The organism is Komagataeibacter xylinus, from assembly GCF_031081985.1.
Lineage (GTDB): Bacteria > Pseudomonadota > Alphaproteobacteria > Acetobacterales > Acetobacteraceae > Komagataeibacter > Komagataeibacter xylinus_E.
The window spans coordinates 57322-114992 of sequence record NZ_JARWSK010000004.1 but is presented as its reverse complement, the minus strand read 5'-3'; the positions used below and the strand labels follow the sequence as shown (position 1 = coordinate 114992).

47 protein-coding genes (2 of these 47 only partly in view) are annotated in these 57671 nt (G+C 61.1%); 22 read left to right on the top strand and 25 right to left on the bottom strand.

Features of this window, described 5'->3' with window-relative positions; genetic code table 11:
* The 3 genes from rfaE2 to ppdK form a co-directional block, all read right to left on the bottom strand.
* Nucleotides 1–363, bottom strand: partial view of a D-glycero-beta-D-manno-heptose 1-phosphate adenylyltransferase gene (gene rfaE2, locus QEG70_RS08725; RefSeq protein ID WP_308720330.1) — the beginning only. Its footprint begins 1083 nt before the window's first position; 363 of the gene's 1446 nt are visible here — the first part of the coding sequence; the start codon lies at nucleotides 361–363; its stop codon lies off the left edge, out of view.
* A gap of 185 nt (nucleotides 364–548) precedes the next feature.
* Nucleotides 549–1415, bottom strand: a complete 867-nt coding sequence (locus tag QEG70_RS08720) for a pyruvate, water dikinase regulatory protein (RefSeq protein ID WP_308720329.1) — start codon at nucleotides 1413–1415, stop codon at nucleotides 549–551.
* 82 nt (nucleotides 1416–1497) lie between these two features.
* Entirely contained in the window at nucleotides 1498–4173 is a 2676-nt protein-coding gene (ppdK, locus tag QEG70_RS08715; protein ID WP_308720328.1) for a pyruvate, phosphate dikinase, read from the bottom strand.
* A gap of 560 nt (nucleotides 4174–4733) precedes the next feature.
* Here ppdK and QEG70_RS08710 point away from each other — a divergent pair.
* Nucleotides 4734–4910, top strand: coding sequence for a DUF3311 domain-containing protein (locus tag QEG70_RS08710; protein WP_308720327.1), 177 nt, complete (start codon nucleotides 4734–4736; stop codon nucleotides 4908–4910).
* Nucleotides 4907–6421 carry a sodium:solute symporter family protein gene (locus QEG70_RS08705; protein WP_308720326.1) on the top strand — a complete coding sequence of 505 codons (1515 nt, stop codon included), beginning with the start codon at nucleotides 4907–4909 and terminating at the stop codon, nucleotides 6419–6421. Before QEG70_RS08710 ends, QEG70_RS08705 begins: the two co-directional genes overlap by 4 nt.
* 195 nt (nucleotides 6422–6616) lie before the next feature.
* On the opposite strand, the gene QEG70_RS08700 is transcribed toward QEG70_RS08705, so the two are convergent.
* Entirely contained in the window at nucleotides 6617–6838 is a 222-nt protein-coding gene (locus tag QEG70_RS08700; RefSeq protein ID WP_308720325.1) for a (2Fe-2S)-binding protein, read from the bottom strand.
* A gap of 691 nt (nucleotides 6839–7529) precedes the next feature.
* Here QEG70_RS08700 and QEG70_RS08695 point away from each other — a divergent pair.
* From QEG70_RS08695 to QEG70_RS08680, 4 genes are all read left to right on the top strand, one after another.
* A complete protein-coding gene (locus QEG70_RS08695; protein WP_308720324.1) occupies nucleotides 7530–8432 on the top strand; it encodes a delta(1)-pyrroline-2-carboxylate reductase family protein in 903 nt (300 codons plus the stop codon).
* Between the two features lie 548 nt (nucleotides 8433–8980).
* The gene (locus tag QEG70_RS08690) at nucleotides 8981–11563 is read left to right on the top strand and encodes a TonB-dependent receptor plug domain-containing protein (protein WP_374762575.1); all 2583 of its coding nucleotides are present in this window, start codon (nucleotides 8981–8983) and stop codon (nucleotides 11561–11563) included.
* A gap of 324 nt (nucleotides 11564–11887) precedes the next feature.
* Nucleotides 11888–12346 (top strand): Rrf2 family transcriptional regulator, encoded by a 459-nt coding sequence (locus QEG70_RS08685; protein WP_308720323.1) that lies wholly within the window; start codon nucleotides 11888–11890, stop codon nucleotides 12344–12346.
* A gap of 242 nt (nucleotides 12347–12588) precedes the next feature.
* Entirely contained in the window at nucleotides 12589–13980 is a 1392-nt protein-coding gene (locus tag QEG70_RS08680; protein ID WP_308720322.1) for an NAD-dependent succinate-semialdehyde dehydrogenase, read from the top strand.
* A 117-nt stretch (nucleotides 13981–14097) separates the two neighbouring features.
* Here the strand turns inward: QEG70_RS08680 and QEG70_RS08675 are convergent, their stop codons facing one another.
* Nucleotides 14098–14661 carry a phosphatase PAP2 family protein gene (locus QEG70_RS08675; protein WP_308720321.1) on the bottom strand — a complete coding sequence of 188 codons (564 nt, stop codon included), beginning with the start codon at nucleotides 14659–14661 and terminating at the stop codon, nucleotides 14098–14100.
* 184 nt (nucleotides 14662–14845) lie between these two features.
* Between QEG70_RS08675 and QEG70_RS08670 the strand changes: the two genes are divergently transcribed.
* On the top strand, nucleotides 14846–15124 hold the full coding sequence (locus tag QEG70_RS08670) for a hypothetical protein (protein ID WP_308720320.1): 279 nt from the start codon (nucleotides 14846–14848) through the stop codon (nucleotides 15122–15124).
* Nucleotides 15125–15272: 148 nt separating this feature from the next.
* Here the strand turns inward: QEG70_RS08670 and QEG70_RS08665 are convergent, their stop codons facing one another.
* The 4 genes from QEG70_RS08665 to QEG70_RS08650 all read right to left on the bottom strand — a co-directional run bounded on the left by QEG70_RS08665 (nucleotide 15273) and on the right by QEG70_RS08650 (nucleotide 22224).
* On the bottom strand, nucleotides 15273–16595 hold the full coding sequence (locus tag QEG70_RS08665) for a c-type cytochrome (RefSeq protein ID WP_308720319.1): 1323 nt from the start codon (nucleotides 16593–16595) through the stop codon (nucleotides 15273–15275).
* Nucleotides 16588–18225, bottom strand: a complete 1638-nt coding sequence (locus tag QEG70_RS08660; RefSeq protein WP_308720318.1) for a GMC family oxidoreductase — start codon at nucleotides 18223–18225, stop codon at nucleotides 16588–16590. The genes QEG70_RS08665 and QEG70_RS08660 overlap by 8 nt, the downstream gene beginning before the upstream one ends.
* Before the next feature lie 16 nt (nucleotides 18226–18241).
* The gene (locus tag QEG70_RS08655; protein WP_308720317.1) at nucleotides 18242–18856 is read right to left on the bottom strand and encodes a sugar dehydrogenase complex small subunit; all 615 of its coding nucleotides are present in this window, start codon (nucleotides 18854–18856) and stop codon (nucleotides 18242–18244) included.
* A gap of 461 nt (nucleotides 18857–19317) precedes the next feature.
* Nucleotides 19318–22224 (bottom strand): TonB-dependent receptor, encoded by a 2907-nt coding sequence (locus QEG70_RS08650; RefSeq protein WP_308720316.1) that lies wholly within the window; start codon nucleotides 22222–22224, stop codon nucleotides 19318–19320.
* Between the two features lie 204 nt (nucleotides 22225–22428).
* Between QEG70_RS08650 and QEG70_RS08645 the strand changes: the two genes are divergently transcribed.
* A complete protein-coding gene (locus QEG70_RS08645; protein ID WP_308720315.1) occupies nucleotides 22429–23532 on the top strand; it encodes a glycerophosphodiester phosphodiesterase family protein in 1104 nt (367 codons plus the stop codon).
* A 79-nt stretch (nucleotides 23533–23611) separates the two neighbouring features.
* Here QEG70_RS08645 and QEG70_RS08640 read toward each other — a convergent pair whose 3' ends face one another.
* The 6 genes from QEG70_RS08640 to hmpA form a co-directional block, all read right to left on the bottom strand.
* Nucleotides 23612–23881 carry a hypothetical protein gene (locus QEG70_RS08640; RefSeq protein WP_308720314.1) on the bottom strand — a complete coding sequence of 90 codons (270 nt, stop codon included), beginning with the start codon at nucleotides 23879–23881 and terminating at the stop codon, nucleotides 23612–23614.
* Nucleotides 23882–24006: 125 nt separating this feature from the next.
* Entirely contained in the window at nucleotides 24007–24303 is a 297-nt protein-coding gene (locus QEG70_RS08635) for a metal-sensitive transcriptional regulator (RefSeq protein ID WP_308720572.1), read from the bottom strand.
* Nucleotides 24304–24441: 138 nt separating this feature from the next.
* Nucleotides 24442–26829 (bottom strand): heavy metal translocating P-type ATPase, encoded by a 2388-nt coding sequence (locus tag QEG70_RS08630; protein ID WP_308720313.1) that lies wholly within the window; start codon nucleotides 26827–26829, stop codon nucleotides 24442–24444.
* A 57-nt stretch (nucleotides 26830–26886) separates the two neighbouring features.
* Entirely contained in the window at nucleotides 26887–28509 is a 1623-nt protein-coding gene (locus QEG70_RS08625; protein ID WP_308720312.1) for an ABC-F family ATP-binding cassette domain-containing protein, read from the bottom strand.
* 74 nt (nucleotides 28510–28583) lie between these two features.
* Nucleotides 28584–29276 carry a glutathione S-transferase gene (locus tag QEG70_RS08620; protein WP_308720311.1) on the bottom strand — a complete coding sequence of 231 codons (693 nt, stop codon included), beginning with the start codon at nucleotides 29274–29276 and terminating at the stop codon, nucleotides 28584–28586.
* A 257-nt stretch (nucleotides 29277–29533) separates the two neighbouring features.
* Nucleotides 29534–30736, bottom strand: coding sequence for an NO-inducible flavohemoprotein (gene hmpA / locus QEG70_RS08615; RefSeq protein WP_308720310.1), 1203 nt, complete (start codon nucleotides 30734–30736; stop codon nucleotides 29534–29536).
* A 195-nt stretch (nucleotides 30737–30931) separates the two neighbouring features.
* Here hmpA and QEG70_RS08610 point away from each other — a divergent pair, with 195 nt between their 5' ends.
* The 5 genes from QEG70_RS08610 to QEG70_RS08590 all read left to right on the top strand — a co-directional run bounded on the left by QEG70_RS08610 (nucleotide 30932) and on the right by QEG70_RS08590 (nucleotide 35530).
* Complete coding sequence (locus QEG70_RS08610) at nucleotides 30932–31273, top strand: cupredoxin domain-containing protein (RefSeq protein ID WP_308720309.1); 342 nt, start codon at nucleotides 30932–30934, stop codon at nucleotides 31271–31273.
* 2 nt (nucleotides 31274–31275) lie between these two features.
* Entirely contained in the window at nucleotides 31276–32082 is an 807-nt protein-coding gene (locus tag QEG70_RS08605; RefSeq protein WP_308720308.1) for an FTR1 family iron permease, read from the top strand.
* A 75-nt stretch (nucleotides 32083–32157) separates the two neighbouring features.
* On the top strand, nucleotides 32158–32547 hold the full coding sequence (locus tag QEG70_RS08600; protein WP_308720307.1) for a hypothetical protein: 390 nt from the start codon (nucleotides 32158–32160) through the stop codon (nucleotides 32545–32547).
* Between the two features lie 77 nt (nucleotides 32548–32624).
* Nucleotides 32625–34688 carry a copper resistance system multicopper oxidase gene (locus QEG70_RS08595; RefSeq protein ID WP_308720306.1) on the top strand — a complete coding sequence of 688 codons (2064 nt, stop codon included), beginning with the start codon at nucleotides 32625–32627 and terminating at the stop codon, nucleotides 34686–34688.
* Nucleotides 34685–35530 (top strand): copper resistance protein B, encoded by an 846-nt coding sequence (locus tag QEG70_RS08590; protein ID WP_308720305.1) that lies wholly within the window; start codon nucleotides 34685–34687, stop codon nucleotides 35528–35530. Before QEG70_RS08595 ends, QEG70_RS08590 begins: the two co-directional genes overlap by 4 nt.
* Before the next feature lie 6 nt (nucleotides 35531–35536).
* On the opposite strand, the gene QEG70_RS08585 is transcribed toward QEG70_RS08590, so the two are convergent.
* Together QEG70_RS08585 and QEG70_RS08580 are read right to left on the bottom strand one after the other, a co-directional pair.
* Complete coding sequence (locus QEG70_RS08585) at nucleotides 35537–36544, bottom strand: NAD-dependent epimerase/dehydratase family protein (RefSeq protein ID WP_308720571.1); 1008 nt, start codon at nucleotides 36542–36544, stop codon at nucleotides 35537–35539.
* Nucleotides 36545–36684: 140 nt separating this feature from the next.
* On the bottom strand, nucleotides 36685–37146 hold the full coding sequence (locus QEG70_RS08580; RefSeq protein ID WP_308720304.1) for an Lrp/AsnC family transcriptional regulator: 462 nt from the start codon (nucleotides 37144–37146) through the stop codon (nucleotides 36685–36687).
* 108 nt (nucleotides 37147–37254) lie between these two features.
* On the opposite strand from QEG70_RS08580, the gene QEG70_RS08575 reads away from it, so the two are divergent.
* A complete protein-coding gene (locus QEG70_RS08575; protein WP_374762574.1) occupies nucleotides 37255–38730 on the top strand; it encodes an aminotransferase class V-fold PLP-dependent enzyme in 1476 nt (491 codons plus the stop codon).
* Here QEG70_RS08575 and QEG70_RS08570 read toward each other — a convergent pair.
* Nucleotides 38661–39341 (bottom strand): glutathione S-transferase N-terminal domain-containing protein, encoded by a 681-nt coding sequence (locus tag QEG70_RS08570; RefSeq protein WP_308720303.1) that lies wholly within the window; start codon nucleotides 39339–39341, stop codon nucleotides 38661–38663. The two genes, QEG70_RS08575 and QEG70_RS08570, sit on opposite strands and share 70 nt — an antisense overlap.
* An 11-nt stretch (nucleotides 39342–39352) precedes the next feature.
* On the bottom strand, nucleotides 39353–40549 hold the full coding sequence (locus QEG70_RS08565; protein WP_308720302.1) for an MFS transporter: 1197 nt from the start codon (nucleotides 40547–40549) through the stop codon (nucleotides 39353–39355).
* Nucleotides 40550–41024: 475 nt separating this feature from the next.
* Between QEG70_RS08565 and QEG70_RS08560 the strand changes: the two genes are divergently transcribed.
* From QEG70_RS08560 to QEG70_RS08550, 3 genes are all read left to right on the top strand, one after another.
* A complete protein-coding gene (locus tag QEG70_RS08560; RefSeq protein WP_308720301.1) occupies nucleotides 41025–43484 on the top strand; it encodes a membrane-bound PQQ-dependent dehydrogenase, glucose/quinate/shikimate family in 2460 nt (819 codons plus the stop codon).
* Nucleotides 43485–43551: 67 nt separating this feature from the next.
* Nucleotides 43552–44442: a transporter gene (locus tag QEG70_RS08555; protein WP_308720300.1), complete on the top strand. Its 891-nt coding sequence runs from the start codon at nucleotides 43552–43554 to the stop codon at nucleotides 44440–44442.
* Nucleotides 44443–44633: 191 nt separating this feature from the next.
* Nucleotides 44634–45545, top strand: a complete 912-nt coding sequence (locus QEG70_RS08550; RefSeq protein WP_308720569.1) for a helix-turn-helix domain-containing protein — start codon at nucleotides 44634–44636, stop codon at nucleotides 45543–45545.
* A gap of 107 nt (nucleotides 45546–45652) precedes the next feature.
* Here the strand turns inward: QEG70_RS08550 and QEG70_RS08545 are convergent, their stop codons facing one another.
* From QEG70_RS08545 to QEG70_RS08530, 4 genes are all read right to left on the bottom strand, one after another.
* On the bottom strand, nucleotides 45653–46885 hold the full coding sequence (locus QEG70_RS08545; RefSeq protein WP_308720299.1) for an MFS transporter: 1233 nt from the start codon (nucleotides 46883–46885) through the stop codon (nucleotides 45653–45655).
* 29 nt (nucleotides 46886–46914) lie between these two features.
* The gene (locus tag QEG70_RS08540; RefSeq protein ID WP_308720298.1) at nucleotides 46915–47313 is read right to left on the bottom strand and encodes a GlcG/HbpS family heme-binding protein; all 399 of its coding nucleotides are present in this window, start codon (nucleotides 47311–47313) and stop codon (nucleotides 46915–46917) included.
* Nucleotides 47314–47401: 88 nt separating this feature from the next.
* Nucleotides 47402–48133: an IclR family transcriptional regulator gene (locus QEG70_RS08535; protein ID WP_308720297.1), complete on the bottom strand. Its 732-nt coding sequence runs from the start codon at nucleotides 48131–48133 to the stop codon at nucleotides 47402–47404.
* 183 nt (nucleotides 48134–48316) lie between these two features.
* The gene (locus tag QEG70_RS08530; RefSeq protein WP_308720296.1) at nucleotides 48317–48919 is read right to left on the bottom strand and encodes a DUF1826 domain-containing protein; all 603 of its coding nucleotides are present in this window, start codon (nucleotides 48917–48919) and stop codon (nucleotides 48317–48319) included.
* A 68-nt stretch (nucleotides 48920–48987) separates the two neighbouring features.
* Between QEG70_RS08530 and QEG70_RS08525 the strand changes: the two genes are divergently transcribed.
* Nucleotides 48988–50220 carry a GTP-binding protein gene (locus QEG70_RS08525; protein ID WP_308720295.1) on the top strand — a complete coding sequence of 411 codons (1233 nt, stop codon included), beginning with the start codon at nucleotides 48988–48990 and terminating at the stop codon, nucleotides 50218–50220.
* Nucleotides 50213–50551 carry a DUF6525 family protein gene (locus QEG70_RS08520; RefSeq protein ID WP_308720294.1) on the top strand — a complete coding sequence of 113 codons (339 nt, stop codon included), beginning with the start codon at nucleotides 50213–50215 and terminating at the stop codon, nucleotides 50549–50551. Before QEG70_RS08525 ends, QEG70_RS08520 begins: the two co-directional genes overlap by 8 nt.
* A gap of 239 nt (nucleotides 50552–50790) precedes the next feature.
* On the opposite strand, the gene QEG70_RS08515 is transcribed toward QEG70_RS08520, so the two are convergent.
* A complete protein-coding gene (locus QEG70_RS08515) occupies nucleotides 50791–51567 on the bottom strand; it encodes a hypothetical protein (RefSeq protein ID WP_308720293.1) in 777 nt (258 codons plus the stop codon).
* 547 nt (nucleotides 51568–52114) lie between these two features.
* On the opposite strand from QEG70_RS08515, the gene QEG70_RS08510 reads away from it, so the two are divergent.
* The 3 genes from QEG70_RS08510 to QEG70_RS08500 all read left to right on the top strand — a co-directional run bounded on the left by QEG70_RS08510 (nucleotide 52115) and on the right by QEG70_RS08500 (nucleotide 56055).
* Complete coding sequence (locus tag QEG70_RS08510; protein ID WP_308720292.1) at nucleotides 52115–53614, top strand: carbohydrate porin; 1500 nt, start codon at nucleotides 52115–52117, stop codon at nucleotides 53612–53614.
* Nucleotides 53615–53684: 70 nt separating this feature from the next.
* Nucleotides 53685–55184: a glycerol kinase GlpK gene (gene glpK, locus QEG70_RS08505; protein WP_308720291.1), complete on the top strand. Its 1500-nt coding sequence runs from the start codon at nucleotides 53685–53687 to the stop codon at nucleotides 55182–55184.
* Nucleotides 55185–55215: 31 nt separating this feature from the next.
* Complete coding sequence (locus QEG70_RS08500) at nucleotides 55216–56055, top strand: MIP/aquaporin family protein (RefSeq protein ID WP_308720290.1); 840 nt, start codon at nucleotides 55216–55218, stop codon at nucleotides 56053–56055.
* 311 nt (nucleotides 56056–56366) lie between these two features.
* Here QEG70_RS08500 and QEG70_RS08495 read toward each other — a convergent pair whose 3' ends face one another.
* Nucleotides 56367–57671 carry the 3' portion of a dihydroxyacetone kinase family protein gene (locus tag QEG70_RS08495; protein WP_308720289.1) on the bottom strand. 486 nt of this gene lie beyond the right edge of the window, so the window shows 1305 of its 1791 coding nt (coding positions 487–1791); its start codon lies off the right edge, out of view — the gene reads right to left on this strand; its stop codon occupies nucleotides 56367–56369.

Genomic DNA, 57671 nt, shown 5'->3' with positions numbered 1-57671 from the left:
TTCCTCATCAATGCGAATGATCTGCTGCTGCCCGCCAAGGATGCGGGTCTTGGTGATGGTGGTCCATGCGGGGTCCGCCACCCATCCGGTCGTGTCGATGCCGGGCCACGCTGCCAGTGTGGTGCGCAGGGTCCGGGCCGCAGCATCCGTGCCCACCACGCCGATCAGGCTGACCGGTGCGCCAAGGGCTGCCGCATTGGCCGCGACATTGGCAGCGCCCCCCGGCGTTGCGTGCTCGCGCGCATGCAGCAGCACCGGCACAGGAGCCTCGGGCGAGATCCTGTTGACCGAGCCGGTAATGTAACGATCCAGCAGAAGATCACCCACGACAACAATCCGGCCGGGTGTGAGTGTATCAATCATCCATGATCCATCAGGATAGAAAAAAGGCAGGCGCATGCGCTACCGCAGCAATAGGATATGGCGGCGTATCTGTCACGTCGCCCCGGTTGGATACAACCTGCCCTTAGGCGGATTTCAGAAATGACAAAAGCTTCCGGGTACCGCCTTTTTTCAAAAAGCTTCACCAGAAACTTCTCTCTCACACCTTAAACGACAGGCAGGATGCGGCTGGTGCCATCATGCTCGAGCATGTCGATGATGGCGGCTGCCGTTTCCTCTACCGAGCGGTGGGTGACGTTGATGACCGGCCATTTATGCCGCGTGCACAGCCGTCGCGCCCAGAGCAGTTCCTCCTGCACGTTGACCGGGTCTATATAGGGCTTGACCGATGTTTCCGACATGCCGGGAGCCGCGATGGAGCGGCCCGGCAGCATCATGCCAACGCGTGAGCGGCGGATTTCAAGCAGGGTATGCGCATCAATGGTAAGGCCGACCACAAGGCCGGGAAAATGTTCCAGCCCAGCAGGCAGCGGCGCATGCGGCACCAGCGGAATATTGGCAGCCCTGATGCCCCGGTTGGCCAGATAGAAACAGGTGGGCGTCTTGGATGTGCGCGAAACCCCTACCAGCACCACCTCCGCGCGGGTGAGGTCGGTTGTTTTCTGCCCGTCATCATGGGCAATGACATACTGCATTGCATCAATGCGGCGGCGGTAGCTGTCATCCATCACGTACTGGCCACCGGGGTGGCGCTCGGCGGGGATGCCGGTCTGCTGTTCAAGGAAATGGATGGTGCCATCAAGGATGTTCTTGACCTGCACGCCAAGGCGCGCGCACCCCACCCGCAGCATGGTCTGCAATTCGGGCGATGTGAGCGAGGACAGGACCGGCCCCGGCTCGTGACTGATCCCGGCCAGCACGCGGCCGACCTGCACGCGCGTGCGCACGAGGTTCCAGTTACGCAGGGCAAACTCGGCATCCTGGAACTGGGCGCCACAGGCGCGCATCACCGCCTCGAGCGCCTGTCCCGTCGCCTCGGATACAAGATGCAGGATGATCGGCTGTTCGCTCATTGTCCTGCCTGACAGGCGCGCCGCAGCCCTAAGGCAGGCGACGCGCCATTTTTTTCAGTCTCCATGCCACCACAAGGTGGCGTCAGGCGGGGTTGCCAACCTTGCTGCGGGTGGCAAGGGCGGCCTGAGCTGCCGCAAGGCGGGCCACCGGCACGCGGAAGGGTGAGCACGATACATAGTCCAGCCCGACTTCATCAAAGAACGCGATGGAATCCGGGTCGCCACCATGCTCGCCACAGATGCCCAGCTTGAGGTCGGGGCTGGTCTGCCGCCCCCGCTCCACGCCAAGGCGCACGAGCGCACCCACGCCATCACGGTCGATGGACACGAACGGGTCGCGCGGCAGCAGGCCGTTATCGACATAATAAGGCAGGAACGACCCCGCATCATCACGCGACAGGCCAAAGGTGGTCTGGGTCAGGTCATTGGTGCCGAACGAGAAGAAATCGGCATATTCCGCGATTTTGTCCGCCTGGATGGCGGCACGCGGCAGCTCGATCATGGTGCCGATGTAGTAGTTGAGGTTGGTGCCCTCTTCCTTCAGCACGCGGGCGATCTCGTCTTCGGCAGCGCGGCGGGTGGTGGCCAGCTCGGCCTGCGTTGCCACCAGCGGGATCATGATCTCGGGGCGAATGGGCTTGCCGAGTTCCTTCTCCACGATCACGGCGGCCTGGATCAGAGCACGCACCTGCATGGCATAGATTTCCGGGCTGGTCAGGCCGAGGCGGCAGCCGCGATGGCCCAGCATCGGGTTGGTCTCGGCCAGTGCCGCGCAACGGGCGCGCACATCTTCCACGCTCTTGCCCAGCGCCTGCGCCACTTCGGCCATCTCGGCTTCCGCATGCGGCAGGAATTCGTGCAGCGGCGGGTCGAGCAGGCGCACGGTTACCGGCAGCCCCGCCATGATGCGGAACAGGCTGGCAAAGTCATCACGCTGGAAAGGCAGCAGCCCCGCAATGGCCTTCTGGCGCACCAGTTCATCATCGGCAATGATCATCTGGCGCACGAGGCCAATGCGGTCAGGGCCGAAGAACATGTGCTCCGTGCGGGCAAGGCCAATGCCTTCCGCACCAAAGCGCCGGGCGGTGGCGGCATCATCAGGCGTTTCGGCGTTGGCGCGCACGCCAAGGCGGCGCACGCTGTCAGCCCAGCCCATGAGCGTGTTGAAATCATCGGACAGCGTGGGCGCGATGGTGGGCACGCGGCCCAGATAGACAGCCCCCGTGCCGCCATCGAGCGTGATCCACTCGCCCTGCGCGATGGTATGCGCGCCGATGGTCATGTTACCGGCGGCGTAATCGACATGGATGCTGCCAGCGCCTGCCACGCACACGCGGCCCATGCCACGCGCCACCACGGCGGCGTGCGAGGTCATGCCGCCACGGGTGGTGAGCACGCCACGGGCGGCATGCATGCCGTGCACGTCCTCCGGCGAGGTCTCGATACGGACCAGGATCACATCCTCGCCCTTTGCGGCCCGCGTCTCGCATTCTTCGGCCGAGAACACGACCGCACCGGCAGCAGCCCCCGGCGAGGCGGGCAGGCCGCGCGTGAGCTGCACGCGCTCGGCCTTGGGATCGAGCGTGGGGTGCAGAAGCTGGTCAAGCGAGGAGGCGGGCACGCGGCGGATCGCATCCTCCTGCGTGATCAGGCCTTCACGCGCCATGTCGATGGCGATCTTCAGCGCTGCGGCGGCAGTACGCTTACCGCTGCGGGTCTGGAGAATGTAGAGGACATTGCGCTGGACGGTGAATTCGATGTCCTGCATGTCCTTGTAATGGGTTTCGAGCACCGAGCGCACGCGCATCAGTTCGGCGTAAGCCTGCGGCAGGGTGGTTTCCATCGGGTGCTGGCCCGCCTCGGCGCGCGCGCACGCCATGGGCTGCGGCGTGCGGATGCCGGCCACCACATCCTCGCCCTGCGCGTTGATGAGGTATTCACCGTAGAAGATGTTCTCACCCGTTGACGGATCACGCGTGAAGCATACGCCGGTGGCGCAGTCATCGCCCATGTTGCCGAACACCATGGACTGCACGTTGACCGCCGTGCCCCATGAGGCCGGGATCTCGTGCAGCTTGCGATAGGTGTTGGCGCGCGGGTTCATCCACGAACCGAACACCGCCCCGATCGCGCCCCAGAGCTGGTCCTGTGGGTCGGTAGGGAATTCGGTGCCGGTGTTGGTGCTGATGAGGTGGCGGTAATCGGCCACGATGGTGCGCCACTGCTCTGCCGTGATGGCGGTGTCGTCTTCCACCTTGCTGGCGCGCTTGAACTGCTCGAGCACATCCTCGAAGTGATGATGGGGCACGCCCATCACCACCGAGCCGTACATCTGGATGAAGCGGCGGTAGCTGTCCCATGCGAAGCGGGCATCGCCAGAGGACCGGGCAAGACCTTCCACCGTCTCGTCATTGAGGCCAAGGTTGAGCACGGTATCCATCATGCCCGGCATGGACACGCGCGCGCCCGAGCGCACCGAGACCAGCAGGGGAGCCGCAGCATCGCCAAAGCGCAGGCCCATGGATTTTTCAACCCGCGCCAGCGCATCGGCAACCTGGGCGCGCAGGTCATCGGGATATTTCCGGCCATTTTCATAAAAGGCCGAACAGACTTCCGTCGTAATGGTGAAGCCGGGCGGCACGGGCAGGCCATTGGCCGCCATTTCCGCCAGGTTGGCGCCTTTGCCGCCCAGAAGGTTGCGCATCTCCGCGCGCCCTTCGTTCAGGCCATCTCCGAAGCTATAAACCCATTTGGTCATGTCTGTTCGTTCCTACGCACGCCCGTCTGTCAAAGGATAACACCTGCTCCGGCACAGGGTGAAACAGACGACCGTGCTTTTTAATATTGTTTGTTGTTGGCAGGTCCGGGCAATGAATTTAACCGGCACGGGCAAGGGCGGGCAATCACTATTTTCACCCGCCCCATCGCGCCACGCGGCACTCCCTTGAGGGCGCGACGCCCGGCAGGATGCGGAAAATGAAAATAATATTGTTTAATTACAAGGATATATTTTTATAAACCATCAGAACAAGCGCGGACATCCGCAAGGTGCGACGCATATTATATTATTTTTAATAATTTCAGTTATTCATTTTATGCATGTTTTTACGTTCCCTCAAAGGCCCTGTTTTTGCTGCATTACGTTGTGCGTCGCAGCAAAAACATTGCGCACTGCACAATAAAAAAAATGTAATTACAAAATATCCCAATCCGTTATTCAAAAAAATACTTCAAAAACGCCTTCAATTATGTTGACACTCCATTCCGCTTTCCAGAAAAATTGCTGACGGCCACACAAAAACAAGAAGTTCGGTCAACATGAAAAAAACCATACTCCTCCTGCTGCCCTTTGCCGGGCTGCTCTGGGTGCCGCTGTATAACCGGCACGACCCGGTGCTGCTCGGCTTTCCCTTCTTTTACTGGTACCAGCTCGCCTGGGTACCCGTAACCTCCGTGCTGATCTGGATGGCATGGAAGACGGACAGACAGTCATGAACACCCCCCTGCCTGATAACGCCGCCATCGGCGTGTTTATCCTCTTTTTTGTCGCGACCATCGTGCTGGGCAGCACGGTGCGGTTCTGGCGCCCGCTGCTCAACCGCCGCAAGGCCGCAACCCACCCCAGCCAAGGTGAGGAGTGGGGGCTGGGCGGGCGTGAATTTGGCGCCTGGGTCACATGGTTTCTGGTGGGGGGTGACTTCTACACCGCCTACACGGTCATCGCGGTGCCAGCGCTGGTCTATTCCACCGGAGGCTTCGGCTTTTTCGCGCTGCCCTACACCATTATCGTCTATCCGTTCATCTTCGCCGTCATGCCAAAGCTGTGGACCATCGCGCGCGATGGCGGCCACGCCACGGCGGCTGACATCGTGCGCGCGCGCTTTGGCAGCCGCACGCTGGAACTGGCCGTGGCCATAAGCGGGCTGGTGGCGGTGCTGCCCTATATTGCCCTGCAACTCATCGGCATCCGCACGGTTGTCGAGGCGCTGGGCTATACCGGCATGCTGCCGCTTTTATTCGCGTTCGTGTCGCTGGCGGCCTATACGTGGCTGGGCGGGCTGCATGCCCCGGCGCTGACCGCCTTCATCAAGGATGTGATGATCTATATCGCCGTGCTGGCGGCGGTCATCATCGTGCCGATCCACCTTGGCGGTTATGGCGCCATGTTCCATGCGGCGACGGAACACCTGCCCGCCCTGCCCGGTGGCCGTATCGTGAGCCAGGACCAGACGGTGCCCTATGCCACGCTTGCGCTCTCCTCGGCCTTTGCCGCCTTCCTGTACCCGCATACGCTGACGGGAATCCTGGCGGCGAAATCCGCCGATACCATCCGGCAGAATGCCGTATTCCTGCCCATCTACACCATTGTGCTCGGGCTGATCGCGCTGCTGGGGCTGATGGCGCATGCGGCGGGAATCGTGACCACGTCATCCTCGCAGGTGGTGCCGCAACTGTTCCTGGCCATCTTCCCCTCATGGTTCGCAGGCTTCTGCTTTGCCGCCATCGCGGTGGGAGCACTTGTACCAGCCTCGGTCATGGCGATTGGCGCGGCCAACCTGATCATGCACAACATCCTGCCGCGCCACAGCGAATCGGTCACCGGCTCACGCCTGGCCGGGCTGGGCGTGAAAGTGGGCGCGCTGGGCTGTGTCGTTTTCCTCAACGCCAAGTTCGCCATTGACCTGCAACTACTGGGCGGCGTCATCATCCTGCAGACCTTCCCCGCCCTGATCATGGGCCTGCTGCCGCTGCGGCTGTCGGCGCCTGCGCTGATTGGCGGCTGGGCCAGTGGCTCGCTGTTCGGGCTGGGGCTGTGCTGGCTGGATGGGCTCAAGCCCGTGCACCCCATTGCGTTTGGCGGCTTCTCGGCTTCCGTTTCAACCGGGCTGCTGGCGCTCGGCGTCAATATCGTGGTGACGATGGTGCTGGGCAGCGTGATCCGGCTGGCGCTCGGCGCCTCACCCTCCACCCTCCAGCCACGCCAGAGCGTGCGGCGGCAGGGCTGACAGGCGACATTAACATACAGCGTTTCACGAAGCCGCTTTTACGAGGATAAAGCGGCGTCATCTGACGCTTTGTGGGAAAAGCTTCACCAGAAACTTCTGTAATTTCCTGGTGTTGGAACAGAACGGCATGCCTGGCAGGCGTGCCGTTTTTTTTTCGTGCCCTGCACAACGACAGAAGGCACCGAAACAGGCCGGTCAGATGACCTGCATATCGGGATGCACATGCGGCACCTCGGGCATGACCATGCGCCCCTGGCGGGCAAGCTGGCGCAGAATGCACACCACACCGGGCACGCAGTTGCCGCACTGGGCCCGACAGCCCTTGGATTCATAGACTTCTTTAGGTCTGACCGCGCCATTACGGGCTGCGGTCTCTACGTCCGTGTCAGTCAGCATATTGCAGGAGCAGACAAACATTTATCCATCCCATTCATGATGTGGGCGCAGCATAATCACGAATGAGAACAAATCGCAATATCGAAAACCTTAAAAAATAGTGAGTTCCTGTAGGGCAGCTTCTGCATCATGCTCATTTTATTTATGTCATGAGCGATAACATATTTTTTTGATAGAGACGCTTCCCGTAACCACCACACAAAAAGCCACCCCTTTCCGCGCCCGCAAACGGAACAGCGATGCAGCGCCCAAGCCGAAGCTACGCAGGCTTACCGAATAAGCAGGTCCTCATCACCTGCCCCAAGTGAATTCTACCCTTTATTCAATACATATTTGTATAATGCATGCGTCGCCATCTGTTTTGCGTCCATGAATATAACATTTCCATGCTCGAACATTACTGATTCCTTAGCATTCTGAATTTCTGTCAGGTTATCCCATTCACATTCACAATCATCACATATGAAACAGAAATAATTCGCATCATTATCGCGCGCAACAAGCACATGACCCTGACCGCATAAGGATCAATGCTCAGATATATGGCATGATTCATGTATTCTTTCGCCGCACGACATCAATCAATATCATCGTATATTTGTCGTTTACCATGAGAAAATGATATTGCCTTGCCTTTACACCCATACGGATGACGGCAGGCGCAAAATACCATATCCCTATACCCCTTCCCATGACGCAAGGGTGCATACGCATGAAGCAGTACTCCGCGCAGGATACGCGCAGCCTCCTCCCCTTCCCTGCCCTGATCGATGCCCTTGCACAGGCGTCACTTGATGCAGCCGCGGGGCAGATCCTGTGCCCCGAGCGCACCACCATCCGCACCCGCGACCAACGCGGCGCGCTCATGAGCATGCCCTGCGTGGCCGATGACATCATGGTCACCAAACTGCTGAGCCTGTTTGCAGGCAATTCCGCCCACAACCTGCCCACCATACAGGGCCAGGTCATCTGCGCTGAAGCGCAGGCCGGGCGCTTCCTGTTCATGCTTGATGGCCCCACCGTGACCATGCGCCGCACGGCCGCCATCAGCCTGCTCGGCATCCGCACATTCGCGCGCGGTCCCGTGCGGCGCGTGCTGCTGATTGGCACCGGCACGCAGGCCGTTGCGCATTTGCAGGCCCTTGCTGCGGTCTATCCCGGCATGACCGTTGTTATACGCGGACGCACGCCCGAGCGGGCACGGGCCTTCTGCGCGGCACATGCCATGCCTGGCCTGAACGTGCGCCCCGAGCAGGCGGATGAAGATCCCTTTGATGTGGTGCTGACACTCACGGCCAGCACATCGGTCCTCTATAACGAACGCGCCCGCCCCTCCTGCCTTGTCATAGGCGTTGGCGCCTATCGGACCGACATGGTGGAAATTGGCCCCGCCACCATTGCAGGCAGTGCCCTTTATGTTGATGACCCCATCGGCGCCCCGACAGAAGCAGGCGATCTGTATCAGGCAGGGGTGGACTGGCAGCGCGTCCATCCCCTCGCGCAGGCACTGCAGGGCAGGCTTCCGGCCCCGGACCAGCCCGTGTTTTTCAAATCCGTCGGGTGCGCCGCGTGGGATCTCGCCGCCTGCCGGGTTGCCCGCCAGCAGGGCGGATAAACGCCCTGCGCGCCCCGGCTGCACGGAGGGGGTTGCCAGAACCGATTCTCCCGCCCTGCCCTACAGTGCCGGTTCCAGCCCCCATCAGGATAGCAGGGCAGGCCCGACACTCAGGGCCGGAGCAACAATGCCGTTTCAGGCTTTGGCATGAGCCTGAAATGCAACCGGCACACAGGTGAGCGTATCTTTTATATCACGCTTTTCCGGGGCATGCAGAAATACGTAACACATTGATTTTAATTTGTTGCTTCAGAGAAGCGAATAACTTTTTACCCACTGTCAACTACAAAAATACACTCAGGAAGCGCGACATACAGGAAATTATCAATCTATTGAAAACATAGGATATTTCCAGATCATGCCGTGCGCTTTCCAAGTGGCGCTTAGTTTCGTTTTGCGTAAAGTTAACTTAAAGTCACATCTAACATTGTGTTGCAGCAGTGCAACATACCTTCTTCGCAATGATCGGAAGGCATTTTTCCCTCTCGCAAATTATTACGAGCTGCCAATAAATAGCCTCACGAGCTATGGATCGCGGGGCCTTATCAATGAACAGACGCACCTCTCTTTTGATTACGACTATCTGCTCTTTTGTTTCGTGCGGAGCGATGGCTGCCACATCGTCTGGCAGCACGACAACAGCGGATCAGAAGGGAAGCACGGTGCGCGCGCACCACACCGCAACCGCCCAGGCGCACAGCCGGGCCGCCACCACCCTCAAGGCTGCCAAGGCAGATAATGGTGGCGTGAACAGCTCCGGTGTCGAGCAGATCAGTGTCTCCACCGGCACGCACTCCACCAACCGCAAGGCGCGTGACAGCATGAGCCCGGTCTCGGTCATCAGCGGGGCGGCACTCCGCCGCTCGGGCCAGATGAACCTTGCCGATGCGCTGACCCGCACCAATGCCTCGATCAATGTCAGCGCCATGGGCGCCGATGCGGGCGCGCTGACATCCGCCATCCGCATGCGCGGCCTGAACCCCAATGAAGTGCTCGTGCTCGTGGATGGCAAGCGCCGCCACACCACGGCCAACCTCTATGCCGATTCAGGCCCGGAATCAGGGTCCACCCCCGTTGACCTGAACATGATCCCCGCCAACGCCATCGACCATATCGAAGTGCTCGAGGATGGCGCGGCCGCCATGTATGGCTCGGACGCGATCGCGGGCGTGGTCAACATCATTACCAAGAAGCAGGATCACGGCTTCAACTTCAGCGGCCAGACCGGTGCCAACGCCTATAACGGTGATGGCTGGAACTACCAGCTCAACGCCGATGGCGGCATGAAGCTCGGCCAGGACGGCTTCCTGCATATCAGCGGGCAGATGTACCACTCCGACCACTTCGTGGCCAACAACGCGCGTGATCACCGCCTGCTCGGCTCACAGCCCGCCAGCGCCTCCAGTGCGACCTATACAGGTCCCAATGCTGGCAAGATTGCCACGAACTCCAACATGATCATGAGCACGCCGGAAGAAACGCGTGAAAACTTGGCGATTGAATGGGGCAAGCAGTTCACGCCTGGCATTAATTTTTACGGGCTTATCACCTATGCCCATCGTCACTCGGAAGCTTATGAAAACTACCGTACACCTTCCGTAGGCGGTAGCTGCACCGCGTGCGAAAGCATCGCCCCTTATGGTTTCTCCCCTCTGGAAACCATGGAAGAAAACGATTTTGCCGCAACACTGGGCCTGAAGGGTGACAACTTCATGGGCTTCAACTGGGATCTCAGCACCACCTACGGCGAAGATATCGACAAGATCGGCAACAAGAATACCCTGAACACCAGTTATGTTAATACTTACGGCTCCAGCCCCCGCACGGCACGAGCCGAGACCTACAGCATGACGCAGTGGACTAACAACCTCGATTTCCGCCGTCACTTCAAGATCGGTGATGTCGTTCCGATGACGCTGGCCTTTGGTGCCGAAGAACGGATGGAATCCTACAACATTACTGCAGGCGAGCCCGTTTCCTACGAGAATGGCGGCACGCAGGGCTATGCCGGTATTTCACCAGGTTCGGCTGGCACGTGGTACCGTGACATCTGGGCGTGGTACATGGATGGCGACTTCCACCTGACCAAGAAATGGGAACTCGATTTCGCGGGTCGACTGGAGCATTACACCGACGTCGGCAATACCGAGAACGGCAAGATTTCAACGCGCTATAACTTCAACAAACGCGTTGCCATCCGTGGCACCATCAGCACCGGCTTCCGTGCGCCCACACTGGCTGAATCGCATTTCAGCGCCGTCAACGTCTCGCCCACCGGTGCAAGTGGCCTGCTGGCCGCCGATTCCGCCGCGGCACAAGCTATTGGCGCAACCAAGCTGAAGCCCGAGCGCTCGACCAGCGTCAGCGGTGGCATCGTGCTGGAGCCTGTCGATAACTTCCATGTGGAAGCCGATGTCTACCAGATCAACCTGCGTGACCGTATCGTGCAGGATACCAACTTCGGTGGCAGCACCCCCTACGGCAACACGACCGAGGGCTATATCGCATCCCAGGCCATTGCCCAGCTTGCTTCGCTGCCAACAGGCTTTACTGGCTACAACAATGTCTATGCCGACTACTTCACCAACGGCGCCAGCACCCGCACACAGGGCGTGGATATCAAGGCGGATTACCTCTTCCGCTTCCACAGGTATGGCAACCTTGCGCTGTCAATGTCGATCGATCTCAACCGCACCCGCCTGCATCATAACGGTGCCAACCTGAACCTGGCAGATATTGCCTCCATCACGTCTGACAACCCGCGTAGCAAGATCATCCTGAACGCCTACTACACCTATAAAAACTGGGACTTCAATATCCGTCAGACCCGGTATGGCCAGACGACTTCCATGCTGCAGTACCAGGACTGGGGCCCCTCTGCCCTGCAGTATTCCAACAATGCCCTGCAGCAGTTCATCAACACCCCGCACTGGATGACCGATATCGAAATTGGCGTGCGTTTCCAGAAGAACTGGCACTTCGCCGTCGGCGCGAACAACGTGTTCAACGTCCGCCCGCGCATGATGTCGCAGGAACTCAATGCTCTTGGCGCCGAGCCGTATGACGAGAACTCGGCGCAGATCCCCATCACGGGTGGCTACTACTACGGTCGCCTGAACGCCAACTTCTGACCGTTTCCTCCTGCCCTGACGATAATGCCCATGGTGAAAGCCATGGGCATTATTTTTGTCCCCTGTCGGAACCCAATCCACGCCCGGGCGCAGCCCTGCCACGGCGATTCCGTGCCCCGTAACCGTTATTGAGGCCCCTGCATGTCCGGATTGCGCCCGGAAACCGCCTTCCCCCGCAGTCGCACCGCTGACGTGCAACCGGCCTGATGATATTGATCTTTCCCTCCGCCTGGCCGCTCTTTCCTCCCCCTTATCGGACGCAGCCGGAACGGGGAATATCATTAACCACTGGAATTAACGGGAAACATCTATATATCTCCTTGCATGCGCCTGACCCTGCATACCGATTACGCCCTGAGAACCCTGATCTACCTGGGCATCCATACCGACCGCCTGACATCGATCAGGGAGGTTGCGCAGGCTTATGGCATTTCGGAAAATCATCTGATCAAGATCATCCATCGGCTGGGACAGGGCGGCTTTGTGGAAACCATCCGTGGCCGTAACGGCGGCCTGCGCCTGGGGCGACCCGCCGCGCAGATCCTGATCGGTGATGTCGTGCGCTATACGGAAGAAGATATGGGCCTGGTGGCCTGCATGCAGCCGCCCCAGCCAGAAGGCCCGAACCGCAGGGGAGGCTGTATCCTGAGCGATGTGTGCCGCCTGCGCGGCGTACTGCATGAAGCGCTGGGGCTATTCATCTCGGTGCTGGACCGTTACACACTGGCCGATGTCATAACCGACCGGGAACGCAGGCTGCTCGACAATCCGCTTCCTGCCTGAGGCCGCCACCAGACTTCTGGTGCACAAACGGTAAACTCCATTTTACCATAGCCGCCAACCACCGGTACAAAACAGGCCAGAGAGCGGAAAAGTGCGGTTTCCCGTAAAAAATTTCCGCATCCATTCCGCCTGAATGAAAAAACAGCTTTTGCACGTTCGGTGCATTAATGATAGCTGAAACGATTCTTGCACGCCTGCATGTGGAATATATACTTGACGAAACTCTAAGGAACAGATTGTCCATGGCTTATGCTACGACCAACCCTTATACTGGTGAAAAGCTGAAGACTTTCCCCGATGCTACGGATCAGGAAGTCCAGACCGCGCTGACCGATGCCTATGATGCCTTCAAGGCATGGCGCCACACCTCGTTTGCCAAACGTGCGGAAGTGATGAAGGCCGCAGGCGCCATCCTGCGCCGCGACATTGACAAATATGCCCGCCTGATCACGCTGGAAATGGGCAAGACGTACGCGGAATCCAAGGCCGAGACCATCCTGTCGGCAGAGATCTTCGAGTATTACGCCGAACATGCCGAGCGCCTGCTGAAAGCCGAGAAGCTGCCGGTCGCCAACCCCGATGAGGGCGAGGCCATGATCATCCATCAGCCCCAGGGCATCGTTTTCGCCATCGAGCCGTGGAACTTCCCTTACTATCAGGTGGCCCGCATCATTGCGCCGCAGCTTTCCGCCGGTAACACGGTGCTGCTCAAGCATGCCTCCAACGTGCCGCAGTGCGCCGCCGCCTTCGATACGCTGATGCAGGAAGCCGGCCTGCCCAAGGGTGGCTTTCGCAACCTGTATGCCGCCCGCCATCATACCGAGGTGATCCTGAGCGATTCTCGCGTGTGTGGCGTGGCCCTGACCGGCTCTGAAGGCGCGGGCGCCATTGTGGCGGGCATTGCCGCCAAGGCGCTCAAGAAATCCACGATGGAACTCGGTGGTTCCGATGCGTTCGTGGTGCTCGAAGATGCCGACCTGGAAAAGACCGTGAAGTGGGCCGTGTTCGGGCGTCACTGGAATGCGGGCCAGGTCTGTGTCTCGGCCAAGCGCCTGATCGTGGCTGACGCGATCTATGACCGCTTTGTGGAGCTGTACAAGAAGGGCGTTGCCAGCCTGAAGGCAGGCGACCCGATGGACCCGGCAACGCAGCTGGCCCCGCTCTCCTCGCAGAAGGCGGCGGACGACCTGCGCGCGCAGGTTGAAGAAGCCAAGAAGCATGGTGCCGTTGTGGAAGTGATTGGCGCGCCCGTGCCTGAAAAGGGCGCCTTCTTCCAGCCGCTGCTCATGACCAACCTGCATGAGAACAATGAAGCCCGCCACTGGGAGTTCTTTGGCCCCGTAACGCAGCTCTACCGCGCCAAGGATGAGGCTGATGCCATCCGCATCGCCAATGACTCACCCTATGGCCTGGGTGGTGCTGTCTTCACCAAGGACACCAAGCGCGGCGTGAAGGTGGCCGAGCAGATCTATACCGGCATGGTCTACGTCAACCACCCGACCATGGTGAAAGCCGACCTGCCGTTTGGCGGTGTGGCCCGCTCGGGCTATGGCCGTGAACTGATCGGTCTTGGCATCAAGGAATTCGTCAATCACAAGCTGATCGACGTGGTGAACATCGACGCACCGTTCTGATGCACTAAAACCGGGCACTGGCTGGGGCATGACGCCCTGGCCGGTGCCCACCCGGCGCACCGGGCCAAAAACTTTACTTTAAAAAACAAAGCCTGAATTTGTATTATCCCGGTTCAATCACGCAATGATTTTCCCGGGCATGAACATGCAGCGTATCGCGCCTTCAATACCCAGATGCGCCCCATGAAACAGCACGGCCACGCACACCACTGCAGGCAGCAGATAGAGCCATAAGCGCTGCGGCACAGGCCCGCATGCCCGCCCGAGCAGCACGCCTGCGGCACAGCCAACCACCCCGCCTGTTACAACCTCGAACAGGGTATGGGCATGCAACGCCACGCGGGTGCATGCCACGGCAATGCCAATACCCGATAATGGCACCAGCATGAGTGCTGGAAAACGCATGAAATACCGCTGCCCCAGCAGCACGAGAAGCCCGCCATACACCATGCACGCTGCCGCGACATGCCCGCTGGGGCTGATGATGGCGGTCTGTTCAATCGCGGCATAATAAAGACCGGCTATTTTAAGCAGCAGCATGACCGCCAGCATCGCAACCGCCGTCACCGCCCAGACCACAGCACCACGCCACCATCCGTACACAGCCATGATAAGGGCCACGGTTACCATCATCGGCAGCATCACGGCCTGATCGGCAAAATCGGTAATGAAATGCAGCATGATGATCTGTTGCCCCGTTTTGCGCCTGTCGTGCCTATCACAGACACCGCCCGGTCGCCAGCAGACAGCGTTCGGGAGCCACCTGCCGCATTCGACCGCGCCGCCTGGATCAGTATGCTGCCTGCCCAGCTACACCGCCTGACATCTCGCTTGGAGGATGGAGACTGTGTGCTATGCTTGTGGCATGCGCTACTGGATCAAACGGATTTTGCTGAAATCCGGGGAGGTCGTGACCGAACGCGAACTCCGCGCTGATCAGAACCTTTTCAACGGCCCGGTTCCCGTCGTGGGCGATACGGTGAACGTTGAATGCCGTGGGCGCACATTCGCAGCAAAGGTCATCTGGGGCCATTGGCCAGACAGAAACCATGCGCCAGACACGATCGTTCCACTACGGGTAGAAGAACACGGCTTTGATGCAGCGAAAACACCCGTGCGTCTTTCGCCTCGGCACAAAAAGTAGTTATTTCAGAGGGCTGGCTTTTTACTGCCACGTGTGGGCGATATTTCTACGCTGAAAGCATTGTTATTTTTAAACAATGTTTCAAAGACCAGATCCAACGGCCCTGCAACCATCAGTAAGGATGCAGGGCCGCCGGAGCTTGGGGCCTTCAGGGAGTCTTGGGCAGTTCCTTGCCCATTTTTTCCACCTGCTCGGCGGTAACACCGTGGTCACCGCTGCCAAAGGTGGCCGTGACATAGTTGACCACGCTGGCAATCTCAGCATTGCTCAGGCGCTGCACGTCAGAACTCTGGTTGAAGGCAGGCATATGCACATGCACCCCACCCGCATTACGGTCCACGCCATTGAGCACGGCCATGATCAGGTCATCGGGCCGGGCTGAGCCCACAACCGAGTTATGGAACAGCGAGGGCGCATAATGGTCAGCCGTGCCCGCGCCATTGCCGCCATGGCAGGCCGCGCAGTTCGCATCATAGATCTGCGCGCCATCCATCTGGGCAAGATTGTCGATGCGGGTCAGCTCACCCGAGCGGACATCCGCCTGTTCGAGCGGCTTGCCATACTGCTCGCGCGGGCTGTGCTCGGCTTCGTCATCCTTGGCAGGCACCTGCAGGATGTAGGCTGCAAGCGCATGCAGGTCATCATCCGTCAGATGACTGGTGCTGTGCTCCACCGCCTCGCCCATCGGGCCGGCTGCCTGGCTCAGGCCAGCCACATGGCCGGTCTTGAGGTATTCAACAAGGTTGTCCTCGCTCCAGTTACCGATGCCGCCCGTCTTGCTGGAAGTGATGTTGGGGGCATACCATCCGAGCAGGCTCGCGCCGGCAAGGTAGCTGTCCTCTTTCTCGCTCAGCATGATGTTGCGCGGGGTATGGCAGGTGCCGCAATGCTCAAGGGCACGGGCGAGGTATTTGCCCCGGCGCAACTTATCAAAGGTAGCGGAATCACCCGTCTCCGGGGTTTCGCTCGTCGCCACCATGTTCCACAGGCCCATGGTGATACGCAGGTTGGCCGGGAAGTTGAGCGATGTGACCGGCGGCGTCTCGGCCACCGGCTTCACCCCATGCATGAACCAGGTATACAGCGCCTTTATGTCGCCATCGGTCATGCCGGAATAGGACACGTAGGGCATGGCGGGATAAAGCCTGCTGCCATCACGGCGAATGCCGTGGCGCAGGCTCTTCTCGAAATCCTCTTCCGTGTATTTTCCAATACCATGATCGGGATCAGGCGTGATGTTGGTCGTCACCACATCGCCCATGGGCGTGGTGATCCTCAGGCCACCGGCGAAAGGCTTGCCGCCGGGTGCTGTATGACAGGCAACGCAGTCGCCTGCCGTGGCGATGTATTCGCCACGGGCCATGAGGTCGGCAGAAGGATCATCCGCCCGGGCGGGAACGGCGGAAAATGTTGCAAGAGCAGTGCCTGCGGTCAGGACCGACCACAGGATCTTGCGCGTTACGTCAGGCATGGGCGAGTTCTTTTTTAAGCGTATCAGCCACGCGCAGGGCAAGTGCGGCGACTGTCAGGGTGATGTTCCCGGTTCCGACCGAAGAGAAAACGGACGAACTCGCGATGAACAGGTTCTCATGGTCATGCGTGCGGCAGAAGCCGTCCACCACGGAATCCTTCGGGTCGGTGCCCATGATGGTGCTGCCCGCGGGATGGTCCTGCGGGAAGTAGCCGGGCGTCCATTCCTCATCCGTGCCGTGCATGAGACCGATCAGGTCGCGGAACAGGCCGCGCGTGTGCTCGCAGCTCTTCACGGTATATTCGGGCAGCTTGTAATAGACCTCGGGGTGCGGGATGCCGAGTATGTCCTTGTTGGTCTTGCTCAGCGTCAGGCGGTTGTCCGGGTCGGCGAGGCCTTCGTTATGACTGAACAGGCGCACCGTGTGCGAGGCGAGATAGCGAATCTGTTCCTCAAGTTCGCGGCCCACATACCCCTTGGCGATGGCAAGCTGCGTGGCAAGGTCAACCTGGTTGTCATCGACCATGTGCACGAGATACGCGCCGCGCTCGTTGCGCCAGTCACCATCGCGGAAATTGTCGATCACGTTGGTTTCAAGCGGGCCACGACCGGGCCACAGGGCCTTGTCGCCACTGATGAAGCTCACCTGCACGCCGGTGTGGTCCATCATGTTACGGCCAACATGGCCCGAACTGTTGGCAATGCCGTCCGGGCTCTGCTCATCGGCGGAGAACAGCATGAGCTTTGCGGTCTCGATGCAGTGCGCCGCAATCACGAAATACTTGCCGGTCACGCGGTGCGAGCCCTTGTCGGGATCGTAATAATGCACTGCGGTCACGCGCTTGTTGGCGCTGTCACGCTCGATTCGGTACACCACGGCGTTGGGCACGAACTTCGCCCCCGCCGCCTCGGCATGATAGACGGAGTAGCTGCCGTTATACATCGCCCCGATCGGGCAGATGGGCATGCAGTTGTTATGCCCCTCGCAGGTCGGGCGGCTGTCATACGGGCGGGTGTTGCGGGCCTGCGGCTCATGCACCACGCGATACGGCGTCTTCTCGGCAATCAGCTTGCGGAACTGCTGGGCCGCGTAGGAAATGGGCAGCGCATCCATCGGGTAAGGCTGCTGGCGCGGGGAGCCGAGGTCTTCCACCTTCGGGTCGGGGCCGCACACGCCCATCATCACCTCGGCCTGGTAGTAGAACGGCTCGAGATCATCATATTTCAGCGCCCAGTCACGGCCCTGGCCATAACGGGTCTTGAGCTCGAAATCCGATGGCAGGTAACGCCACGCGCAGCCAGCCCAGTGCCAGGTGGTGCCACCCATCATACGCAGGTAGACCTGCTGGTAGGCCTCCGCATCGGGGCCGGTGGTATGCAGGTAATCGTTGGGGGTGACCTGATCGGGCGGATGGCGCGCCCAGGGCACTGCGGGGAACGGCCCCTGATAGGAGGGCTTGTTCTCGAGGTTGCGGAAGTTCTCGACAAAATGCTGGCGGTCGACGCGTGGCCCGGCTTCGAGCACGATGACGGAAATACCCGCGCGCGCCAGTTCGTTGGCAATGGAACTGCCAGCGACGCCGGAGCCGACGATTACGACGTCAGCAGATAGGTCTTGTTCGGACGGCATAAAAAGGCTCCGGATATCAGGTAGGTTCGATCACGAGTTTCGAAGGCGAAAGGGCAGGTTCACCAGTGGGAACAGCCACTTCCGGCGGGGTCTGGGTCCAGTAGAACGGACCACCCGTTGCATAGGTCTTGGGATAGATCGCATCCTTGGTGATGTCGAACATCAGCGCGGAGCGGTAGACCACGACCTTGTGATCGGCGAGACCACGATACCAGCCGGTCAGGATATCCTGGATGACCGCCTTGAACACGGGATCCTGATGCTCGGCGGCGACAGCGAGCGCATGGGCCGAGGCAAAACTGCCGCCGGTCATGAAGTCATGCAGCTTCTGGATCTGGTCGCGGCGCTCGGGCACCGCGTGAATGATGCCCGCGCACAGCGCGTTGCCAATGCGCGGATCAAGCGCGTCGCGGTCCGTCAGGCGCTGCGACAGGGCCATGAACAGCGGCACGACCGTGTCCTGCTCCGCCGTGGCGGCGATGCCCTGCCTGCTGCCCGTCACGACGACGGCGGCCCCGAGCGCACCGATCAGCGCATCGCGGCGCGACATGCGCAGCGCCCGGTTCAGCCTGATGGCGTTGGGGGTGGAACGATGAATACTGGTAGGAAAACAGGGCCGGTCTGCAGCCATCTAGCGTCGCCTCTCATGCACGTTGGTCCAGCAGGAATGCCGGGAGACAGGCATGACCGTGCGGGATGCAATAGTGTTTATACCGATACAGCCACTTACTGCAGTCCTGCAACCTTTTATACCCCCATGTCCGCGTATAGCAGCTTCACGTCTTACGAGTAAAAGTGGCGATTGCCACGGAGAAGGACATGTTTTGTAAAAATATAATGGCAGGGCCGGGCCGCCGAGCACCACAACCACAGGCTGCCTCCGTGGCGACAGAACCATGAATGGCAGCCATTATAATGGCATGATGCATGCTGATTATGGAATACGCTTAATATGCATTGAAAAAGTATCATTAATATTTCACATTTTCATGAACACGATACCCCCATACCTGTTCTTTTGCATCCTCCACCAGGCCATGACCATGCGCCCGGGGGCAGTTTTCAAAACCGCCACCCCGGACACGCCATCCATCAGTTGAAAACAACATGGAAATAAACGGCACGACCATAATTATCCATTTCATCAACATATTGCAGATGATCGCCAGTCACGTAGCGTGGCTGCCAGTTGGCCAGGTTCATGACTTCGTATTTGAGCGTAATGCCCGGATAGACCTGGTGCCAGAAGCCCAGGTTGAAGGTGAGGAAGTTGCCAAACCCGTCCGATGCGCCCGGCGTTGCGCCAAAGGAGGTGAAATACTTGCCCGAATAATTGACGGTCGTGCGCAGCGCGCCCTTTATCTGCGGAATATGCCACGTCATCATGCCATTGGCGATGAAGCTGGGCTGGTAGATCATGGCATTGTAATTGACCACCGATGTGCCGTTTGAATAGCTTTCATGGCCCTTGAGCCACGTCACGTTCGCCTGCAGGTCGATGATCTGGCCAAAGGCATGCAGGTTGCGGTCCATGACATTGAACTCGATGCCCTTGACCCCGGCGGACTGCGCGTTCACCGGCATGGTTACCTGATAGCTCGTGCCGGTATTATCGGTATAAAGGGAGCGACTGGTAACAATATCGTCCTTGATCCATTTGCTGAAGAACGCAAGGCTGACCATGCCATTGCCGCGGTTAAACCATTTATCAACCGAAATATCAAAGTTCTGGGACCGGCGGGGCTTGAGTTTGGTATTGCCCTTGGAGATGGTGCAGTCTGTTCCACCAGAGTCATCGTCCCCACAGCTCTCGGATGCCGCCATGGCGATCTGCCCCGGCGCGGGGCGGCCAATGGACTGGCTGTAGGAAGCATGCATCGTTACATCCTGCGGAAAGTGATGCACGACATCAAACGAGGGCAACGGATTGATGTAAGACCCGGACTGTTTGGTAAAGCCAGATGAAACCGTTTGCGTCGTGCCATTTATCTGTGGAGCCCAACCCGCGTAATTGGTAGCGTCGGCCCGCACGCCGGCAATAAAGGCGGTATTTTTCCAGATGTAATGCAGCGAGACATAGCCGTCGAATATGTTCTCACGATACCTGTAATTTGAAATGCCACTGTTATAGAGCGATTTCTTCTGGTCCACCGTCAGGCTGGACCAGTTGAATTTATACCCATCGGGGCCGATGAAGGTTTCGGGGTAGATATTGTTCCATGGCACATGATTGCTCTGGAGCATCTGGCCAGTAAAATTTTCCGTACTGTCGTAATAGATCTGCTGCTCGTTATGGTCGAGCGTCAGCTCGCGCCACTGGAAGCCGCTCATGATGCCAAACCCCTTGGCATTCTTTCCGGTGTTCCAGCTATAATCCAGCCTCACCGATGGCACACGCTCGGAGGCACGCTCCCATGTCTGGTAGGAGCCATCATTATACAGGTTCCATGTTCCAGTCTGTGCTGCGGTGGGGTTCGATAGCGCCCCCTGCTGCCACATGCCAGTTTCTGAAGGGTAGCCGGTATAGTCGGCGGTCAGTTTTTTCGGGGTTGTGTGCGCGGCAATATAGGGCTGGTAGTCGTTATAGTCTTCCATCGTGTAGCCCGCGCGCAGGATCAGGTCATGGCGGTCCTTGTGCCAGTCGATATGCCCGATGATGCCACTGTTCTGGCGGTGCCATTCATTTTGCCTGCGCCGCACGTAGATGCTGCTGACGGGAATATCCATCCCGTCCTCGCTCGTGACCGTGTTCTTGAGGTTGTAATCCTCCTTGTCCATGACCGAGTGCTCCCACCGCGCGTAGGACCAGCCCATGAGGGACATGTACAGGTTCTTGCCAGTGGGTTTCCATTCCAACTTGCCCGACCCGCCAATATTGGTCACGTCATTGGCGTATTCGCCGGTTGAATACTGGCTGGGCCTGACATGCCCGTCCCATGACGTGCCGGGCGTGGTGCTGCTCGTGCCATCAGCATTGTCATAATCATAGGCCTGCCAGTTCTTGGTCGTGTTGCGCGCGCGCTCCTGGTAGCGCATGGACAGCACGATGCCGAACTCATGGTGCTTGCCAAACGTGTCGGAAAACGTGCCCTTGGCCCCCTCGCCCATATGCGGCGCATAACCGCTCAGCCCGTTGGCACCCACGCCCCCGCGCTTGCTGGACCAGATGCCATAGGCATCGAGATATTTGTAAAGGCCCTTGTGGTCAAAGGCGCTCATGGGAATGAGGTCGATCACGCCGCCAATCGCATCGCCATCCTGCTCGGCGGTGAAGCTTTTGTACACGTTCATGCGCGAGGTCATTTCCGATGGAATGTCCTGCAGGTTGACGCGCCGCGTGCCCGCACTGCCGCTCTCGCCGATGGAGGAAAGGGTAATGCCGTCCATTGTCGTGTGGTTGAGGTCGGGGCTGATGCCGCGCACGCTGATGTAGCGCGGCTCATCGCCATCGGTAATGCCGGTCACACCGGGTAGCTGGATCAGGGACTGGGCCACCGAGGACACGCCGCCAAGGTTTTCAAACGGGTCATACGCCACCGTGTCCATGATGATGTTGGAGGTGCGTTTTTCGTTCTGGCTTTTCTTGTGGGCGACAACAAACATCTTTTCAATGTCGTTCACGCCGTCCTTCTTCTCGCCTTTTTCGGATGATGCACGGTGCTTTTCCGCCGTGCTGGCTGCAGCGCCCGAATGGATGATGAAACCGCCGCCATTTACGCTCTCGGCTGTCAGCCCGCTATGGGCGAGCATGCGCCGGACCGCCTGGGCCGCCGTCATGTTGCCATTGACTGCATTGGCCTGGATATGGGCCACCTGCTGCGGGGTGAAAACGATGTTCTGGCCCGTCTGACGCCCTAACGCCTCAAGCGCCTGCGCCATGGGCTGGGCGGCAATATGGATGCTCCGGGCCTCGGCGCGCGCCCATGGTATTACCAGGCTGACCGTGCCAGCGGCCATAAGTAAAAAAGCACGGAAATCACACCGGAAACGGACTGTCATGTATCATGGTTCCTGTTATCGGACGCCAGGGGCGGTCATGACAGGGGTGACAATCGAAAAAGCGGTTTTCTCCTTTTGCGGAAGAACTTTCATTAAACTGTCATATAATATGCGCGGTTAACCGCCATTCAGGCCCGTCGCCGCCCATTGCCGTATGCGTGTTCCGGCTTAAAATCGGCGCGCGCTTTTAAAAGGACCAAAGGCATGCTGACCCGTAGACTGGCCATGACAGGCACATTGATGAGCATGGCGGCGCTGACAGCCCGGCAGGCTTTTGCAAACCCTTCTCTGGTGCCAGTGCCCTCTGTCATGGCGCATCGGGGGGCATCGGCCCTGCGGCCTGAACACACGCTCGCGGCCTACGCCCGCGCCATTGCCGATGGCGCGGATTATATCGAGCCCGACCTCGTGCCCACGCGCGACGGCGTGCTCATAGCCCGCCATGAAAGCAATATCGCGGGCACGTCCGATGTGGCGAGCCACCCGGAGTTTGCCAGCCGCCGCCGCACCATCACCATTGATGGCAAGGCGGAAACCGGCTGGTTCACGACCGACTTCACCCTGGCCGAACTCAAGACCCTGCGCGCGCACGAACGCCTGCCCGCCATCCGCGCCCACAACACCCGCTATGACGGGCATTTCGATATTCCGACATTTGAGGAAGTGATCGACTTTGTGGCAGCCGAGGCCGCAAGCCGCGGGCGCATGATCGGGCTGATTCCCGAAATCAAGAATTCAACGCATTTCCATAAACTCGGCCACACGCCGGAGGAGACGTTCCTGCGCGTCATCGCGGCCCACGACTACACCCGCTACTGCCCGCTCGAGGTCCAGTCCTTCGAGACGGCGAACCTGCGCGCACTCCATGGCCAGGTGCAGGCCATCAACCCGCAGGCACGGCTGATGTTCCTCATGGGCGGGCGCGCGGAAACGGTGCCCGACACGCTGGGCACCGCCAGGCCACTCACGTTTGGTGACTTCATGACCCCCGACGGCCTGCGTGGCGTACGCGCCTATGCGGATGTGATCGGTCCCTCGAACGACGACATCATTCCGCGTGATGCCTCTGGCGCGTGGCTTGCCCCTACCACGCTCATTGATGACGCCCATGCGGCGGGCCTGCTGGTGCATTCCTACACCTTCCGCCCCGAGAACCACTTCCTGCCCGCCCAGCTACGCAATGGCGATGGCGACAGCGCGCGCAACGTACCCGGTGCGATTGCCGAAATACGCCGCCATCTGGATCTGGGGCTTGATGGTTTCTTTACCGATGACCCGGCCATAGGCCGCATGGCGCTGGGCATGTAACGCCGGTATGCGCGCAAACGCAGGGATATGGAAAATGATGGCGGGAGCACCCCTGAAGCATCAGGGGTGCCATGATACGTTACCAGTTCTTTGATATTTTATTGATAACGTATTTATAGACTTTATTTGTTGCCAGCTCCCTGCTTTCCACAAAATCCCAATCGTAATGATCATCTCTCATGCTTGATGATTCATCCTCGATGCTCCGGGCATCCTCCCATTCATTTCCGCATTCATCGCAGCGGAAAAAAAGGGCATGTGTTGCGTTGTCCCGTGCAACGAGCACCCATCCCTGGCTACAAACGGGGCATACCTCGCGCACTTTTGCATAATCAGGCGGTGCGGTCATTTTCATTACTCTGTAGCAAAGATCAGTCGGCAATCTGTTCCGTTACTGATGGCTATGGAACGAACATGGCCAGAGGCTGCCTTTTTTCAGCAAAGGCAGCCTCTTCCTTTCAAACTGGATCTGCTCTAGCGGATCAGCTTGCGGATGATACCGAGCAGTTCCTCCATCGTTTCCTCGCCTCCATCTTCCTGCACCGCCTTGCGCACGCAGCCCTTGGCGTGAGAGGACAGGATCTGGATCGCAACCCCATCGAGCGCTGACTTGACCGCCGAGATCTGGGTCAGGATATCCACGCAGTAGCGGTCATTCTCGATCATGTTCAGCACGCCGCCCACCTGCCCCTCGATGCGGCGTATGCGGTTGATCAGGGCTTTCTTGTGCGGCTGTTCCACAACCCTGTCCTGTGATGGGGCGCACTGCATGCACGAGGCAGAGTCTGTTCCCTGCTGTTTATGTCTGGTCACGCGTTGTCGTCCATTCCTTGAATCGTGCCGGGTCATGCCACTACGCCGCAGCATAGGCAAGCACATGCAGGCGGAACAGACCGTAACAGGGTTGCGTTATCGGGCGCGCGGCTTCCAGCGGTTGAGCAGCAGCGCGTTGCTGACCACCGAGACCGAACTCATGGCCATGGCGCCTGCCGCCACGATGGGGTTGAGCAGGCCGAAGGCGGCGAGTGGCAGGCCCAGAATATTATAGATGAACGCAAAAAACAGGTTCTGCCGGATCTTCGCCAATGTGGCGCGCGAGAGCGAGATGGCATCGTTCACGCTGGCCAGTTCATTTTTCATCAGCACGATATCCGCCGTCTCGCGCGCGATAGCTGTACCGGCCCCGATGGCAAAACCCACATCGGCCGCCGCCAGCGCCGGGGCATCATTGATGCCATCGCCCACCATGCCCACCACATGACCCTGCGTGCGGTACTGTTCGATAATCCGCGCCTTGTCACCGGGCAACACGCCCGCGCGGTAGTCATCTACCCCCACGGCGGCCGCAATGGGGCTTGCTGCCTGCGGGCTGTCACCCGTGAGCATGACAACCCGGATGCCCGCCGCCCGGAGTGCTGACACACTCGCCACCGCATCGGGCCGCAACGTGTCGGACAGGGTGATATAGCCCAGCAGATGCCCTGCCTGCGCAACACCAATCACGGTGCGCCCGGCAGTAGCCAGCGCGCCTGTCCCGTCCGGGTCCAGCGCCATGCCGCGTTCGGCCACAAAGCGTGGCGAACCGAGGCAGGCAGGCTCCCCGTCCACCATGCCCGCAACCCCCAGGCCCGGCGTGGCTTCAAAACCGGCCAGCGTGCCGGGCCGCACGCCAAGGCCTGCTGCATGCGCCATGATGGCACGGGCCAGCGGGTGCTCGGACTCCTGCTCCAGCGTGCACGCCACCCCCAGCAGCCGGGCCGGGTCCACGCCAGGTGCGGGCTGCATGTCCTGCACCGTGGGGGTGCCTTGGGTCAGGGTGCCGGTCTTGTCGAGCATGATTGTATCAAGCTTCTGGGCCTGTTCCAGCGCATCGGCGTTGCGGAACAGGATGCCAGCGCGCGCCCCAAGCCCGGTGCCCACCATGATGGCGGTGGGCGTGGCCAGCCCCAGCGAACATGGGCACGCAATGACCAGCACCGACACGGCGGCAATGAGGCTGGGTGCAACCTGCCCGCTCACCCCCCACCACACGCCAAAGGTCAGGGCCGCCAGCGCCAGCACCACCGGCACGAACACGCCGGCCACCCGGTCTGCCAGGCGTTGCACATGCGCCTTGCTGCCCTGCGCCTGCTCCACCATTTTCACAATATGCGCCAGCGCGGTATCAGCCCCCACGCCGGTGGCCTTCACCCGCAGGCTGCCCGTGGTATTGAGCGTGCCCGCAAACACCGTGTCCTGCGCCCGCTTGGTCACAGGCAGGCTTTCGCCGGTCAGCATGGCTTCATTCACATCCGATGCGCCCTCAAGCACCACGCCATCCACCGGCAGGCTCTCGCCGGGGCGCACGACAAACACATCGCCCACGCGCACCTGTTCCACCGGGCAGTCATGCACCACGCCGTCGCGTTCAACATGGGCCAGCGCGGGCTGGAGTTTCAGCAGGCTTTCCAGCCCCGCTGCCGTCCTGTCACGCGCGCGGCTTTCCATGAGGCGGCCCAGTGAGATGAGCGTGATGATGGCAACGCTGCTCTCGAAATACAGCGGTTGCGGCAGGCGCAGGAGCAGCACGGCCATGCTGAAGAAATAGGCGATGCCCGTGCCCAGCACCACCAGCACATCCATGTTGGCAGCGCCGCCGCGCACGGCCTTCCACGCACGTGGATAAAGCTGGCGCGCGCAGTAAAACTGCACCACCGTGGCGAGTACGGCCTGCAACCATCCGGGCAGCATGAACCCCATGCCCGCCAGCATGGCCAGCATCTGCGCCCCAAACGGCAGCGCCAGCACAAGGGTCAGGGCAAACTGGTTGCGCTCCCTCCGCCATGCCTGCATGCGCAGGGCGTGCGGGTCCGGGTGCGGTGCCGCATCATCCACCATGGTCGCGCCAAAACCGGCTTTTTCAATGCGGGCAATGAAGGTTTCCGGCCCGCTCACGCCGGGCACGTACGTGACATGCGCGCGCCCGGTGGCAAAATTCACGCTGGCCTGTGTCAGCGGCAGGCGGTTGAGGATTTTCTCGACCCGCGCCGCGCAGGCGGCACAGCTCATGCCGGTAACCGACAGGTCCACGCTGTTTTCTGCAACCTCAAAACCCGCCTTGCCAATGGCGGTGGCCATGGCAGGCAGTGCGGTTGCGGGGTCATCAACCGCGGCCTGCACCCGGTTTGTGGCGAAGTTAACCGTGGCCTGCACGCCCGCCTGCCGGTTGAGCACCTTTTCAAGCCGCGCAGCACAGGCGGCACAGCTCATGCCCCCTACGGGGAAACTGACAGTCTGGGCCACGGCGGCGCTCCTCATGTTCACCGACCTGACTTTATACCCCCCAATGGTATTTTCAAGGGCGGTCCTGCCGGTTCAGGCGTGCAGGCCGGGGGCTTCCTGCCCGGTGCGGGCAACATATTCCGTGTAGCCACCATCATACTGGTGGATGCCACCGGGGGTTACTTCAAGCACCCGGTTGGACAAGGCGGCAAGGAAGTGCCGGTCATGCGATACGAACAGCATCGTGCCTTCATACTGCGCGAGCGATGTGATCAGCATTTCCTTCGTCGCGATGTCGAGGTGGTTGGTCGGCTCATCAAGCACCAGGAAGTTGGGCGGATCATACAGCATCATCGCCATGACCAGCCGCGCCTTCTCGCCGCCAGACAGCACGCGGCAGCTTTTTTCCACCTCATCGCCTGAAAAGCCGAAGCTGCCCGCCAGCGCCCGCAGCGAACCCTGGCTTGCCAGCGGAAAGGCATCATCCAGCGTTTCGAACACCGTGCGGCTGCCATCGAGCAGGTCCATGGCATGCTGGGCAAAATAGCCCAGCTTCACGCTGCCACCCAGCGTAACCGTGCCCGCATCGGGCTGGGTGGCGCCGGTAACCAGCTTGAGCAGCGTTGACTTGCCTGCACCGTTCACGCCGAGCACGCAACACCGCTCGCGCCTGCGGATCAGCAGGTCGAGGTTGTGGTAGATCACGCGGCTGCCATAGCTTTTATCCACGCCCCGCAGCTTGACCACGTCCTCGCCCGAGCGCGGCGGGGGCGGAAACTCGAAGCTCAGCGCCTGCCTGCGCTTGGGCGGCTCGACGCGGTCGATCTTTTCGAGCTTCTTGACCCGGCTCTGCACCTGCGCTGCGTGCGAGGCACGGGCCTTGAAGCGTTCGATAAAGCTGATTTCCTTGGCGAGTGCGGCCTGCTGGCGCTCGAACTGGGCCTGCTGCTGCTTCTCGTTCTGGGCGCGCTGCTGCTCATAGAACTCGTAATCGCCCGAAAAGCTGGTCAGGTTGCCGCCATCAATCTCGATCACCTTGTTGATGACCCGGTTCATGAACGCCCGGTCATGCGATGTCATGAGCAGCGCGCCATCGTAACCGGCCAGGAACTGTTCCAGCCAGATCAGGCTTTCAAGGTCGAGATGGTTGCTTGGCTCATCGAGCAGCATCACATCGGGGCGCATGAGCAGGATGCGGCCAAGGGCCACGCGCATCTTCCACCCGCCCGAGAGGCGGCTGACATCGCCATCCATCATCTCCTGGCTGAAGCCCAGCCCGTGCAGCACCTCACGCGCCTTGCTGTCGAGCGCATAGCCGCCAAGTTCCTCAAAACGGGCCTGCACCTCGCCAAAGCGTTCAAGGATGGTTTCAAGCTGGTCGGCCTGCTCGGGGTCGGCCAGTGCCGTTTCCAGCGTGGCGAGTTCGGAAGCCACCTCCGATACCGCGCCGGCGCCCTCCATAACCTCGGCCACGGCGCTGCGGCCCGCCATCTCGCCCACATCCTGGCTGAAAAAACCGATGGTAATGCCGCGATCGGTGAGGATCTGGCCTTCATCGGGTTCGTCCTGCCCGGTTATCATGCGGAACAGCGTGGTCTTGCCCGCCCCGTTTGGCCCCACGAGGCCGATCTTCTCGCCCTTCTGCAAGGCGGCTGATGCTTCAATGAAGACCAGGCGCTGGCCGTTATGCTTGCTGATATTGTCGAGACGAATCATGGAACCTCGGAGGCGCGGAAGGAATTCGCGCACTTAATACGAACCGAGGTGAGGCGTAAACCGCAGCCATACACTCAGGTTGGCGCATCCCCTGCCGAAGCAAAGGCATAGGCGCCGCCCTTAATCAGCGCGCGCTGATAGGCAGGCCGTGCATGGATGCGCCGCAAAAAGGCACCTACATGGGGCCTGCCCGGCAGCGCCCCGGCGCGGGTGGCAGCAGCTTCAAGCGGAAAGCTCATCTGGATATCGGCTGCGGTGAAGTCCTTGCCCGTGAACCATTTGCGCTGGCTGAGCGACTGCTCCCAGAAATCCATGTGCAGCTTGAGTTGCGGGTTGATGATCCGGCTCTGCACCCCACTCGCGATCAGGCTGGCCACGGGGCGGATGATGAAGGGCACGCGCGTGGGCAGCAGGCCGAACACCAGCTTGAGCAGCAACGGCGGCATGGCCGAGCCTTCTGCATAATGCAGCCAGTACAGGAACTGCACGTGCTCGGGCGTGCCGCGCTCGGGCTGCAGGCGGCCATTGCCGTAACGCTCGACAAGATATTCGATAATGGCCCCACTTTCCGCAAGCGTCACGTCGCCCTCCGTATCAGTTATGATCGGGGCCTTTCCCAGCGGGTGGATCCTGCGCAGGCTTTTCGGGGCGAGCATGGTTTTGGGGTCGCGTTTGTAAAAGCGGATCTCGTAGGGCAGTTCGAGTTCCTCAAGCAGCCACAAAATGCGCTGCGAACGCGAATTGTCGAGATGATGCACGGTAATCATGGCGGCTGACCTTCCGGGGCAGAACATGAACCCGCCTGGCGGCACGCGCGCTGCGGATACAGGCGGTTAAGGGCATGGCCGCGTGTTTGGTTCCGCCTGATCTGCCCACGGCATGCCTGATGACTACCAAAAGAGTAAAAGTTTTTGGGTGCCGCCTTTTTTCAAAAAGGCGGCATTTCCTGAAGCTTTTTGAAAAAAGCTTCACCAAAAACTTCATTGTTTTATAAGGGTTTTCCCAAAAAAGTAACTCGTTCGCCTTATAACGCCGGGTCTGCGGCCGGGCCAAAGAATTCGTAGCGGACCTGCGCAGGCGGCACACCAGCCTCCTTCAGCGCGCCGACCATGTCGCGCATGAAGCCATCGGGGCCGCAGATGTAATAGGTTGCATTCGGGTCCACCCGGTCCCGTAGCCATGCGGGCGTGATGCGCCCCTCATGGCAGGTCACCCCCGGCACGGGTGCTGCGGCCTGCGGGGCCTGCCGTGTGTAGAAAATATCCGCCTGCAACCGCCCGCGCCCTGCCAGCGCCCGGATGGCGGGGCCAAAAGCTTCCGTGCCCGGAGTGCGGGTGGTGTGGATGTAATGGATGGGGGGATGCCCGTCGCTGCCCGTCAGGTCCGCCAGCATGGACATGAAGGGCGTCAGCCCCACCCCTGCGCTCAGGAACACGATGGGGCCGGTATCGGGCATGAGCGTGAACTCACCGGCGGGGGCGGAAACCTGCAACACGGTGCCTTCGCGCACGCTGTCATGCAGCCAGTCCGACACAATACCCCCCTCGATACGGCGCACGCTGATGCGGTAGCCATCCGCGGAGGGAGCGGACGAGATGCTGTAATTGCGCCGTTCACGCCCGTGCCCCGGCACATCAAGCCGGAAGCTGAGATACTGCCCCGGCGCATGCCGCATCACGGGGGCACCATCCTCAGGCACAAGCTCAAAGGAGGTCACGCTCTCGCTCTCGGCCTTACGGGCCTGCACGCGGAAAGGCCGCCACCCCACCCAGCCGCCGGGGGCTGCCGTGTGGGCCGCGTAGATCTGTTTTTCCCGCCCGATCAGGATATCGGCCAGGAACCAGTAAGCCTTACCCCATGCTTCCAGAATTTCAGGCGTTGCCGCATCACCCAGCACCTGGGCAATCGCGCCAAGCAGGGCGTCGGCCACATACGGGTAGTGTTCGGGCTCGATGTTCAGGCCCACATGCTTTTCAGCAATGCGTTCGACAGCCCCTGCCATGGCGCCGAGGTTATCGATGTTGCGGGCATAGGCCAGCACCGCCAGGGCCAGCGCCCTGGGCTGCGCGCCATCTTCCTGATGCGAGAGGTTGAACAGGTCGCGAATGGCCGGATTGGCCAGCAGGCGGCGATACATTTCGGTCGTGATCGTGAGGCCATGAGCTTCAAGCGCGGGTACGCAGGCTTTGATGATGCTGCGGGTTGTGTCATCGAGCGGCGGCGCCATTCTGGCCTCCATTAAGGTGTATTTAGTGGAAACCTTTTATGGCCTGTCAAAAAGATGTCAATAGAACATACCTTTATCGCGCCCCTGCCCGCGCATGCCTGCCCCGCATCGGCAGGACGGTGCGGATGGAAAGACCAAAATTGACAGTGATAATAAGTCGCAATAATTTGCCGTCATTCCACGCGGAGTCTGTTCATGCGTTACGCAACCACCCTGTCCTGCCTTGGGCTTGCGGCCCTCCTGTCCGCCCCACCGGCATGGGCGCAGGACCCGGTGCACCTGGTGGTCAAGGACCATCACTTCAGCCCGGACCATTTTACGGTGCCTGCTGGCACGCGCTTTCTCATCATGCTGGACAACCAGGATGACACGACCGACGAATTTGAAAGCTATGACCTGAAATTCGAGAAGATCGTGGTGCCGGGCACCACCATTACGGTCCATGCCGGGCCGCTGCATCCGGGCACCTACAAATTCTTCGATGACTACCACCCCGACCAGGCAACGGGCACCGTTACCGTAACGCAGGAGCCCTGAACATGCTGGGAAGTCTGCTGATCGTTTTCCGTGAGGTCATGGAAGCGGGCCTGATCATTGGCATCGTGCTGGCGGCAACGCAGGGCATAGCGGGACGGGGGCGCTGGGTGGCGGGCGGCATTGCAGCCGGCGTGGCGGGGGCCGCGGTGGTGGCGGTGTTTGCGGGCAGCCTCTCGGCGGCGCTGTCGGGCAACGGGCAGGATGTGTTCTCGGCCACCATCCTGTGCATCGCGGTGGTCATGCTGGGCTGGCACAATATCTGGATGACCCGGCACGGGCGCGAGATGGCAGGCGACATGAAGGCGCTGGGCACGCAGGTGGCAACCGGCCAGCGCTCGCTTGCGGCCATGGCCGTAGTGGTGGCCGTGGCGGTGCTGCGCGAGGGGGTGGAGGTGGTGCTGTTCCTGTACGGCATCGCGGTTTCCACCCATTCCGGCCCGGTGCCCATGCTGGTGGGCGGGCTGCTGGGCATTGTGGCGGGCGGCGGCATATCGTGGCTGCTGTATCGCGGGCTGATCGTCATTCCGCTGCACCGGCTGTTTGCCGTGACCGGCCTGCTCATTGCCCTGCTGGCCGCTGGCATGGCCAGCCAGGCCGCAGCCCTGCTGGCGGCCGATGATATCGTGCCCGCTTTGGGTTATGAGGTGTGGGATACGTCGTGGCTGCTGTCTGATGGCAGCATGGTGGGGCGGGCCGCCAAGGCGCTGGTGGGCTATTCCGACCGGCCCATGGGCATCCAGCTCGCAGCCTGGGGGGTGACGCTGGCGGTGATGCTGATCGCCACCCGAATGGTGCGCAGGCGGGCATAAAAGACTTCCCTTCATGCCCCCCATGGGTATTATGGGCAACAGTTTGCAACGCTTCGTGGCGGATGGGAGTGCGCGATGTTCAGGGCACGGGGCCGGACATGGGTTGGCCTGCTGGTCTGGCTGCTGATGCAGGCGGGGCTGCTGCTTGGCGCTGTGCCCACACCTGCTGCCCATGCCCATACACTGGCCACGGCCTGCGCCATGACCCCTGACTGCATGACCCCCGCCCATGCCCTGCACATGGCCCGCATGCACCATGCCCACAACAATCCCGCACCTCCCGGCCAGCCCCCGTGCTGCCATGTGCATGCGGGTCTGTCAGACATGCCAGCGCCGCCAGTAGCCGAGCGCCTGAACGGGCTGCCCGCCAAGGGAACGCGTGCTTTCATCGCCTCCCGGCAGGCCCCGGCGCCGGGCGGCGACTGGCTCCCCCCCCTGCGGCCGCCCAAAATCCGGAACATCTGAACACGTCACCGCGCCGCGCGCGCCTGCCCTGCGCCGGGCGGGCTCTGACCGACCTGTTTCCTTACCGGATTTTTTTCATGTTGATTCCGTCTCGCAACCGGGGCGGCCTGAGCCGCCGCCGTTTTGTAACGGGGCTGGGCGCAGGGGCGGCCATGTCCGCCCTGCCCCGCCCGCTACAGGCCCACACGCCCACTGCTGGCCAAATTCCCCCTGCTGCCCGCGCGCGCTGGGACCTGCGCGTGGGCCGCTCCCGTATTGAAATCGACCACAAGGTGCTGCACGCGCCCTGCATCGGCGGGGATGTGCCCGGCCCCATCCTGCGCTGGCGGCAGGGGGATACGGTGAGCATCAACGTCACCAACACGCTGGCCGATGAAGACACCTCCATCCACTGGCACGGCCTGCGCCTGCCCGCTGGCATGGATGGCGTGCCGGGGCTGAGCTTTGCGGGCATTCCGCCCGGCGAAACGTTTACCTACCGCTTTCCCATAACCCAGAGCGGCACGTACTGGTACCACAGCCATTCCGGCATGCAGGAGGCGCAGGGGCTGTATGGCGCGATCGTCATCGACCCGCCCGTGCCCGACCCGCAGGCCTGCGCGCGTGATTATGTCATCATGCTATCGGAATGGACCGATGTCTCGCCCATGGACATGCTCTCCAACCTCAAGATGCAGGATGACTACTATGTCTTCCGCCAGCGCACGCTGGCCTCCTTCCCGCGTGAGGCCAGAGCCGCGGGCAGCCCGCTTGCTGCCCTGAAGGACCGGCTGGCCTGGTCGCGCATGCGCATGGCCGCAACCGACATCGCTGACGTCACGGGCGTGATCTATACCTACCTGCTCAACGGCCATGCGCCCGACATGAACTGGAACGCCCTCTTCACCCCCGGCGAGCGGGTGCGGCTGCGCTTCATCAATGGCGCCTCGATGACCTTTTTCGATATCCGCATACCGGGGCTGGAAATGCTGGTGGTCGCAGCCGATGGCAACGCGGTCGAACCCGTGCCGGTGGATGAGTTCCGCATTGGCGTGGCCGAGACCTATGACGTGATCGTGCAACCCGCACAGGCCCGCGCTTACACCATCTTTGCCCAGAGCGAGGACCGCACCGGCTATGCCCGCGGCACGCTGGCCCCGCAACCGGGCATGAGCGGCCCCATTCCACCCATGGACCCGCGCCCGGTGCGCACCATGGTCGATATGGGCATGGGCGACATGAAACCCGGCGAAAGCATGCAAGGCATGGCCATGCCAAACCATGCGCCCGGCATGCAGGCAGCGCACGGACACAGCCACCTTATGCCGCACCACGAAGACAGCATGATGGAGGGCATGGACATGACTGCCCCCCAGCACCCCATGGGCGGCATGCAGGCATCCACCCCGAACCCGACACCGCACAGGCATGGCACCCCAATGCCAGCCCCCGAGGATGACATGATGGCTGGCATGGACATGGCGGACATGCAGCCATCGCCTCCGGCGCCAGCCCAGCACGGCATGCCCATGCCTGAACACCACATGGATGCCCCCGCACACCACAACCCTGCTGCCCCCATGCACACGCACGAGGCAATGCACCATGACATGCCCGCCCCCGGAATGACGCCCGTGCTGGAAGTGGATGACCCCGGCCCCCCGCCCCTGAACGTGGAAAACCAGAATATCGCCCGCATGCCCACCAACCGCCTGGGCAGCCCCGGCGATGGGCTGGAGCATAATGGCCGCCGCGTGCTGAACTACAGCCAGTTGCGCGCCACCCGGCCGGGCAGCGACCCAAGGCCGCCCACGCGCGAGATCATCATGCACCTCACGGGCAACATGGAGCGCTATATCTGGGGCTTCAACGGGCGCAAGTTTTCCGAATCAGGGCCAATCCGGCTCCGGCGCAACGAACGCGTGCGCTTCACCCTCATCAACGACACGATGATGGAGCACCCCATCCACCTGCACGGCATGTGGAGCGAACTTGAAAACGGCCATGGCGCCTACCGCCCCTACAAGCACACCCTCATCTCGCAACCCGGCTCGAAGCTGAGCTACCTTGTCACGGCCGATGCGCCGGGGATGTGGGCCTATCACTGCCACCTCATGCTGCATATGGAAACGGGCATGTTCCGCACGGTGATCGTGGAATGAGGCGCGCGCTCCCTGTTGCAGCCCTGCTGCTACTGGCCACGGCCCTGCCCGCGCAGGCCCAGAGCCAGGCCACGACCACGGCCACGGCCACGGCCCGGAAAACCGCAACGGCACACCCACGCAAGCTCCCGCCACGGCCCGCCTATCACGCTGCCGATGCGCCCACCAACGCGCCCGTAACCTATGTGGGCGGCATGAAGCCGGTCATGGACCAGGGCCGCTACCTTCATGGCATTCTCGATCAGCTTGAGGGGCGTTACGCGCCCGGTGGCACCGATTTCCGCTGGGATGGCGAAGCGTGGTACGGTGGCGATTACAACCGGCTATGGCTCAAGTCGGAGGGCACGCTGGAGCATGGCCGCCTGCATGATGGCGACCACGAACTGCTGTACAGCCGCGCGGTCTCGCCCTACTGGAACGTGCAGGCCGGTGTCCGCGCCGATATTGATGATGGCCCCACCCGCACATGGGGGGCGCTGGGCGTGCAGGGGCTGGCGCTGTACCAGTTCGAGTTCCAGGTCACCGCCTATGTCAGCGACCGGGGGCGCTTTGCCTCCCGCATCGAGGGGTCATATGATTTCCTGCTCACCAACCGGCTCATCTTGCAGCCACAGGCGGAGTTCAATCTCTATACCAAAGCCGACCCGGCGCGGCAGGTTGGGGCCGGACTTTCGGATGTGGATGCGGGGCTGCGCCTGCGCTACGAGATCTGGCGCAAATTCGCGCCTTATGTAGCCGTGTCCTATGCGGGGTATCTGACACAGGCCCGCCGCATCGTGCATGACCAGCAGGGCGAGAGCGGGGCGCTGCGCCTGACCTTTGGCGTGCGAAGCTGGTTCTGAGCTGGCTCAGACGGGGGCAGGCACACCGTAATACTCACGGTACCACGCCACAAAAGCGTCCACCCCGGCCTGCACGGAGGTGGTGGGGCGGAAGCCGGTCAGTTCCTGCAGGACCGTGCAATCCGCCCAGGTGCGCGGCACGTCACCGGGCTGCATGGGCAGGTAATGGCAAACGCATTCTTGCCCCAGCGCCGTCTCGATCGCCTTGATGAACGCCATGAGGCTGACCGGCTCGCCATTGCCGATATTGACCACCCGATAAGGCGCCACGGGGCTGGCGCCGCAATCGCTTTCCCCCGATGTGGGCGCGGGGCGGGCCGCCAGGCGGTGGATCGCCTCGACGATATCGTCGATATAGGTAAAGTCCCGCTCCATGTCGCCATTGTTGTAGACATCGATCGCGCGGCCCGCGAGCGTGCTGGCGGTGAATTTGAACAGCGCCATGTCAGGCCGCCCCCACGGCCCGTACACCGTAAAGAAGCGGAAAGCCGTTATGGGCAGGTTCCACAGATGGGCATAGGAATGCGCCAGATCCTCCGTTGCCTTCTTGGTCGCGGCATAGAGGCTGAGCGGATGGTCGCAGCGCTGGTCCTCGGCAAAGGGAATGGCCGCGTTGGCTCCATAGACGGATGATGTCGAGGCAATCATGAGGTGTGGCGTGGCACAGCGCCGGGCCTGCTCGAGCACGTTATAGGTGCCCACGATGTTGGCACTGACATATGAGCCCGGATTTTCCATCCCGTAGCGCACCCCTGCCTGGGCCGCGAGGTGAATGACCTGCTCCGGCCTGCACTGCTCAAAGACATCGTGCAGGGCCTGCGCATCCTCGAGCATGAATTCATGGCAGGTGAAACCCGCCTCCCTGCGCAGCAGGGCGTGGCGCGCGTGCTTGAGCGTGACATCGTAATAGGGGGTCATGCCATCAATGCCGGTCACCTCGTGGCCTTCGCGCAGCAGGCGCCGGGCCACATGAAAACCGATGAACCCGGCGGTGCCAGTAACAAGAATACGCATCATGAACTCCACAAACCCGCAGCCACCCGTGCCCCGGCCAGTATGTGCGGTCTTAGCGTGACAGGACGGGATTGGTGAGTCCTGTTATCGGGACGCACCCGGTGCATAAACACATGCGCCGTCCCGCGCCATGCCCGGCTTCAGATCGGCAGGTCACGGCTGGCGGCGATCGCCTCCATGGCGATATAGGATGTGACCGTGTCAAGATCGACCCGGTTGATCAGGGTGCGGTATATATTGTCAAACGAGTCCATGTCCTGCGTGATGATCTTGAGCATGTAATCGTAATCGCCTGCAATGCGGTAGAAATCGATCACATTGGGGATGTCATTGACAGCCTTGTGAAACCGCTCCAGCCACTCGCGCGAATGGCTGCGCGTGCGGACCATGACAAAAACCGTAAGCCCCAGCCCGAGCTTTGCCGGGTCCAGCCGCAGGGTGCGCGTGCCTGTCAGCCCCCGGGCGCGCAGGGCGTTGAGCCGCCGCCAGCAGGCATTCTGTGACAGGCCGACCCGCTCGGCGAGTTCACGCTGCGACAGGCCCGCATCCTTTTGCAGGGCACGCAACAGGGCGCGATCGAAATGATCCAATTTTTCGCTCATAACCGATCATATGACACCATTCTAGCGCATGGATAGCATGAAATAGGGAAAAATATTGCCCATCAGCCGATTAACATCCCTGCGCAACGCGCTTTGAGGGAACAGGCCATGCAGATGGATGACACGTCTTTTTCGGATTTTGCAGCCAGCCTGCTTGCAGGCGGCCATGAGGGCCTGCGCGCGGGCCTGATCGGGGAAGGCGCGCCCGTTCCCGGCCCGTTTGGCGTCAAACCCCTGGTTTATGCCGATTATGTCGCATCAGGCCGGGCGCTGAAGCAGATCGAGGAATTCGTGCTCACGCGCGTGCTGCCCTATTACGCCAACTCCCATACCGAGGCCTCGTTCTGCGGTGGCTACATGACCCGCATGCGCCACGCCGCGCGAGGGCAGATTGCGCGACTATGCGGGGCAGGCGCAGGGTTCTCCACCGTGTTCTGCGGCGCGGGGGCCACGGCGGGGCTCAACCGGCTGGTGCACCTGCTTGGCGTGCCCGAGGCGGCAGAGGCGGGCCTGCGCCCCGTACTGTTCATCGGGCCGTACGAACATCACTCCAACATCCTGCCCTGGCGCGAGAGCGGGGCAGAGGTCATCACCATTGGCGAGGCCGCGGAAGGCGGGCCGGACCTTGAACAGCTTGACCGCGCCCTTGCCCAGACCGACCCCGCACGCCTGCGCATCGGGGCCTTTTCGGCCGCCTCGAATGTCACGGGCATCATCACCGATGTGGATGCCGTAACCAAGGTGCTCAAAAGCCACGGCGCGCTGGCGGTGTGGGATTACGCCGGTGGCGGGCCGTACCTGCCCATCAACATGCGGGCGGGCACGCCGTATGAAAAGGATGCCGTGGTGCTCTCGGCGCATAAATTCGTAGGCGGCCCTGCGGCATCGGGCATCATGATCGTGCGCGATGCCGCCGTGTCGCGCACGCGCCCGGTCTTTACCGGTGGCGGCACGGTGCGGTTCGTCTCGCCGTGGGGGCATGATTATTCGACCAGCCTCGAAAGCCGCGAGGAAGCGGGCACGCCCAATGTCATTGGTGATATCCGCGCAGCTTTGGCCTTCATGGTCAAGGACGCCATGGGGCAGGACTGGCTCGACGGGCGCCACGAGGCCCTGCGCCGCCGCGCCGAGCAGGTCTGGCGGCGCAACCCGCATATCGAGATCGTGGGCAATGCGCAGGCACGCCACGCCCTGCCCATCTTCTCCTTCCGCGTGCATGGAGCCGAGGCGGGCGAGATGGTACACCAGCAGCTTTTCACGCGCATGCTGTCCGACGGATATGGCATTCAGGCCCGTGGCGGCTGCGCCTGCGCCGGGCCTTATGCACACAGCCTGCTTGATATTGATGAGCCACTGTCCAACACCCTGCGCCACGCCATTCTCAACGGTGAGGAGATCCGCAAGCCGGGCTGGACGCGACTGAACTTCTGCGCCCTGATGGATGATGCCAAGGCGGATTTCATCATCCGCTCGGTCGATGAACTCGCCCGCAACCCCGCCCCGCTGGCGCAGGCCTATGTGTGCGACCCCAAAACCGCCCGCTTCCGCGCAGAGACAATGCCCCAGACCGAAGCCGTGGGCTGAAGGGAATAAAAGTATGGGTGCCGCCTTTTTACAAAAAGGCGGCGTTCCTTACCCCAGTAAAACCGGCGCATCGCCTTCGCACCAGCCTGCACGCGCGGCAGGGCGCAGGTTGCGAACCAGTCGGGATCGGTTGCGGCAAACTGGCGCACGAAGGGCGCAATGGCGGCATCCGTCATGCCAGGCTGCGCACCATGCAAAAACGGGGCGGAATGCAATGCCACTTCAAGCCCGTGCAGGATGTGCAGGGCCTCCGCCCGGTGGTGCAGCGCATCCGACTGGTAGCGGGTCGTGTATTTGTAACGGTCGAGATGATATTTGAACGGCCCGTCATTGCGCGCGATCAGGTCGGGCCGCGTGCCGGGCCGCCAGTGCAGCGGGTCGTGACGGGCCAGCGCCCAGTCCATGATCTCGAGGCTTTCGGCCATCACCGCGCCATCGGGCAGGACCAGCACCGGCACCGTGCCCTTGGGCGAGGCCTGCAGCATGGCGGCAGGCTTGGCCGCCAGCCTGACCTCGCGCAAGGTGCAGGGCGTTTCACTCGCAAGCAGCGCCAGCCGTGCCCGCATGGCATACGGGCAGCGGCGGAAACTGTACAGCACGGGCCATGTCATGCCGCCTGCTCTTATTCCTCATGATCCGTTTCGACAAGCCTGTGGGGAAAGGCGCGCGGGTTGGTCATGGCCACGACCAGACCCACCACCACCGTGATGATGGCCATGGGCGTAAGCACGCCAAAGCCTGCGGCATTGAGAACCTGCCCGCCCACGGCGGACCCCATGAGGATGCCCACATTGCTCGCGGCGTTGATGCCGGCACCTGCCACGTCAGGCCGCGTGGCGCGTGCACGGATCGCACCCGACATGACGCAGGGAATGACCGCCGAATACCCCATGCACCACAGCCCGACCGGCGCAACCGCCGCCCAGCCTGACAGGATGTGCCCGTACATCAGCCCCATGCCGATCAGCATGGCGCCACCGCCGCCCAGCAGGCCCGTTGCCGGTCGGGTATCGACAAACTGCCCCGCCCCCCACAGGCCCACAATGCTCACGCTGCCGGTCAGAAGCAGGGCGATGCTCAGGCTGCCCGTGGCCAGACCATGATCGAGCAGCAGCGGCGTGACATAGGTATAAAGCAGGTTATGGGCAAAGAAGAGGATGGCATTGACCGCGATCACGACCAGGAAGATGCGCATGGCCCGGCTCGGCCCTGCCGAGGGCAGCCCGTTCCTGACCTGCACCGGCGTTGTGACCGGCGGCAGGAAGAAGGCGATGCATAGTGTGAGGATAACGGACAGGCCCGTCATGACGTACATCGCCATGCGCCAGCCTGCCAGATGCCCGATGGCAGCAGCCCCCGGCACGCCCAGAACCGCGCCAAGCGACGTGCCGCCATAAACGAATGAAATGGCCCGCCCGGTCATCTTGGCCGGAACCAGCCGTGCTGCATAGGCGGATGCAATGGACATGAGCAGCGCATGCGCAACACCCCCGATCAGGCGGCCCGCGCACAGAATGACAAAGCTCGGCGCTGCCGCCACCACCAGGTTCGACCCCACATAACCCAGCAGCGACACCAGTACGAGTCGCTTGCGGTCGATATGCGCGGTCATGATGGTCAGCGGCACGGCGCATACCGCCACCATCAGGGCAAAGGCGCTGACGGCCAGCCCGGCTTCGCCTTCGGGGATGTGAAAGCCGCGGGCCATGTCGATCAGGATGCCGACAGGCGCCACCTCGGTTGTCAGGGCCGTGAAAGTACATGCAAACAGGGCGCAAAGACCGATAACGGCTTCAGCCGGGAGGGTTTTGAAAAGCATGGTTGCCTGCAGAAATATAACGACACAACATCATGTCGCTTCACTTGTGGGCGTTCTGGCACTTCCCGCACTGTAGTGGAAGTGTCTATCATGCCAAGGCAGTACAGACTGCCCGTTCATAGAAAAACGTGCATAACGTCTATTGAACAGGTAAGCGCCGCACCGGTCATGCCCCACGGCCCGAATGCCGCCTGACAAGACCCGATCATCCCCTGCCCCGCCACGGCCAGACTGACCATACGGCCCCAGCGCCTCTCCCGCCTTTCGGGTTTTATTATGACAATATGGCAAGAAACCCGTCTCGATTATGAGACAGTTGCGCCATGCCCGGACACAGCTACGTGAAGCCCGCGCGGTAGGGCATGGCATTTTGCGCCCCCCTCATGCTGAACAACAGGTTCTGGCTGGGCGCAATAGGCAACACAATACCTACACATGCGGCACAGCTTTGGAAAACTATGGAAAGAAACGCGGCATGCGAGAAACTACCAAGAGGTTATTATCCATCATAACCTCCGTCTTGCTGGCCCTGATCGGGCTTTTTCTGTTCTTTGGCGGTGCCCAACTGCTCCTGCTGGGCGGCTCCTGGTTCTATGTGCTGACAGGCTGCGTCCTGCTTGCCGCTGCCGTGCTGGGGTTCAGGCAGCCGGGCCTGGCGAGCAGCCTGTACGCCGCCCTGCTGGTGGTGGCCACCATCTGGGCGCTGGTCGAGACCGGCTTCAACATCTGGGGCCTCGAGGTCCGGCTGATGACGCTGGTGGGCATTGGCGTGTGGCTGCTGCTGCCGCAGGTGTGGCGCACGCATGAGAGCTGGCTGGCTGACAAGAAGGCCCTGCTCGGCGCGGTGGGCGTATCGTGCCTTGTGCTGCTCATCAGTTGCTTTTCGTCCTATTCCATTGATGGCACGGTTCCGGCTGACCGCATGGCAGCCCAGGGCCAGCCGGAATCGGCAGCCGAAAACATGCCCGATGGCGACTGGCAGGCCTATGGCCGCACCGCGAGCGGCGATCGCTACTCCCCGCTGGGCCAGATCACGCCCGCCAATGTGGGCAAGCTCAAGCGCGCCTGGCTCACCCGCACGGGTGACGTGCAGCAGGCAGGCGAAGGCACCGTGGCCGGTCCCGACCAGGGCCATGAATTCAACCTTGAGGTCACCCCCATCAAGGTCGACAACACACTTTACATGTGCACGCCCCATAGCTGGGTGATTGCGATGGATGCCGCCACCGGCAAGGTGAAGTGGAAGTTCGACCCCCACCCCGACACTGCCGACCTTGCCAAGAACGTCTATCTCGCCTGCCGTGGCGTGTCGTATTACCGCATCCCCGACGAGATCCAGACAAACTGCCGCACCCGCATCTACTCTCCCGTGGCGGATGTGCGCATGGTGGCGCTCAATGCCGAAACCGGCAAGCCGTGCGATGATTTTGGCGATCACGGCTTCATTTCCCTGCGTGAATATCTCGGCCACGTGCCGCATGGCTTCCACTTCGTCACCTCGCCGCCGCTAGTGGCCAAGAACCGCCTGATTACGGGTGGCTGGGTGTTTGACAACCAGGCCAATTTCGAGCCGTCTGGCGCCATCCGCGGCTTTGACGCCACAACCGGCGCGCTGGCCTGGGCATGGGATGCGGGCCACACCCCCGAAACGTGGAAGCCCAACCCCGATGAAGTCCTGACCCGCGACACCCCCAATGCCTGGGGCGTGTACACCGCCGACCTCAACCTTGGCATGGTCTACATTCCCACCGGCAACTCGCCGCCGGATAACTGGGGTGGCACGCGCCGCCCGTTTGATGATGCGACCTCCTCGGCCACCATCGCGCTTGATATCGTAACCGGCGAGCGCCGCTGGACCTACCAGACCGTGCACCACGACCTGTGGGACATGGACATCCCCTCCGGCCCGTCGATGGTTGACCTGCCCGGCCCCAATGGCGAGACCATTCCCGCCCTGGTGCAGAGCACCAAGCGCGGCGAGTTCTTCGTGCTCGACCGCCGCACCGGCGAGACCGTGCCCGGCTACCCGGTGGAAGAACGCCCTGTGCCGACCGCAGGTGTTGCGCCTGACGACCATGCCTCCCCCACGCAGCCCTTCCCGGCGGCCATGCCCAGCCTTACGCCGCCGAACCTGAAGGAAAGCGACATGTGGGGCGCGACCCTGCTCGACCAGATGCTGTGCCGCATCGAGTACCGCCAGTCCGCCTATGAGGGGCAGTTCACGCCGCCGCATGTGGGCCAGACCACCGTGGTTTATCCCGCCTTCTATGGCGTGGTTGACTGGCAGGGCATCACCATCGACCCGCAGCGCAAGATCATGCTGGCCAATGCGAGCTACCTGCCCTTCCGCATCAAGCTCGACCACCGCCAGAAGCTGGAAGGCAACGGCACGCTGCCCAAGTGGGATGGCAAGGGCGAGGAGCCTGCCGCCAAGGGGGATGCGCTTTCCGTCTCGCCTGATTACGGCACGCCTTACATCGCGCTGACCAACCCGTGGCTGAACCCGTTGCAGATTCCGTGCAAGGGCCCGGTCTGGGGCACGCTGAGCGCGATCGACCTCGTGACCAAGAAGATCGTGTGGCAGCACCCTGTTGGCACCACGCGCGATACGGGTCCGTTCCGCACCCACAACAACATCCCCCTGCCGACCGGCATGTATAACGTCGGTGGCAATATTGTGACCAAGGGTGGCGTTGTCTTCATGGGGGCCACGGCGGATGATTACCTGCGTGCCTTCGATCTCGCGACCGGCAAGGTGCTCTGGACCGACCGCCTGCCTGCGGGCGGCCAGGCAACGCCCATGTCGTATGAGGTTGGCGGCAAACAGTACGTCCTGATTGCGGCTGGCGGCCATGGTGGCCTGGGCACCCGGAGCGGCGATTACATCATCGCCTACACGCTCGATGGTGCGCAGGCTGGCACTACAGCCCAATAAAAAACAATAACCGTGCAGGTATCCGGCCAATGCCGGGTACCTGCAGCTCATCAGGGAAGCCCCTCCCATGCGTCTGACCCAAAGATCGGCATGGTTCCATGCCATGCTGCGCCTTACCCTTCCTTCGGCCATACTGTTCCTTACGCCAAAGGCCCACGGCGCAGACGTCACCCTCGGGATCATCGGCCCCCACGAATATGACCTGCCCGTTGACTTCAAGCCCTTCAACGTGCTGGTGCAGTATGGCGATGGCAATGCGGCGGGCCATTCCTACAACAGCCTGGGGCAGCGCAAGCCCGAAGGGGGCAGCCACACCTGGTCGGGCATGACCAAATATGTCCATTTCCGCAGTTTTGACGCCATCCCCCACGTGGGCTTCGCCTTCGAGCTGATCCAGACCGAAAGCTACAGCCTGGCGGATGGCACGAATTACGGTGGCCTCGGCCCCACCATTGTCGGCCCCGCCGCGTGGTTCAAGCCCAACAAACACAGCACGTTCGGCATCCAGACCTTCATGCAGACGGCAGTGGGCACGCGGGATGCCACATCGCCCAATTACTGGTCGAACATCTCGAGCTTCATTTTCGATTATGAATGGAAGCATTTCAGCTTTGATGGCGATGCCGGCACGGTGGCGGGGGCAGCCAGGCACGTCAAGGGCGGGCATACCTATTCGCCCGGCGTAGTGTTCTATACCAACCTGCGCTTTAGCTGGAAGGCGACAAAACTGTTCGAGCCCTTCTTCGCACTTGACTGGCAGAACATGAAAGGCACTTACGACCGCACCGCAAGCCAGTATATGGATGATTCAAACAGCCGTGAAATAACGCTGGGCGCGGGTGCGATGTTCAATATTTCCAAGCATTTTTCCTTTACGACACGCTACTCGCATTCTGTTGATGGGCGGAACATACCCGAGAGTAATGCCTATTACGTGAAAGTCGTTTACCTATGGTAGCGCATGCCATCTGGCGCGGGCTGACTGACTGGCGCCCTGCGTCCATTTGATGCCATGTGTCATGACGGGCGATAAATATATACAATCATAATCAGACAGGCCATTACGGTGGCCATGCCGCACGCAAACCGACACATTCAGGGCAGGGAGACATGAAAGCGCATTGCCATAACCCCGCCCGGCCACCCCACATGGGCCAGGCCCTGCGCCCTGCTGGCGCAACCGAAGTGGCCAAGTCGTGGCAGCGTTGTGTTTCATCCTATAATCTCGACCCCGCGCAGGGGTGGCAGGCCGATGTGCTCTCGGGCGCGGAACTGCGGCATGTCAGCACCCGCTCGGCCAGCCTGCTCCGTATCGCCATGCCGGAAATGCAGCGCCTGTTCAGCCTTGTGCAGGGGCTCGACTTCATGGTGCTGCTCGCTGATCCTGACGCCACCATCCTCGCCCGCAACATAGACGAGGCCCATATGGGCCTGTGCCGCAGGCTGGCCCTGCGCGAAGGCGCCATCTGGAGCGAAAGCATGGCGGGCACCAACGGCATCGGCACCGCGGTGCAGGATGGCTGCCCTATCTTCCTTGGTGAAGGCGAGCACTGGCGCTTCTGCTTCTCGCTCCTGGCAAGCTATGCCGTGCCGATCTTCAACGCGCATGGCCAGGTGGCGGGCGCGATCAACCTTGCCGCCTTCAATGGCGATACCTCGCGCAGGCTTGCCCCGCTCGTGCTCGACACCCTTTTGCAATCGGGCCGCCGGATCGAGGAGCAGCTCTTCCGGGAATATCATGATGGCGCGCGGGTGCTGACGCTGGGCGTGGCCGAAGGGTGCTCGGCCCCGCTCGTCGCCATCAATGCCGAGGGCGAAGTAACGGGCGCCACCCATGCCGCCCGCACCCTGACCGGCTGGACGGATGACATGATCCGCACCCACCCCAACCTGCTGCACCGGCTTGAGGCGGAGGAACGGGTGAGTTTTCGCAAGGCGGAGGAAAATGTCATCCGCTCGGCGCTGGCCCTCGCGCATGGCAATGTTACGGCCACGGCCCGCCATCTTGGCATTGGCCGGGCCACGCTCTACCGCAAGATGAAGGCGCTGGGCATACGCTAGGGCAATTCCACTGAACCCTGGCTCAGTAGAATTGCTCTCATTCATTGTTTATCGAGCATCTTCACCAGTTCGAATGTGTCGATTCAAAATGGATCTGCTCCAGGCGCTCACCCGATATCGCCGCGCACCTCCGCCTGCCCGCTGCGCCTGAGCAGCACCATGGCCAGCAGATAGACCACCAGCCCACCGGCTGACAGCACCGCCCCGCCCACGCCCAGCGCGCCATAGCCGAACTGCCACGCCAGCAGCGCGCTGCCCAGTGATGCGCCGAGCGCGTTGGCGATGTTGAAGGCCGAATGGTTGAGCGAGGCCGCAAGCGTCTGCGCATCGCCTGCAAAATCCATCAGCCGGGTCTGCAATGCCGGGCCAAGCGCGTTGACGAAAGCTGGCACGAGCAGCACATCAAGCATAAGGGCCGGCTCGTTATGCAGCACGAACGGAAAGGCCAGCATGACCACGGCACTGCCGGCCAGCGCCAGCAGGGCGGCACGGTCGAGGTTGCGGTCCACGATCCATGCGCCCACATTCGCGCCGATCAGCATGCCCGCGCCGCATACGATCATGTAGATCATGATGCGCCATTCAGGCACATGCGTCACGTTGAGCAGCACGCTGGTCAGGTAGGTGTAGATGGCGAACATGCCGCCAAAGCCGATCGACGCCGTGACCAGCGTCAGCAGCACCTGCGTATTGGCCAGGGCCCGGATTTCCCTGAGCGGGGAGTTCTTGCGGTTGGGCGGGTCTGCGGGGATGTAGCGCCAGATTCCCGCCACCGTCAGCAGCCCCAGTGCCGCGATGATGAGATAGGCCACGCGCCAGCCAAAATGATCGGCGGCGAAGGTGGAGAACGGCGCACCCACCAGGGTGGAAATGGCAATGCCCGACAGGATGCGCCCCACGGCCCAGCCACGCCGCGCGCGCTCCACCATCGAGGCGCCGACCAGCGCCGAGATGCCGATCAGGGCGCCATGCGGCAGGCCGGTAATGAAGCGGGCCACCTCCACCAGCCCCGGCGTGGGCATGGCCACGCTGAGCAGGTTGGCGCAGCAGAACAGGGCAAACAGGATCAGCAGCAGTTCGCGCCGCGACAGGCGCGCGCCAAGGATGGTGATGAGCGGCGCGCCCACCACCACACCCAGCGCATAGGCCGTAATGGCATGCCCCGCATCAGAGGCGGAAAGCCCGAGCGAGGAGGCGAATTCGGGCAGCATGCCCATGATGGCGAACTCACCCGTGCCGACCACGAACGTGCCGAAGGTGAGGATGAAGAAAGCAGCTTTCGCGCCATGAGGCGCAACAATGGGGGTGACCCCCCCTGCGGGGGGTGCGGTCTGGTTCATGGGGCAGGTCCAGGTGATGAAGGGGGCGCTCAGGCCCCGAGCGTGTTGGCAGCGATACGGGCGATGGCGATATCATCCTCCGTGGGCGCGCCAGAGACACCGATCGCGCCCACCACGTTGCCATGCGCGCCCCGAAGCACCAGGCCACCGCCAAAGCTGGTCAGGCCGCCATTGGTGTTTTCCAGCGTGTAGGCCGCGCCCTGCGGGCGGGCGATCGTGGCCAGATCGGCGCTGTCCATATGGAACAGGGCCGCCGTGCGCGCCTTTTTGGTCGCAACATCAATCAGGCCCAGCGGCACGCCATCCATGCGGGTAAAGGCCACGGGCCAGGCCCCGGCATCCACGATGGAAATGCACACGCCAAACCCGCGCTTGCGCGCCTCGGCCAGGGCGGCCTCCATCATGGCCATCGCGTCGGTCAGTTTCATATCGGGTTCCACGGTTTTCTTGAAAAAGCGCAGCGTAACCCCACGCCTGCCCGGGCGTAACGCATCAATTACCAAAATCCCGATTTGTTCAACATGGCTGAACGGTGGCGCGGGCCACATGCGTCATCATCATCCATGCCAGCCGCATCAGGCGCGCACGTGGCAGGTCGGCGCAAGGGCCGGTCAGGGCAATGGCGGCCCGGACCTCGCCATGTTCGCGCCACGGCACGGCCACCGCGTTCTGGCCGGGGCGGTAGCTTTCAAGGTCAAGCGCATACCCGCTGAGGCGCACGGCCTCGATCTGCTCGCGCACACGCCCGTCAAGCGCATGGGCGCGCGTGCTGAGCACGCGCTGGCCCATGCCGGGCACGAAGGCGAGGAACACCAGCCCCACTGCCGAACCCTCAATGGCTTCACGCCGCTGCACGGCCGTGGCGGGCCCTTGGGCGGCGTGCGGGTCCACGCGGTCCAGATAGGCGGCCTCATCCCCGCTGGGCACGCCAAGGTGCACGGTTGCCCCGCTATGCCGGGCAATGGCTTCAAGCGTGGGGCGGATGCGCGTACGCAGGTCATGGTCATCGCCCATGATGCGCGACAGGTTGAGAATGCGCCCGCCCAGATGGTAGCGCATGTCGCCCGGCCTGCGCTGCACGTAGCCAAGGTGGTCGAGGGTCTGGAGAATGTTGTGAGCGGTGGTTTTTTCCATACCCGCCTTCGCCGCGATCTCACCAAGCCGCGCGCTGCCACCCTGCTGCGCCATGATTTCCAGAATGGCGGCAGAACGCACGATGGACTGGATCCGTTTGGGCACGCTGGCCATGTCACCCTCCTGCAGGGGCTGCCTCGCACAAGATGAACGGACAGACCCCGGCGCATGCCTTTACCTCATGGGCTTTGGGGACGGAAAGTCGGTTCAAAGGGCAAGCCCTGCCAAAGACCCGGCCGCGGGTGATATTCACGGTTTTCTGGTGCCATCAAGATGGCGCGCCCTGCCACGAGGTTCTCATGCGTCGTCACGCCGCCCCATGCCACATGCATCCGGGTGGTCAAGGGTCAGCAGCAGGCGCGTAACGGGAACCGGGAGAGCCGAGATGGGCGGCGAGCGGTGAAGCACGGCCCCTTTTGTTGACCAGCCGGGATATAACCGCCCTTTGAAAAGGGTGATCCAGCCTGCTGGCGTTTCATGGATGGTGTCGCTGTCCGCGTATTTCCATTGAACACCGGGGCCGGTGTAGGTGCACAGACAACGCAGTGGAACATGATCAACATGAAAGCGGCGGCAACTGTCGTGACTGACCTTTTCCAGCCGGAAGCGGATTTCGGATGTACCTGACAGGCGCTTATAACGGCGGGCAAGGTGCAGGGCGTCTTCAGCCAGCGCCTGCGTGCCTGCCGGCAGGAGCGCCTGCAACGCGCTTTCAAGCATTTCAATGGTGCCACGCCTGAGAAACAGCGCCGGGCCGTGCGCATTCCACAATGCCGCAGCCTGCATGATCTCCTGCCCGAGGTGACGTTCCTGCTGAACGATAAAACAGTCGTGCCTGTCAATGTTCTGGAACGGCATCAGGGTGGTGGAAAACGGACGGGTCGGACAGGACTGTTTCATGTCAGGGTCCTTTAGGGATTGTTATATTATAACATAACATATAGATTTGGCGGATCGCAACCCAATGGATGGTGTCCGTCATGCGCGAAAGACTTCCGGTAACGGTTCTTTCCGGCTTTCTGGGAGCTGGAAAGACGACACTTCTCAACCACGTGCTCAATAACCGCGAGGGCCGGAAAGTCGCGGTCATCGTCAATGACATGAGCGACGTGAACATTGATGCCGATCTGGTGCGCGACGGCAGTGACCTGTCCCGAACAAATGAAACGCTGGTCGAGATGAGCAATGGCTGCATCTGCTGCACGTTGCGCGATGACCTGCTGCACGAAGTCCGGCGGCTGGCACAGGAAGGCCGCTTCGATTACCTCCTGATTGAATCGACAGGGATTGCGGAGCCGCTTCCGGTTGCAGCGACTTTCGAGTTTCGTGACGAGGCGGGTGAAAGCCTGTCTGACATTGCGCGGCTCGATACGATGGTCACGGTGGTGGATGCCGTCAACCTGCTCAAGGATTACGCCTCGACGGATTTCCTGCGCGACCGGGGCGAGACGGCGGGCGACGGGGATGACAGGGCGCTGGTTGACCTGCTGGTCGAGCAGATCGAGTTTGCCGATGTGGTGGTGCTGAACAAGGTCTCGAGTGCAACGCCAGCGCAGCGCGAAGCCGCGCGGCAGATCATTCAGGCCCTTAACGCCGATGCGGATATTATCGAAACCGATCAGGGCGTCGTGCCCTGCGCGCGCATTCTCGATACGCACCGCTTCGATTACGACCGGGCGCACAAGCACCCGCTCTGGTACAAGGAACTTTTTGAATTCCATAACCATGTTCCCGAGACCGAGGAATATGGCATCCACACCTTTGTCTGGCGCGCCCGCCGCCCGCTGGTGCCCGAGCGCTTCAAGGCCTTTATCGACTCTTCCTGGCCGGGCGTGATCCGGGCCAAGGGCCATTTCTGGCTGGCAACCCGCCCGCACTGGGTGGGCGAACTGGGGCAGGCAGGCGCATTGGTCCGCACGCAGGCTATGGGGCGGTGGTGGGTGACGATACCCAAAAACCAGTGGCCGGACAGTGATGAATGGCGCGACCTGATCCTGTCGAAATGGGACCCGGTTTATGGTGACCGCCGACAGGAGATCGTATTTATCGGCACGGCGGAAATGGATGATGCCGCCATTGCCGCGGTGCTGGATGCCTGCCTTGTGCCCGACTATGATGTGCAGCAGTTCGATCCGCTGCTGTTTGCCCATCTGCCTGACCCATTCCCCGCCTGGGAGCAGGGGGAAATGGCGGATGCGTAAAGTGAAAGCAGATAACGAACGGACATTACGCCACGAGATGTGGCGGCGGTATGCAGGCAATGACTGGGCCGCCTTTGACGCGCTGCCCGCAGCAATCCGCCAACGGGTGGCCGCTCATGCCTATGATGCCTGGTCGGTCAATGTGATGATGCTGTGGAAACATTACAAACGGCTTTATGGACGCACGACGCGCGCCGAGCGGGCGCTGATCCGGTATCTTGATTATTGCGAGCGGCTGGAGCGCGAAGCCTTTGCATCACGCTACAGCGCAGCCTACGGCATGGCCCTGCCGCATGAGGCAGCATGTGTGACGGTTCTGAGATCAGAGTAACGTTCATCTACCGCCCCTGCCTGCCGGGCAATGATAAAAGCTTCAGACGATGTCGCCTTTTTGAAAAAAGGCGACACCCAAAAACGTCTCCCATCTTTATCCATGATGTGATTTTAAACAACTTTAATGGCAGACACGCGCAAAAGCGCGACACATTCCATTTTTATTTAAAAAAAATGCAATGTGCGCTCGAACAATTCTTCACCAATTCGCATGTATCCATTCAAACTGGTTCTGCCCTAGCAGCCATTCATGGCCTTGATGCCCTGAATATAATTCCGTCCATCACGCATGGTTGTTGTGACTGTTGCCCTGCCATCGCACACCCGGGACTTTATTGCGTAATGATAATGCACAATAAAAGTGCTGTCATTTTCCTGCGCAATATCCAGCATGGTTATCGGGTCGGTCAGGCTTCCATAAAACCGGGTGAGATTGGATGGTGAAAAAGCCGGCATGGTGCGTTTTTCGGGAATGACCATGGCGGCGGCATCAGCACCCTGCGCATCGTGCAGCGCCGTATAGAAGGCGCGTATGGTCGTGGCTGCCGTTCCGTATTCATCCGTAAAATCCATGGGCTTTGCCTGTACGGGCACATTTTCCTGTGCTGGCGCAATGGATGTTACCGTTGCAGCGAGTGGCTCATGAACATGCCCGGTTTCAGCCGCCGCCTGATTTGTGAGTTGCACCGTCACGTTTTGATGGAGGAATGCCCGCAAGGATTCTTCTTTTTCCGAATATAGCTGCACGGCCTGAAAATGGTTGTCCGGATTGGCAAAGTCATCGCCGGTAATGCAGATGGGGCTTTGGAGCTTCAGTATGTATTCAGGTTCTGGCGTATCGCCCTTCTGAATGTCTTCGTAATTTGGCGGGCCGGGAAACATGACATATTCCAGTGTTCCGGTCAGTTCCGATGGCTGGTGACTGGCCAGATCATAACACTCCCCTGCCCATGCGGATGTGTGCCAGAGGCCACATAGAACTGAAATAAGGGCAAACGGAAAATATCCTGTCATCTGAAAACACCTGCAAAATAACCTGAGAGAATATATTTTCCATGCCTGATCCTGTCCATACAGATTGCATGGCATTCACAAATCACGACAAAGCAACAGAAATACATCGCGCAGCCCATGTAATTATATATTTTATACTGAAATAATTTTTATTGTTTAACATAAACGATAAAGTCCGTTGCAATCTGGATGGCAGGCATGACTGTATGGGTGCCACGGTCACATGTAGTCGCACCGTGTCGCCACCGCGCTTGAGGCACATTATGATCTCCGCAGCACACCGCGCGGGCGTTCCTGCGACAACGTGCCGTGATGGGACATATCAAACCTTGATTGGCTGACCTGTGCAGACCCAACAATTATTGATCCGATATGAACGGAACCTTTTATTTATAATGAACAAATAATAGGAATAAAATAAAAGTAAAATTATTCACGAACTTGTGTTATTTATGAATTAAATCTTTCCTATCCGCAAACCGATACACACTCTGTTCCTCATAGCCGCGCCCGTGGCCCCAAGGCCACCGGGAAGGGAGAGCAGATAATGTGTGTCATCACGACATGCGCCAAGAACAAGAACAAGTCTGCAACAACATGGCACAACTTTCCTGCCCGTATCAGGCTGCTGGCCGTTATGGCGGGAATGCTGTTTGCCGGTTGCATGCCCATTTCTGAAGTACTGGCCCAGACAGAAACCGCAAAAACCGCCTTTACAACCCATTACGAACCCGCCGCCTTTCCCATGACCGAAATGGGGCAGGTGGCGATCGGCCCCCTCGTGCCCATGCTGACCGCCTCCCCCCACCTGTTCGGGGACTGGGGCGGCATACAGCCATGGCTGACAAATCGGGGCATATTCCTCAATGTCACCGTCAATGAAGAATATATGGGCAATATTACCGGCGGCAAACAACGCGCCAACGTCCTGGCCGGGCAGGTCGCTGGCGCGCTGGACATAGACTGGCAGCGCCTGGCGGGAATTCCGTCCTTCTGGACCCATATGCTGGTCATCAACGGGCACGGAAACAGCCTGTCCAACGCCATGGGGGATTCAGTCACCAACCCTGAAGAAATATACGGCGCGCGCGGCAACGTGGTTGCCCATCTGGTAGACATGTATGCCGACAAGGGTTTCCTGCGCGACCGCATCATCCTGTCGGTTGGCGTCATACCAACAGGCAGTTTTTTCAATCAGGATTATCTGGCCTGTTCGTTCATGAACGTATCGGTGTGCGGCAATCCCGCGCCCTCCAAATACGTGCCGGGCGGGCGGGACTGGCCTTCGGGCAATCTCGGCGCGATCCTGCGGGTGCGCCCCACGCTGCGAACCTACATCATGGGCGGCATCTTTGCGGTCAGCCCCCATGCCTATAACGGTGGCATATCGGGCTGGGCGCTGGGGCAGGACGGGCTGGGCAAGCTTTCCTCGCAGGTCGAGATCGGCTGGAGCCCGTCTTTTGGCAGGCATCACCTGCTGGGGCACTACAAGATCGGGTACTGGTATGACAATTCCCGCTACCCCAACCTGTATGCTGACATAAACGGCAATTCGTTCCAGGCAACGGGCCTGCCGCGGCGGTATGAATCCGGCATGAACGCGGCATGGCTCATGTTCAACCAGATGATCCACCGCAGCGGAGAGGGGCTTGCAAACGGCCTGATCGTAATCGGGGGTGTTGACTACACGCAGGGCAGCCAGGTGGCCATGCGCGACCATGAATGGATCGGCCTGCTGCAGAGCGGCACGCCCTGGGGGCGCCCGCTCGATCAGATAGGCGTCATGTTCCAGTATATGGAAATGAGCCACACCGTGGCCCTGCAGCAGGAATCATCGCTTGCGCTCGGCCTGCCCTACCTGCCCAACCAGTGGGGCGCCGTGTACGGCATACAGAGCCACGAAAATGTATGGGAAGCCTTCTACAGCATCCACGTCGCACGTGGCACGGCCTTCCAGCCTGATTTCCAGTATCTCCAGCGGCCTGGTGCCACAACCACGTTCCATGATGCCGCCGTGGTCGGCTTCCAGTTCACCACCAATCTGTGAACCCTGCCATACAGTAAAAAAATACCGAACACATGAAGCGTTACTGCAAATAACAATAAAGGAATGCAGCATGACGGAATATGTTGGTGCGATAGACCAGGGCACGACCAGTTCCCGGTTCATGATATTCGATCGGAAGGGAAACGTGGTTTCCGTTGCGCAGAAGGAGCATCGCCAGATCTACCCAAAGCCCGGCTGGGTTGAACACGACCCCATGGAAATTCTTGAAAACACGAATGAAATGATTGGTGCGGCCATGGCCCGCGCCAATCTGGCTGCAACCAGCCTGGCAGCGGTCGGGATTACCAACCAGCGCGAGACCGCCGTGCTGTGGGACAAAACAACAGGCCAGCCGCTGCATAACGCCATCGTGTGGCAGGACACCCGCGTGGACCAGTTGGTCAGCGATTATGGCCGCGATGGGGGGCAGGACCGTTTCCGCGCCATTACGGGCCTGCCGCTGGCCAGCTATTTTGCCGGGCTGAAACTGCGCTGGCTGCTCGATAACGTGGAAGGCGCGCGCGAGAAAGCCGAAAGCGGGCAGGCCCTGTTCGGCACGATAGATAGCTGGCTTTCATGGAACCTGACGGGCGGGGTGAAGGGGGGCATCCACATTACCGACGTGACCAATGCCTCGCGCACCCAGCTCATGAACCTGAAAACCTGCGCGTGGGATGAGGACATGCTGGCAGCCTTTTGCATTCCCGCCGCCTGCCTGCCCCGCATCGTTCCTTCCTCACAGGTTTACGGCATAATTGTCATCCCCAGCCTGCAGGGCACGAAGCTTGCCGGCATCCTGGGCGACCAGCAGGCCGCCTTGGTGGGGCAGACCTGTTTTACACCGGGCGAGGCCAAGAATACCTATGGCACCGGCTCGTTTTTGCTGATGAATACCGGCACCGAGCCAGTGCAGTCCAAGGCAGGACTGCTGACAACGCTCGCCTACCAGTTTGGCACGGAAGAACCGCGCTACGCGCTGGAAGGCTCCATTGCCATTACGGGCGCGCTGGTGCAGTGGCTGCGCGATAACCTGAAGCTGTTTGACCTGGCAACACAGATCGAACCGCTGGCCCGCAGCGTGGCGGATAATGGCGGGGTCTATATCGTTCCCGCCTTTTCGGGCCTGTATGCGCCATACTGGAAGGAAAATGCCCGTGGGGTCATTGTGGGCCTGACCCGCTATGTCACCCGCGCGCATTTTGCCCGCGCCACGCTGGAGGCCACGGCCTTTCAGGTGCGCGATGTGGTTGCCGCCATGGAGGCAGACAGCGGCATCATCCTGCGCAGCCTGAAAACGGATGGCGGCATGGTGGCGAACGAGCTGCTCATGCAGTTCCAGGCCGATATCCTCAACGTGCCGGTCGTGCGGCCGAAGGTGGTGGAAACCACCGCCCTCGGCGCCGCCTACGCCGCAGGCCTGGCCGTGGGATACTGGAAAAACATTGATGACCTGCGCGCCAACTGGGCAGTGGACCGCACCTGGCAGCCGACCATGCCACCCGAGCAGCGCAACCGCTACCTGGGCTGGTGGAAGAAAGCAGTAGAGAAATCCTTTGACTGGGCGGAATGACCCGCCCCCGAACAGACAAGGAAACAGGCCAATGAACAGGGAATTCCTAGGTGAGCTGATTTCTGAAGCGCTTGCCGTATTCATCATCATCGCCTTTGGTGATTCCGTGGCGGCGATGTATCTCCTCTATGATCCGAGCCCTTACCTGCAGGCCTACTGGGGGGTGTGCATTGTATGGGGGCTGGGGGTGACCATTGCCATCTATGCCACCGGATCCGTATCGGGCACGCATGCCAATCCGGCAGTTACCCTTGCGCTGGCAACCTACCGCGCCTTTCCATGGAAAAAGGTGGTGCCCTACTGGGCTGCTCAGGTCGTGGGTGGCTTTTTGGGGGCGGGGCTGGTTTACGCGCTGTATTACCCCGTCATCGATCACTTCAATGACCTCCACCAGCTTACCCGCGCGGGCGGTGGCGGAGCGGGCGTGTTCTTTACCGCGCCCGGGGCGGGCATAACCATATGGCATGCCTTCAGCGATGAAATCATCCTCACCGCCATACTGGTATTCGGCATTTTCGCCATTACCGAGCAGTATAACGAAATGGCGCCGGGCGCCAATTTCGGTGCGCTGATCATAGGCTTTCTTGTCGCGGCCATTGGCGCGTCCATGGGCTATCTCGAAGCATGGGCCATCAACCCCGCCCGTGACCTTGGGCCGCGACTGTTCGCCTATATGGCCGGCTGGCATGAAGCCGCCCTGCCCGCAGCCGGTCATTACTGGTGGGTGCCGGTTGTCGGGCCGCTGATCGGGGGGCTGGTGGGGGCCACGGCCTATGAATACCTGGTCTTCCCCTTCCTGCCTGCGCAATTGCGGGCACAGAAGGCCCTGCAAAACAAGGTCGAGGCGGAAAGCGTTATCATCGGGGAATAGGCTGCCCATACATCCTGCCCTTCCGCTCGGAGGGGCAGGATTTCAGGGGCGGGACAGGCCAGAAGATGAATGTCGTCATTTCTGTCCAAGACTGTCTGAGACAGAGCTACCGGAAAACATCCAGAAACCATCAGAAAGTTTCTGGTGAAGCTTTTTTCACACAGCATCAAAGAACGCCGCCTTTTTGAGAAAAGGCGGCACCCAAAAACTTTCATCAATGCGTTATTTTCAAACCGTACCTTAATGCGGGTATTGGTTTTTACTGAAAACCAACCCGCCCCGATGCATGAATGCACCGGGGCGGGACAGGCTCAGGGGCGAAACGCGTCCAATACCGGGTTCTGTCCGCTCATATGCTCCATGGGGCGTATCGCTGCAGGCACGGGTTCGACCGAAGGCAGGCCTTCCCCCACCACACGCAGGCATAGCGCCATCGACAGGGCACCGGCATCAGGGTGGCCCAGGCTGCGCGTGCCATGGGTGCGGGCGCGGCCCATGCGCGGCAGGAGGTCACGCGTGCCGTCCGCTGCCTTCTGTGCCGCATCGGCTGCGGCCTGCCATGCGTCGCGCAGGGCGCACCCACGATCGCACTCACGTTCCAGCGTTTCGACAAAGGGCACCAGCGCGTCCATGAGCGTCTTGTCGCCAACCTGCGCCCGGCCAAGCTGCATGATGCGTTCCATGGCGTACCGCGCACCATGAACCAGTTGTGGCGCATCGGGCACTGACACATCATCGAGCGCCGTGCTGAAGGCCCGCAGTCCTTCACCCCACAAAGCACCTGACGTGCCGCCTGCGCGATCAGCCCATGCATCGGCTGCCGCCGCCAGCACGGTCGCGGCCCCTGCGTGGGCACTGGCTGCCTGACGGGCCGCCTGGGCGGCGGCTGCTGACCCACGGGCCATGCCCTGCCCATGGTCGCCATCTCCGGCCACGGCATCAATACGGCCCAGTTCGCCCTCCGCCGCAGCCAGCGCCTGCGCCAGCCGCGCCATGGTTTGCGCCACGCACAGGCCACCCCGCTGGCCAGCCGGGGTTGCGGCCTGCGCATAAACAACAGGGGGCTCGTGTTCCATCACGCTGTCAGTGGCGTCAGGCTCACCCGTAATGCCCGCATGGCGCAGAACGGCAGTTTCAACCGGCGCGCGCCAGTAGCGCTCCAGTTCCTCATCCAGCCACGTCATGGTCAGCGAACAGCCTGCCATGTCAAGGCTGGTCACATATTCCCCCACCAGCGGCGCGATCACGGTCAGCCCCGCCTGCGCCAGTAGAGGCGCAAGTGCTTCCCACAGCACGAACAGTTCCTCGTGCTTGGTGCTGCCCAGGCCGTTGAGCACGATTGCAACCCGGCGGGGGGCGTCAGCGGGCAGTTCTGCCAGAATGCGGTCAAGCAGCACATGCGCCAGTTGCGCGGGTGGCGGAATGTCCTGTTCATCTATGCCCGGTTCACCATGCACGCCAAGACCGAGCGCCATGCGGTTCTTGGGCACGTGGAACAGCAGGTCCGCCTCACCGGGCAGGGTGCAGCCTTCAAACGCCACGCCAAAGGTGCGGGTCTGGCTGTTGGCACGCAGGCCCACTGCCTCGACAGCATCAAGGTCCAACCCGGCTTCCGC

Bases quoted from the DNA above. Each gene is read 5' to 3' on its own strand.
- QEG70_RS08720 (WP_308720329.1), bottom strand. From the start codon at position 1,415: ATGAGCGAACAGCCGATCATCCTGCATCTTGTATCCGAGGCGACGGGA.
- ppdK (WP_308720328.1), bottom strand. From the start codon at position 4,173: ATGACCAAATGGGTTTATAGCTTCGGAGATGGCCTGAACGAAGGGCGC.
- QEG70_RS08710 (WP_308720327.1), top strand. From the start codon at position 4,734: ATGAAAAAAACCATACTCCTCCTGCTGCCCTTTGCCGGGCTGCTCTGG.
- QEG70_RS08705 (WP_308720326.1), top strand. From the start codon at position 4,907: ATGAACACCCCCCTGCCTGATAACGCCGCCATCGGCGTGTTTATCCTC.
- QEG70_RS08700 (WP_308720325.1), bottom strand. From the start codon at position 6,838: ATGTTTGTCTGCTCCTGCAATATGCTGACTGACACGGACGTAGAGACC.
- QEG70_RS08695 (WP_308720324.1), top strand. From the start codon at position 7,530: ATGAAGCAGTACTCCGCGCAGGATACGCGCAGCCTCCTCCCCTTCCCT.
- QEG70_RS08690 (WP_374762575.1), top strand. From the start codon at position 8,981: ATGAACAGACGCACCTCTCTTTTGATTACGACTATCTGCTCTTTTGTT.
- QEG70_RS08685 (WP_308720323.1), top strand. From the start codon at position 11,888: ATGCGCCTGACCCTGCATACCGATTACGCCCTGAGAACCCTGATCTAC.
- QEG70_RS08680 (WP_308720322.1), top strand. From the start codon at position 12,589: ATGGCTTATGCTACGACCAACCCTTATACTGGTGAAAAGCTGAAGACT.
- QEG70_RS08675 (WP_308720321.1), bottom strand. From the start codon at position 14,661: ATGCTGCATTTCATTACCGATTTTGCCGATCAGGCCGTGATGCTGCCG.
- QEG70_RS08670 (WP_308720320.1), top strand. From the start codon at position 14,846: ATGCGCTACTGGATCAAACGGATTTTGCTGAAATCCGGGGAGGTCGTG.
- QEG70_RS08665 (WP_308720319.1), bottom strand. From the start codon at position 16,595: ATGCCTGACGTAACGCGCAAGATCCTGTGGTCGGTCCTGACCGCAGGC.
- QEG70_RS08660 (WP_308720318.1), bottom strand. From the start codon at position 18,225: ATGCCGTCCGAACAAGACCTATCTGCTGACGTCGTAATCGTCGGCTCC.
- QEG70_RS08655 (WP_308720317.1), bottom strand. From the start codon at position 18,856: ATGGCTGCAGACCGGCCCTGTTTTCCTACCAGTATTCATCGTTCCACC.
- QEG70_RS08650 (WP_308720316.1), bottom strand. From the start codon at position 22,224: ATGACAGTCCGTTTCCGGTGTGATTTCCGTGCTTTTTTACTTATGGCC.
- QEG70_RS08645 (WP_308720315.1), top strand. From the start codon at position 22,429: ATGCTGACCCGTAGACTGGCCATGACAGGCACATTGATGAGCATGGCG.
- QEG70_RS08640 (WP_308720314.1), bottom strand. From the start codon at position 23,881: ATGACCGCACCGCCTGATTATGCAAAAGTGCGCGAGGTATGCCCCGTT.
- QEG70_RS08635 (WP_308720572.1), bottom strand. From the start codon at position 24,303: ATGCAGTGCGCCCCATCACAGGACAGGGTTGTGGAACAGCCGCACAAG.
- QEG70_RS08630 (WP_308720313.1), bottom strand. From the start codon at position 26,829: ATGAGGAGCGCCGCCGTGGCCCAGACTGTCAGTTTCCCCGTAGGGGGC.
- QEG70_RS08625 (WP_308720312.1), bottom strand. From the start codon at position 28,509: ATGATTCGTCTCGACAATATCAGCAAGCATAACGGCCAGCGCCTGGTC.
- QEG70_RS08620 (WP_308720311.1), bottom strand. From the start codon at position 29,276: ATGATTACCGTGCATCATCTCGACAATTCGCGTTCGCAGCGCATTTTG.
- hmpA (WP_308720310.1), bottom strand. From the start codon at position 30,736: ATGGCGCCGCCGCTCGATGACACAACCCGCAGCATCATCAAAGCCTGC.
- QEG70_RS08610 (WP_308720309.1), top strand. From the start codon at position 30,932: ATGCGTTACGCAACCACCCTGTCCTGCCTTGGGCTTGCGGCCCTCCTG.
- QEG70_RS08605 (WP_308720308.1), top strand. From the start codon at position 31,276: ATGCTGGGAAGTCTGCTGATCGTTTTCCGTGAGGTCATGGAAGCGGGC.
- QEG70_RS08600 (WP_308720307.1), top strand. From the start codon at position 32,158: ATGTTCAGGGCACGGGGCCGGACATGGGTTGGCCTGCTGGTCTGGCTG.
- QEG70_RS08595 (WP_308720306.1), top strand. From the start codon at position 32,625: ATGTTGATTCCGTCTCGCAACCGGGGCGGCCTGAGCCGCCGCCGTTTT.
- QEG70_RS08590 (WP_308720305.1), top strand. From the start codon at position 34,685: ATGAGGCGCGCGCTCCCTGTTGCAGCCCTGCTGCTACTGGCCACGGCC.
- QEG70_RS08585 (WP_308720571.1), bottom strand. From the start codon at position 36,544: ATGCGTATTCTTGTTACTGGCACCGCCGGGTTCATCGGTTTTCATGTG.
- QEG70_RS08580 (WP_308720304.1), bottom strand. From the start codon at position 37,146: ATGAGCGAAAAATTGGATCATTTCGATCGCGCCCTGTTGCGTGCCCTG.
- QEG70_RS08575 (WP_374762574.1), top strand. From the start codon at position 37,255: ATGCAGATGGATGACACGTCTTTTTCGGATTTTGCAGCCAGCCTGCTT.
- QEG70_RS08570 (WP_308720303.1), bottom strand. From the start codon at position 39,341: ATGACATGGCCCGTGCTGTACAGTTTCCGCCGCTGCCCGTATGCCATG.
- QEG70_RS08565 (WP_308720302.1), bottom strand. From the start codon at position 40,549: ATGCTTTTCAAAACCCTCCCGGCTGAAGCCGTTATCGGTCTTTGCGCC.
- QEG70_RS08560 (WP_308720301.1), top strand. From the start codon at position 41,025: ATGCGAGAAACTACCAAGAGGTTATTATCCATCATAACCTCCGTCTTG.
- QEG70_RS08555 (WP_308720300.1), top strand. From the start codon at position 43,552: ATGCGTCTGACCCAAAGATCGGCATGGTTCCATGCCATGCTGCGCCTT.
- QEG70_RS08550 (WP_308720569.1), top strand. From the start codon at position 44,634: ATGGGCCAGGCCCTGCGCCCTGCTGGCGCAACCGAAGTGGCCAAGTCG.
- QEG70_RS08545 (WP_308720299.1), bottom strand. From the start codon at position 46,885: ATGAACCAGACCGCACCCCCCGCAGGGGGGGTCACCCCCATTGTTGCG.
- QEG70_RS08540 (WP_308720298.1), bottom strand. From the start codon at position 47,313: ATGAAACTGACCGACGCGATGGCCATGATGGAGGCCGCCCTGGCCGAG.
- QEG70_RS08535 (WP_308720297.1), bottom strand. From the start codon at position 48,133: ATGGCCAGCGTGCCCAAACGGATCCAGTCCATCGTGCGTTCTGCCGCC.
- QEG70_RS08530 (WP_308720296.1), bottom strand. From the start codon at position 48,919: ATGAAACAGTCCTGTCCGACCCGTCCGTTTTCCACCACCCTGATGCCG.
- QEG70_RS08525 (WP_308720295.1), top strand. From the start codon at position 48,988: ATGGTGTCCGTCATGCGCGAAAGACTTCCGGTAACGGTTCTTTCCGGC.
- QEG70_RS08520 (WP_308720294.1), top strand. From the start codon at position 50,213: ATGCGTAAAGTGAAAGCAGATAACGAACGGACATTACGCCACGAGATG.
- QEG70_RS08515 (WP_308720293.1), bottom strand. From the start codon at position 51,567: ATGACAGGATATTTTCCGTTTGCCCTTATTTCAGTTCTATGTGGCCTC.
- QEG70_RS08510 (WP_308720292.1), top strand. From the start codon at position 52,115: ATGTGTGTCATCACGACATGCGCCAAGAACAAGAACAAGTCTGCAACA.
- glpK (WP_308720291.1), top strand. From the start codon at position 53,685: ATGACGGAATATGTTGGTGCGATAGACCAGGGCACGACCAGTTCCCGG.
- QEG70_RS08500 (WP_308720290.1), top strand. From the start codon at position 55,216: ATGAACAGGGAATTCCTAGGTGAGCTGATTTCTGAAGCGCTTGCCGTA.